At 48.6% G+C, this 51,623-nt stretch carries 53 protein-coding genes, 1 rRNA gene, 3 pseudogenes and 1 riboswitch; of the genes and pseudogenes, 13 read left to right on the top strand and 44 right to left on the bottom strand.

All coding sequences use genetic code 11. The features are described 5' to 3' along the window. The 5 genes and pseudogenes from EDM55_RS21470 to EDM55_RS21450 all read right to left on the bottom strand — a co-directional run. Positions 1-156 (bottom strand): 16S ribosomal RNA (locus tag EDM55_RS21470); the annotation flags it as partial. A 368-nt stretch (positions 157-524) separates the two neighbouring features. Then, on the bottom strand, positions 525-1,091 hold the full coding sequence (locus EDM55_RS21465; protein ID WP_092275083.1) for a PepSY domain-containing protein: 567 nt from the start codon (positions 1,089-1,091) through the stop codon (positions 525-527). 92 nt (positions 1,092-1,183) lie between these two features. Continuing rightward, positions 1,184-1,744 carry a PepSY domain-containing protein gene (locus EDM55_RS21460; RefSeq protein ID WP_092275086.1) on the bottom strand — a complete coding sequence of 187 codons (561 nt, stop codon included), beginning with the start codon at positions 1,742-1,744 and terminating at the stop codon, positions 1,184-1,186. Beyond that, on the bottom strand, positions 1,741-3,111 hold the full coding sequence (locus tag EDM55_RS21455; RefSeq protein ID WP_122961352.1) for an ATP-binding protein: 1,371 nt from the start codon (positions 3,109-3,111) through the stop codon (positions 1,741-1,743). The genes EDM55_RS21460 and EDM55_RS21455 overlap by 4 nt, the downstream gene beginning before the upstream one ends. Before the next feature lie 6 nt (positions 3,112-3,117). Then, positions 3,118-3,806 (bottom strand): annotated as a pseudogene (locus EDM55_RS21450) (response regulator transcription factor). Positions 3,807-4,012: 206 nt separating this feature from the next. Here EDM55_RS21450 and EDM55_RS30420 point away from each other — a divergent pair. Next, positions 4,013-4,177 (top strand): hypothetical protein, encoded by a 165-nt coding sequence (locus tag EDM55_RS30420; RefSeq protein WP_170184482.1) that lies wholly within the window; start codon positions 4,013-4,015, stop codon positions 4,175-4,177. Between the two features lie 79 nt (positions 4,178-4,256). Here the strand turns inward: EDM55_RS30420 and EDM55_RS21445 are convergent, their stop codons facing one another. The 14 genes from EDM55_RS21445 to EDM55_RS21380 all read right to left on the bottom strand — a co-directional run bounded on the left by EDM55_RS21445 (position 4,257) and on the right by EDM55_RS21380 (position 18,162). Then, positions 4,257-4,469: an acetyl-CoA carboxylase biotin carboxyl carrier protein subunit gene (locus tag EDM55_RS21445; protein WP_092275094.1), complete on the bottom strand. Its 213-nt coding sequence runs from the start codon at positions 4,467-4,469 to the stop codon at positions 4,257-4,259. A gap of 326 nt (positions 4,470-4,795) precedes the next feature. Continuing rightward, positions 4,796-5,119, bottom strand: coding sequence for an AtuA-related protein (locus tag EDM55_RS21440; protein WP_092275097.1), 324 nt, complete (start codon positions 5,117-5,119; stop codon positions 4,796-4,798). 3 nt (positions 5,120-5,122) lie between these two features. Then, positions 5,123-6,490, bottom strand: a complete 1,368-nt coding sequence (locus EDM55_RS21435) for an acyclic terpene utilization AtuA family protein (protein WP_092275100.1) — start codon at positions 6,488-6,490, stop codon at positions 5,123-5,125. Continuing rightward, complete coding sequence (locus EDM55_RS21430) at positions 6,491-7,276, bottom strand: enoyl-CoA hydratase/isomerase family protein (protein ID WP_122961351.1); 786 nt, start codon at positions 7,274-7,276, stop codon at positions 6,491-6,493. Between the two features lie 12 nt (positions 7,277-7,288). Beyond that, positions 7,289-8,818 (bottom strand): acyl-CoA carboxylase subunit beta, encoded by a 1,530-nt coding sequence (locus EDM55_RS21425; RefSeq protein WP_122961350.1) that lies wholly within the window; start codon positions 8,816-8,818, stop codon positions 7,289-7,291. A 230-nt stretch (positions 8,819-9,048) separates the two neighbouring features. After that, positions 9,049-9,792, bottom strand: coding sequence for a type I methionyl aminopeptidase (gene map / locus EDM55_RS21420; RefSeq protein ID WP_122961349.1), 744 nt, complete (start codon positions 9,790-9,792; stop codon positions 9,049-9,051). Between the two features lie 126 nt (positions 9,793-9,918). Then, on the bottom strand, positions 9,919-10,989 hold the full coding sequence (gene solA, locus EDM55_RS21415; RefSeq protein ID WP_307723960.1) for an N-methyl-L-tryptophan oxidase: 1,071 nt from the start codon (positions 10,987-10,989) through the stop codon (positions 9,919-9,921). 103 nt (positions 10,990-11,092) lie between these two features. Further along, positions 11,093-11,944 carry a MetQ/NlpA family ABC transporter substrate-binding protein gene (locus EDM55_RS21410; protein WP_122961348.1) on the bottom strand — a complete coding sequence of 284 codons (852 nt, stop codon included), beginning with the start codon at positions 11,942-11,944 and terminating at the stop codon, positions 11,093-11,095. 102 nt (positions 11,945-12,046) lie between these two features. Further along, positions 12,047-12,460, bottom strand: a complete 414-nt coding sequence (locus tag EDM55_RS21405; RefSeq protein WP_122961347.1) for a Rieske (2Fe-2S) protein — start codon at positions 12,458-12,460, stop codon at positions 12,047-12,049. Between the two features lie 18 nt (positions 12,461-12,478). Next, positions 12,479-13,591, bottom strand: a complete 1,113-nt coding sequence (locus EDM55_RS21400) for an amidohydrolase family protein (protein ID WP_170184481.1) — start codon at positions 13,589-13,591, stop codon at positions 12,479-12,481. 114 nt (positions 13,592-13,705) lie between these two features. Beyond that, a complete protein-coding gene (locus EDM55_RS21395; RefSeq protein WP_092275125.1) occupies positions 13,706-14,371 on the bottom strand; it encodes a TetR/AcrR family transcriptional regulator in 666 nt (221 codons plus the stop codon). Between the two features lie 156 nt (positions 14,372-14,527). Next, positions 14,528-15,526 (bottom strand): ABC transporter permease, encoded by a 999-nt coding sequence (locus EDM55_RS21390; RefSeq protein WP_092275128.1) that lies wholly within the window; start codon positions 15,524-15,526, stop codon positions 14,528-14,530. A gap of 1 nt (position 15,527) precedes the next feature. Continuing rightward, entirely contained in the window at positions 15,528-17,018 is a 1,491-nt protein-coding gene (locus EDM55_RS21385; protein WP_092275131.1) for a sugar ABC transporter ATP-binding protein, read from the bottom strand. A 121-nt stretch (positions 17,019-17,139) separates the two neighbouring features. Beyond that, positions 17,140-18,162: a sugar ABC transporter substrate-binding protein gene (locus EDM55_RS21380; RefSeq protein WP_092275134.1), complete on the bottom strand. Its 1,023-nt coding sequence runs from the start codon at positions 18,160-18,162 to the stop codon at positions 17,140-17,142. A gap of 110 nt (positions 18,163-18,272) precedes the next feature. Continuing rightward, positions 18,273-18,394, bottom strand: a riboswitch (SAM riboswitch). Positions 18,395-18,589: 195 nt separating this feature from the next. Between EDM55_RS21380 and EDM55_RS21375 the strand changes: the two genes are divergently transcribed. Continuing rightward, the gene (locus EDM55_RS21375; RefSeq protein ID WP_092275138.1) at positions 18,590-19,840 is read left to right on the top strand and encodes an ATP-binding protein; all 1,251 of its coding nucleotides are present in this window, start codon (positions 18,590-18,592) and stop codon (positions 19,838-19,840) included. Positions 19,841-19,895: 55 nt separating this feature from the next. Here the strand turns inward: EDM55_RS21375 and EDM55_RS21370 are convergent, their stop codons facing one another. From EDM55_RS21370 to EDM55_RS21345, 8 genes and pseudogenes are all read right to left on the bottom strand, one after another. Beyond that, positions 19,896-20,627, bottom strand: a complete 732-nt coding sequence (locus EDM55_RS21370) for an IclR family transcriptional regulator (RefSeq protein WP_092275141.1) — start codon at positions 20,625-20,627, stop codon at positions 19,896-19,898. A 30-nt stretch (positions 20,628-20,657) separates the two neighbouring features. Next, positions 20,658-21,344, bottom strand: coding sequence for an amino acid ABC transporter permease (locus EDM55_RS21365; RefSeq protein ID WP_092275144.1), 687 nt, complete (start codon positions 21,342-21,344; stop codon positions 20,658-20,660). A gap of 66 nt (positions 21,345-21,410) precedes the next feature. Continuing rightward, entirely contained in the window at positions 21,411-22,220 is an 810-nt protein-coding gene (locus EDM55_RS21360) for an ABC transporter substrate-binding protein (RefSeq protein WP_092275147.1), read from the bottom strand. A gap of 31 nt (positions 22,221-22,251) precedes the next feature. Beyond that, positions 22,252-22,974, bottom strand: a complete 723-nt coding sequence (locus EDM55_RS21355; RefSeq protein WP_092275150.1) for an amino acid ABC transporter ATP-binding protein — start codon at positions 22,972-22,974, stop codon at positions 22,252-22,254. A gap of 333 nt (positions 22,975-23,307) precedes the next feature. After that, entirely contained in the window at positions 23,308-24,207 is a 900-nt protein-coding gene (locus EDM55_RS31575) for a phosphoenolpyruvate hydrolase family protein (protein ID WP_429795204.1), read from the bottom strand. Further along, a pseudogene (locus EDM55_RS31570) lies at positions 24,205-24,735 on the bottom strand (Tm-1-like ATP-binding domain-containing protein); the annotation flags it as partial. The pseudogene EDM55_RS31570 and the gene EDM55_RS31575, both read right to left, overlap by 3 nt. Before the next feature lie 174 nt (positions 24,736-24,909). Then, the gene (locus EDM55_RS31150) at positions 24,910-25,311 is read right to left on the bottom strand and encodes an AAA-type ATPase lid domain-containing protein (protein WP_246071092.1); all 402 of its coding nucleotides are present in this window, start codon (positions 25,309-25,311) and stop codon (positions 24,910-24,912) included. A gap of 90 nt (positions 25,312-25,401) precedes the next feature. After that, positions 25,402-26,555 (bottom strand): annotated as a pseudogene (locus EDM55_RS21345) (phosphoenolpyruvate hydrolase family protein); the annotation flags it as partial. 858 nt (positions 26,556-27,413) lie between these two features. Here EDM55_RS21345 and EDM55_RS21340 point away from each other — a divergent pair. The 4 genes from EDM55_RS21340 (at position 27,414) to EDM55_RS21325 (ending at position 31,399) form a co-directional block, all read left to right on the top strand. Then, on the top strand, positions 27,414-28,436 hold the full coding sequence (locus EDM55_RS21340; protein ID WP_258957886.1) for a TIR domain-containing protein: 1,023 nt from the start codon (positions 27,414-27,416) through the stop codon (positions 28,434-28,436). Continuing rightward, entirely contained in the window at positions 28,433-28,660 is a 228-nt protein-coding gene (locus tag EDM55_RS21335; protein WP_092275161.1) for a hypothetical protein, read from the top strand. The genes EDM55_RS21340 and EDM55_RS21335 overlap by 4 nt, the downstream gene beginning before the upstream one ends. A gap of 422 nt (positions 28,661-29,082) precedes the next feature. Next, positions 29,083-30,144 carry an ArsR/SmtB family transcription factor gene (locus EDM55_RS21330; protein WP_122961344.1) on the top strand — a complete coding sequence of 354 codons (1,062 nt, stop codon included), beginning with the start codon at positions 29,083-29,085 and terminating at the stop codon, positions 30,142-30,144. Then, positions 30,137-31,399: an MFS transporter gene (locus EDM55_RS21325; RefSeq protein WP_092275167.1), complete on the top strand. Its 1,263-nt coding sequence runs from the start codon at positions 30,137-30,139 to the stop codon at positions 31,397-31,399. Before EDM55_RS21330 ends, EDM55_RS21325 begins: the two co-directional genes overlap by 8 nt. 277 nt (positions 31,400-31,676) lie before the next feature. Here the strand turns inward: EDM55_RS21325 and EDM55_RS21320 are convergent, their stop codons facing one another. The 7 genes from EDM55_RS21320 to EDM55_RS31485 all read right to left on the bottom strand — a co-directional run bounded on the left by EDM55_RS21320 (position 31,677) and on the right by EDM55_RS31485 (position 38,930). After that, positions 31,677-32,201 carry a hypothetical protein gene (locus EDM55_RS21320; RefSeq protein WP_092275171.1) on the bottom strand — a complete coding sequence of 175 codons (525 nt, stop codon included), beginning with the start codon at positions 32,199-32,201 and terminating at the stop codon, positions 31,677-31,679. 76 nt (positions 32,202-32,277) lie between these two features. Continuing rightward, on the bottom strand, positions 32,278-32,640 hold the full coding sequence (locus EDM55_RS21315; protein WP_092275175.1) for a hypothetical protein: 363 nt from the start codon (positions 32,638-32,640) through the stop codon (positions 32,278-32,280). Positions 32,641-32,716: 76 nt separating this feature from the next. Then, positions 32,717-33,097: a hypothetical protein gene (locus EDM55_RS21310; RefSeq protein WP_122961343.1), complete on the bottom strand. Its 381-nt coding sequence runs from the start codon at positions 33,095-33,097 to the stop codon at positions 32,717-32,719. Further along, positions 33,048-34,616, bottom strand: coding sequence for a SagB family peptide dehydrogenase (locus EDM55_RS21305; RefSeq protein ID WP_122961342.1), 1,569 nt, complete (start codon positions 34,614-34,616; stop codon positions 33,048-33,050). Before EDM55_RS21305 ends, EDM55_RS21310 begins: the two co-directional genes overlap by 50 nt. Positions 34,617-34,638: 22 nt before the next feature. Beyond that, a complete protein-coding gene (locus EDM55_RS21300) occupies positions 34,639-36,582 on the bottom strand; it encodes a TOMM precursor leader peptide-binding protein (RefSeq protein ID WP_122961341.1) in 1,944 nt (647 codons plus the stop codon). Further along, the gene (locus EDM55_RS21295; protein ID WP_122961340.1) at positions 36,582-38,492 is read right to left on the bottom strand and encodes a putative thiazole-containing bacteriocin maturation protein; all 1,911 of its coding nucleotides are present in this window, start codon (positions 38,490-38,492) and stop codon (positions 36,582-36,584) included. The genes EDM55_RS21300 and EDM55_RS21295 overlap by 1 nt, the downstream gene beginning before the upstream one ends. Before the next feature lie 165 nt (positions 38,493-38,657). Beyond that, on the bottom strand, positions 38,658-38,930 hold the full coding sequence (locus EDM55_RS31485; RefSeq protein WP_373863361.1) for a heterocycloanthracin/sonorensin family bacteriocin: 273 nt from the start codon (positions 38,928-38,930) through the stop codon (positions 38,658-38,660). A 188-nt stretch (positions 38,931-39,118) separates the two neighbouring features. Between EDM55_RS31485 and EDM55_RS21285 the strand changes: the two genes are divergently transcribed. Next, entirely contained in the window at positions 39,119-39,553 is a 435-nt protein-coding gene (locus tag EDM55_RS21285; protein WP_092275193.1) for a DUF488 domain-containing protein, read from the top strand. A gap of 81 nt (positions 39,554-39,634) precedes the next feature. On the opposite strand, the gene EDM55_RS21280 is transcribed toward EDM55_RS21285, so the two are convergent. The 6 genes from EDM55_RS21280 to EDM55_RS21255 all read right to left on the bottom strand — a co-directional run bounded on the left by EDM55_RS21280 (position 39,635) and on the right by EDM55_RS21255 (position 43,912). Continuing rightward, entirely contained in the window at positions 39,635-40,126 is a 492-nt protein-coding gene (locus tag EDM55_RS21280; protein WP_122961339.1) for an arsinothricin resistance N-acetyltransferase ArsN1 family A, read from the bottom strand. Between the two features lie 34 nt (positions 40,127-40,160). After that, complete coding sequence (locus EDM55_RS21275; RefSeq protein ID WP_122961338.1) at positions 40,161-41,480, bottom strand: NAD(P)-binding domain-containing protein; 1,320 nt, start codon at positions 41,478-41,480, stop codon at positions 40,161-40,163. A gap of 69 nt (positions 41,481-41,549) precedes the next feature. Further along, on the bottom strand, positions 41,550-42,008 hold the full coding sequence (locus EDM55_RS21270; protein ID WP_092275376.1) for a MarR family winged helix-turn-helix transcriptional regulator: 459 nt from the start codon (positions 42,006-42,008) through the stop codon (positions 41,550-41,552). Positions 42,009-42,085: 77 nt separating this feature from the next. Beyond that, on the bottom strand, positions 42,086-42,511 hold the full coding sequence (arsC, locus tag EDM55_RS21265) for an arsenate reductase (thioredoxin) (RefSeq protein ID WP_122961337.1): 426 nt from the start codon (positions 42,509-42,511) through the stop codon (positions 42,086-42,088). A gap of 2 nt (positions 42,512-42,513) precedes the next feature. After that, on the bottom strand, positions 42,514-43,572 hold the full coding sequence (gene arsB / locus EDM55_RS21260) for an ACR3 family arsenite efflux transporter (RefSeq protein WP_122961336.1): 1,059 nt from the start codon (positions 43,570-43,572) through the stop codon (positions 42,514-42,516). Between the two features lie 16 nt (positions 43,573-43,588). Further along, positions 43,589-43,912, bottom strand: coding sequence for an ArsR/SmtB family transcription factor (locus EDM55_RS21255; protein WP_122961353.1), 324 nt, complete (start codon positions 43,910-43,912; stop codon positions 43,589-43,591). Positions 43,913-44,389: 477 nt separating this feature from the next. Between EDM55_RS21255 and EDM55_RS21250 the strand changes: the two genes are divergently transcribed. The 5 genes from EDM55_RS21250 to EDM55_RS21230 all read left to right on the top strand — a co-directional run bounded on the left by EDM55_RS21250 (position 44,390) and on the right by EDM55_RS21230 (position 47,685). Next, positions 44,390-44,557, top strand: coding sequence for an IS3 family transposase (locus EDM55_RS21250; protein WP_258957890.1), 168 nt, complete (start codon positions 44,390-44,392; stop codon positions 44,555-44,557). Positions 44,558-45,091: 534 nt separating this feature from the next. Beyond that, positions 45,092-45,670, top strand: a complete 579-nt coding sequence (locus EDM55_RS21245) for a sigma-70 family RNA polymerase sigma factor (RefSeq protein WP_092275210.1) — start codon at positions 45,092-45,094, stop codon at positions 45,668-45,670. A gap of 2 nt (positions 45,671-45,672) precedes the next feature. Further along, the gene (locus tag EDM55_RS21240) at positions 45,673-46,584 is read left to right on the top strand and encodes a hypothetical protein (protein ID WP_092275213.1); all 912 of its coding nucleotides are present in this window, start codon (positions 45,673-45,675) and stop codon (positions 46,582-46,584) included. Positions 46,585-46,607: 23 nt separating this feature from the next. Further along, positions 46,608-47,285, top strand: coding sequence for a hypothetical protein (locus EDM55_RS21235; protein WP_092275216.1), 678 nt, complete (start codon positions 46,608-46,610; stop codon positions 47,283-47,285). A 124-nt stretch (positions 47,286-47,409) separates the two neighbouring features. Then, a complete protein-coding gene (locus EDM55_RS21230; RefSeq protein WP_092275219.1) occupies positions 47,410-47,685 on the top strand; it encodes a hypothetical protein in 276 nt (91 codons plus the stop codon). A 238-nt stretch (positions 47,686-47,923) separates the two neighbouring features. Here EDM55_RS21230 and EDM55_RS21225 read toward each other — a convergent pair whose 3' ends face one another. The 4 genes from EDM55_RS21225 to EDM55_RS21210 form a co-directional block, all read right to left on the bottom strand. Next, positions 47,924-48,322, bottom strand: a complete 399-nt coding sequence (locus tag EDM55_RS21225) for an IS3 family transposase (protein ID WP_246071199.1) — start codon at positions 48,320-48,322, stop codon at positions 47,924-47,926. Positions 48,323-48,360: 38 nt separating this feature from the next. Continuing rightward, positions 48,361-48,693: a transposase gene (locus EDM55_RS21220; RefSeq protein ID WP_122961334.1), complete on the bottom strand. Its 333-nt coding sequence runs from the start codon at positions 48,691-48,693 to the stop codon at positions 48,361-48,363. A gap of 140 nt (positions 48,694-48,833) precedes the next feature. Next, positions 48,834-49,460 carry a hypothetical protein gene (locus tag EDM55_RS21215; protein ID WP_122961333.1) on the bottom strand — a complete coding sequence of 209 codons (627 nt, stop codon included), beginning with the start codon at positions 49,458-49,460 and terminating at the stop codon, positions 48,834-48,836. 122 nt (positions 49,461-49,582) lie between these two features. Next, positions 49,583-50,095 (bottom strand): hypothetical protein, encoded by a 513-nt coding sequence (locus EDM55_RS21210; RefSeq protein WP_122961332.1) that lies wholly within the window; start codon positions 50,093-50,095, stop codon positions 49,583-49,585. Between the two features lie 802 nt (positions 50,096-50,897). On the opposite strand from EDM55_RS21210, the gene EDM55_RS30000 reads away from it, so the two are divergent. Further along, entirely contained in the window at positions 50,898-51,227 is a 330-nt protein-coding gene (locus tag EDM55_RS30000) for a hypothetical protein (RefSeq protein ID WP_141296411.1), read from the top strand. The last annotated feature ends 396 nt before the right edge of the window (positions 51,228-51,623 follow it).

Here is a 51,623-nt window from a genome sequence, read left to right as displayed (position 1 = left end):
TAGCATAAGTTTCCCTATGTTATCCCAGTCTGAGAGGCAGGTTGCCTACGTGTTACTCACCCGTCCGCCGCTAGCCTCCGAAGAGACTCGCTCGACTTGCATGTATTAGGCACGCCGCCAGCGTTCGTCCTGAGCCAGGATCAAACTCTCCAATAAAGTTTGTATCTGGTTCAAAGCTGGCAAATCATTAATGATAGACTCATCAACGCTTTCGCTGTTCAGTTTTCAAAGAGCATTTCGTCCGCGGTCTCAACCGCAGGATCTCATTCTATCAAGTTCGAGCGAGAAAGTCAATAACCTTTTTTAAACTCACTTCAACTTGTTCTACCGCGTTGTAATTCGTGTTAGCGGGTAGATCTATAATCTAGCAGAGTTTCATTCGTAAATCAATAGCTTTTTTATAATTAATGAAAAGAATCTCCTATTTGCCTAAATCCTTTTCAGCACAGAGCAGCCTTCCCCCTGCAAACAAAAGCCTTCATCCACATGGATAAAGGCTTCTGCTGCTTTCTTTTCACAAGGCCCTAGTCGTCCCAGTCCACATCCAGTATGGCGCCGGTTGTTGCGGAGATTTCCATTTCGACTTCAGCCCATTTGTTCGTTCTCATTTCCACTTCATAGATGTATTGCCCGTCATCCTCGTCCAGTTTGGCTTTCACGATGGTACCTGGCACTTTGTTCAGAGCAATTTTCTTCGCCTCTTCTAAACTGATCTTAACTACCTTTTTCATATGCTGTGGATCATTTTTCCTCCAGGTCTCGCCCGTAGTGGCATCCACGTAAACATCTACTTTCTTCGCCAAAGTCTTAATCTCTACTTTATAGAGGAGAAGGCCGTGCTCCCACTCAAGCTCGATTTCTCGAATCGTCCCTGGTTGTGCAGCAAGCGCGCGCTTTTTTGCCTCTTCCGTAGAAATTTTGACGTTTTTCCATACGTCTGCACGGATATCATCATCGACCTCTAAATAAACAGTGGGACTTTGAGGTTGAACGCCACCACTATTCCCTTGCACATTATTTTCCGCTTGGGCACTGAAGCCGATACTCCCTACGATAACGGCCATGACTACTGCCGCTGCTATCCTTTTCATATGATCTCACTCCTATTCTCTGCTTTTCTTCATGATAAGAAGGCCACATGAGAAGGACATAAGAAAAAGATTAGAATTTGATGAGAAAATCATTAGTCTTCCCACAAAACGGACAGGACCACCCCCGTATGGGCATCGACCTGTACCTTCACTTCCTGCCCATTTGGGGTATCCACTTCTACTTCATACACCACCGCTCCGCCTACCTCCTCGATCTCAATACCGTCGAACACGCCTTCTACCTGTTTCAATGCGATGGCTTTCGCCTGCTCTAACGAGATACCGTATGCGGCGTTTTCAGAGGACTGGGGTTTGGCTGGGTCAGATGGCTTTACTGGTGGAGGCTCGCTTGGATGATTGACATGAATCTGCAGCGGGGAAATGTGCAGGATATGGCCAGAATAAGCATCCGCGCGAATTTCATAGGTACCGGTTTTACCCTGCAGGACACTTTTATACGCTGCTTTGCCAGCCTCATCCACCAACACAATAGAGGTAATGCTGCCGGCATAGCGAGACTCCAGCGTTTTTTTCATCGTGTCACGGGGAATCTGATTTTCCTCTTTTTCAGCAGTCCACAACTGAACACTGGCGATGACGAGAAGGAGAATCAACAGTCCCAGAAGAAGCCACATGTTTTTGCGCTGCCTCATTGACTCACCCCCGATATCTGCACTTCTTTGGGTAATGTCGCCATGAAGGTAGTTCCTCGGCCCTCTTCACTCAGCACGTTGATTTCTCCGCCGTGTGCATCGACAATGCGCTTGGCAATGGACAGCCCAAGTCCGGTTCCCCCGGTTTCCCTTGCCCGTGCCTTGTCTACACGATAAAAGCGATCAAAAATGTGCGGCAAATCTTCTGCGGGAATGCCCACCCCTTGATCAATAACAGAAATCTTCACAGCTCGCTGTTGCTGCTCTATCTCGATCTGAATCGGCTTGGAACTGTACGTTAGCGCATTATCGAGCAAAATGACGAGCAGTTGCTTAATCTTTTGCTCATCTACACACACTAGAACCTGTTCCTCTCGAACATGAACAGTAATGGGATGTTCATAGGTCCTTTTCATCCACTTGCTCGTTTCCTCACTGAGCTTGACTAGATCAACCTCTCGCAAAGCCAGCTCCGATTTCTCGTCCGGATTGGCCAGCATCAGCATTTGCTGCGTCATCGTTTTCATCCGCACCGCTTCGGCGTAGATGGCATCGACGGCTTCTTCCAGCATATCCGGCTCTTTCATTCCCCATCGCTTCAGCATGGTCGCGTAGCCTTCGATAACGGTCAAAGGCGTTTTCAGTTCGTGCGAAGCATCTGAAACAAACTGCTGCTGCTTGGTGAAGTTTTGATGCAGAATATCGATCATCGTGTTAAACGTATTTCCGAGCAGGTACAGCTCATCCTTTGAAGGGGGCGGCAGGTCCAGCTTCTTGAAGACACCCCTCTTTTGAATCTCCTCCATCGTGAGCATCATGGACTGGATGGGGCCCACTATGATGTTTCCCAGCATCCTTCCAGCAAAAAGGGCAGGCAATAACACAAACAGCGAGGCCAACACGAGCACTACCAACAGCATACTCATGGTTTCCTGAGTGCCAGCCAAGCTGTTCGTCATTTCAAGCGAAACGACTGTCCCATCCTTCCAAATCACCGGGACTTGTGCGATTGCATATAGCACCCCATCTTTCTCCTCCAAACGGTATACCTCAGCATCGCTATACGCGGGCTTCAAACCACCAAATTTGACATCCTTGGCAGCTGTAAGGACTGCGTGTCCATCTGCATTCACGACTCTGATCATACCGATTGGCGTCAAATAGGCCTGCAGAAAATCTGCCGGATCGACCTGATTGACTGTGGCATGCAGCGTTTGCGCTATGTTTTGCGCCTGTTGCTGGAGCCTCCCGATTTCCTGATCCGTCATTTGCTTATAAAACAGCCAGTAGATCGAGACGTTGGTAATACATAAAATCAGCACCAGCCAAACCAAGGAAAAAACCTGGATCTTGTTCCGGATATTCATCAGCTTCTACCCCTTGATCGAATACCCGATACCCCGCACCGTATGGATAAGTGGAGCATGCAGGTGATCATCCAGTTTCTTGCGCAAATAACGGATGTACACGTCAACGATGTTCGTGTCGCCGTAATAGTCGTACCCCCAAACGTTCGTCAAAATTTGCTCCCGGTTCAACACCTGGTTGGCGTTCCTGACCATATAGACGAGCAAATCAAACTCAGTGGAGTCAGCTCAATTGGATTGCCACCCCGTGTAACCGAGCGCATGCGTTTATCTACGCAGAGGTCCCCCAGTGTAACGGTCTCGTTTTCTGTCCCCTGCTTGAGATGGCTCGCCATCCGCATGCAGACGCGAAGCCTCGCCAGCAGCTCTTCAATGGCAAAAGGCTTTGTGATGTAGTCGTTCGCTCCCAAATCCAGACCGCTTACTTTGTCAGGCAGCGAGTCTCTCGCCGTTAACAGAATGACTGGTGTGATGCTGTCCGAAGCACGTATGCGCCGAAGCACTTCCATGCCATTGAGCCTGGGGATCATGACATCCAGCAGTACGACGTCCCATTTTTTGCTGGCATAAAGCTCAAGCCCGCTCACCCCATCCTCCGCACAAAGCACCTCGTAACCCTCATATTCCAGCTCTAGCTGCAGAAATCTGCTAATCTTCTTCTCATCTTCAACCAATAAAATACTGGCCTTATCCATAAAACTCTCCCTCCATTCTCTTGATCAAGGTGCAAGGGAGCTAGTCGCAGCTTGATAGAAGCATTCCCTCTCTATTATAAGCAGTGATCTCCCACTAAGGGCTTTTCCCGCAAATAAAGTCTAGTATCGGAGTCAAAAACCACATACTATCTATAGTAAGAGAATCGACAATATGCAGACAGCCTTTCATAAGGAGGAACCGATTCATGAAAGAATTAGTAATCGCAGGAGCTCTTGCTGCCGCTATTTCCTCGATTGTACTGGGGGCATCCATGGCCTCCCCAATGGACACTCCAGACGGCATGCTTGCAATGCACGATGAAGTAGACGGGGTCTTTGAAAGCCATGGAATGCTGCTCGACTATCATTAAGGCCATTCTATGAAAAAAACAAGCTGGCAGAAGCTCGCAGCTTGTTTTTCTTTTGCTTCTCTATTCGATTGCGGTCCACTCACGCCAATTCTACGAGAACGTCCCCTTCGTTGACGAAATCAGCTTCGCTCACCTTCACTTCTTTGACGGTACCGCTGCTCTCAGCTGCGATCGGAATCTCCATTTTCATGGACTCCAAGATCACAACATCCTGCCCCTCTACTACAGCGTCTCCCGGCTGCACCAATACCTTCCACACATTTCCCGCCATACTCGCCACAATTTTGCTCATTCTGATTCCTCCCCTATGCGGTAGTTATTCGCTTATTCGACTTCTACGAGCGCTGCTTTCTTGACCATCAACGACACCGCCCACACCTTTTCCAATCAGCCGAGATTCGAAATCGTGTTCTGGCGAAGTGGAAGGGAGCGGGTTGTTTCCGAATATTCCAGCATTTCAAAGCGTACCAGCCTCCCCTCGCATCACCGCCACCTCCCGAACCTGGGGATGTCAAAACAGAATCTGCTTCACTTCTACTGGATATACATTTTCGCCACCGGTTATGATCATATCCTTCTTTCGATCCACGATATACAAAAATCCTTCGTCATCCTAGGTCAAGCTTCGTCTGCTTCAATTTCCATGCGCAAAAGATTGGACCCAAAGCACTTGCCCAAATTGTCCATTCGGATAGAAGTAGAGCCTCCACCAGCCAATGCCCCCCGCAAGACAAAGTTCATCGCGTGAATATTGGGCATCAAGTAACATTCTACCTCTCCTTCTACCAAGCCTCGAAAGTGATCTTTGACCCGCTCTGGCGTCACTTCCCTCACAAACACCTCGTACCACTCCGGGCGGGCTGCGAACAACCCGATGTTTACTGTGTTTCCCTTATCTCCCGAACGTGCAAAGGCTACTTCGCGCAATTGTACGTTTCCCATGTACTACTCCACCTCCACCAAGCTGACCTCGACTCTGCTCTCCACTACTTCTCGCGGAACAAGACAGGACCACATCCCAAAAAGCTCACGCGGCGCAGTCATCCCACCGATTCCGCTCATCGTCGGCGGACCGCTCAGCGCCAAAGGAGGAAACAATCTGGGAAACTTGGCGGCAGCCTCTTTCTGCGGGGTACGAACCGCCATCCGCAAATACACCTCGTTGAGATTTTCCTCCGGAAGAGTCGAGAGTGGCCCGTGCAGAGAGTTGTAGCCTAGAAATTCAGTCTGCACCTCCTCATACTGCCAGCCCAAGCGCTCTAGCTGCTTCCGCACGATCCGATCAGCTGCTTTTGCCTTTTCCAGCGCATTCGGCCAGGAATAGCCGACCATCGCCTGACCAACATAGCCATTTGGATACCCCATAACAACTTTGAGCGTATCCGGGCTGGGCTTTCCCTTTGCACCCCGGACGCGGACGCGATGCCTGCCGGACTCCTCCAGCACGACCTGTGTCATATCCAGCACTACATCCGGCGTCATATAGGCAGCCGGATTGTGGATTTCGTACAGCATCTGCTCTTTTACCGTTTCGATAGAGACAAGTCCGCCGGTTCCCTCTGCTTTGGTAATGACAAAGCTACCGCTCTGCTCCACTTCGGCGATCGGGAATCCGAGCCGATCCATCTCCTCCACTGACTGCCAGTCGCCGCTGAAATTGCCTCCTGTCACCTGCCCGGAGCATTCCATCAGATGCCCCATGAGAATTCCCTGGGCGAGCGCGTCCCACTCGTCCTTTTTCCAGCCGAATTCAAAGATCAGCGGAGCGAGGAATTGCGCCGAATCCGTCGTCCGTCCCGTAATGACGATATCCGCTCCTTGCCGCAGTGCCTCTACAATGGGCCATGCCCCCAGGTACGCATTGGCAAAGCTGATTCGCGGCAAAACGTCGTCAATCGACCGCCCATCCTCCATATGAGAGAGCGAAATTCCCTTCTCGCGAAATTCGGGCAGCCGCGGTAAAATGTCATCTCCGGTCACCACCGCTACCTTCAAGCCTGTGATTCCCAGCTCCTGAATCATTCGCAGGACTTCCTGCTGCGCGCCAAGCGGGTTCGTGCCGCCTGCATTCGTCAGGAGCTTGAAGCCCTTTTCCTTCATGTACGGCAGCAAAGCTGGCATGGAGGAAGTGATGTCACGCGTATACCCTTTGGAAGAATCCTTCTTGCGGTCCTTTTGCAGGATTGCCAGCGTCAGCTCTGCCAGACAGTCGAAGCACAAATAGTCGAGGTTTCCCCGCTGAACGCTCGCTACAGCGGGCAGGATGGAATCCCCGTAGAAGCCTTGGGCAGCTCCGATCCGTATCGTTCTCATTTATTTCCCCTCCCAAACCGGTGCTCGCTTTTCTAAAAAGGCCGTGGCACCTTCACGCAAATCATAGCTGGAAAAAGCAACGAGTCGCAGGGTACTCAGCTGAGCTATGGAAGTGAGCAAATCTGTCTGTTCCGTCGTGCGAAACGCCTCGATCCCGAGCTTCACCGCCAACGGACTGTAGGACGCAACCAGCCTGGCCAGCTTCCATGTCACTTCCTCCAGCTGCTCCGGTACGGTAATGCGGTGAATCAGCCCGTACTCATACGCCTTTTGCGCGGAGATGATGTCTGCTGTGAGCATCATCTCCATCGCCCTTCTTTCTCCGACCGCTCTGCGAATCCATGGCAAAATGACAAAGGGAACAAGACCGAGCCGCAGCTCAGTCGTCCCGAACTTCGCCTGATCAGACGCAATCGCGAGGTGGGACATCGCGACCAAACCACAGCCTCCCCCCAAGGCAGCTCCATGAACCGAGGCAATCAGCGGCGTACGAATGGCAGCCCCAAGCTCAAACAAGCGCGTGCCTTCCTTTCCTTCGAAGTAGAGCTGTGGAACGCTTTTGCTGAAATTCTCCTTGAACTCGTTCATATCTCCCCCAGCGCAAAAGGCCGGCCCACTCCCCGTAAGAATGATTGCTTTTACCTGCTCATCCTGATCCGCTGCTTCGATAGCGGTGATCAGTTCGCAGGTCAGGCGTGTCGTTAATGGATTGCGCATCTCAGGCAGATTCAACGTGATTTTTGCGATCGTATCCCTGACCTCATACAAGACAGCTTCCTTGTCCATAACCAGTACCTCCTACACCGGATGAATAGCATTGCGTTTTGGATAGACGACGGGCTGCTTGTTTTGGTAAAGCTTGAACCGCGCGATGACGTCGGATCTCAGCCTCTCGTACGGGATGATATCGTCGATGACCAGCTCTGAGCCCAGACGATAAATGTCGATATCCTCTGCGTACTCCTGGCGTTTTTGGGCGATGAAATCCGCTCGCTCTGCTTCGGGAAGACTCATGATTTTGTTGTAGTAAACGGCATTGATCGCGGCCTCAGGTCCCATGACGGCGATGGAAGCACTGGGCAAAGCAATCGTCGCATCCGTTCCGAAAGCTGGACCTGCCATCGCGTAGAGGCCCGCCCCGTAGCATTTGCGTACGATAACGGACAGCTTGGGCACGGTCGCTTCCGAGACGGCAGACAGCATCTTGGCTCCATGGCGAATGATTCCTTGCCGCTCTACCTGCGAGCCGATCATGAAGCCGGGTACATCGCTTAAGAAAAGCAGTGGTATTTGAAAGGCGTTGCAAAGCCAGATGAATCTGGCGCCTTTGTCCGCAGAGTCGACGAATAGTGTGCCACCCTTTACCTTGGACTGGTTCGCGACGATGCCGACTGCCTTGCCGCCCATTCGCGCCAGTCCGGTGATGATTTCCTGCGCCCACAGCTTCTTCACTTCAAACCACGTGTTCTGATCGATAATCTGCATGATCAGCTCCTTCATATCAAAGGGAACATTTTGGTTTTCCGGAACGATTTCTGCCAGTGGCCGCCCTGCGACTGGCTCGCGTCTCTCGGTCACGGGTGGCTTCTCCCTCCAGCTTTGCGGCATGTAGCTAAGGTATCGCTTGCATGCGGCGATCGCCTCTACCTCGGATTGCACGAGTACGTCCCCGAGTCCGCTCACGCTGCAGTGCATGCGCGCGCCGCCCATGTTTTCCATCGTCGTCTTCTCGCCAATCGCCATCTCCACCATCCGCGGAGATCCCAGATAAGCACTCGCATTTTTCTCCACCATAATAGTCAGGTCGCAAAAGGCAGGAATATAAGCTGAGCCCGCCGGTGACGGACCGAACAGAATGCAGATTTGAGGAACGATCCCCGATAGCTGCACCTGGTTGTAAAACAGTCTGCCTCCGTGTCTGCGTCCGGGAAACATCTCGATCTGGTCCGTGATGCGCCCGCCTGCGGAGTCGATCAGGTACAAAATCGGCACGTTCAGCTCCATCGCCTTTTCCTGAATACGAATCTGTTTTTCCACAGTCCGTCTGCCAAAGGAGCCAGCTTTCACTGTCGAGTCAGAGGCCATGAAACAAACGGGTCTACCGTCAATCGTCGCCATTCCAGTCACGGTGGCATCTGCCGGAAGATCAGGTGCCTGTGCATTGGCGAACAAACCGTCCTCTACGATGGAATCTGCATCAAACAGCAGCTCCAGTCTTTTACGAACGAACATTTTATCTTGAGCTTCGAGATTTTGATGATATTTGGCATCCCCGCCTTGCCTGATACGCTCGATCTCGTCTTTTAGCTTCTGATTGGGATTGTGCATGGGAGCTCCTCCTTTTTGTTCTTCGCTCCTTTTTATTTGCAACACATATGCCAGTCATTACGAATCACGAAAAAGCCCCAGCTTGCTTTTGCAAAGGAGCACTGGCTGCACACACATTTGTTAGTGGGTCCGCACAACTGTACGGATACTGATACACCTGTAGCCAAGAGAAGCGACGGCTGAGACAAAAAAAGGACTCCTTCGCTGTGGAGTCCACTCTCATTTACGAGCTATGCGGTTAGAATAATCGGCTGCCCATTTGTCACGACCACCGTATGCTCGAACTGAGCCACCAAGCTCTTGTCCAGCGTGATCAGCGCCCAACCATCCGGACCTTCCTGAACGTACTCGGCACCGGTTGATATAAACGTTTCCACTGCAATGACCAAGCCCTCTGTCAGCAGACGTTTATCCCACTTGTCATAGTAATTCAGGATATGCGTCGGTTCCTCATGCAGCCTTTTTCCGATTCCGTGTCCTGTCAGATTTTTTACGACGGTAAATCCCTTCTGCCGCGCTTCATTATGGACAACTCGCCCGATCTGACTCAGCTTTGAGCCTGCTCTTGCGGAAGCGAGCGCTTTGTACAGCGAATCCTCCGCACATTTGCAAAGTGCTTGCCGTTTTTTATCACCGTTTCCGACGACGGTGGTAGCCCCTGTGTCTGCGTAGTACCCATCCAGCTCGGCAGACACATCGATGTTGATCATGTCGCCTTCTTTAAGCCGGTAGTCATCGGGGATCCCGTGAGCGACGACATGGTTGACACTGATGCACGTGTAGCCCGGAAAGTCGTGCTCTCGCCTCGGGGCTGAATGTGCACCGTACTTTGTTAGCACTGCTTTCCCGATCTCATCTAATTCCTTCGTGGATACGCCCGGCCTGACTGCCATCAGCATCGCTTCTCTCGCCTCTGCCACAATCTTGCCAACTCGTTTTAGACAGATAAGATCCATTTCATTTTGAATGGACATGAAGATATCCCCCTACACCGTAGAATTATCCACATTATATCCTATTTCCGACAAACACTTCTTCTCATCTCACAAACCTACTCAGTGCAAACGGTGTGAGGTCAAAATCCGTCTTCCCTTGCAAAGTCAGCTGTGCGGAAACTCACCTACGACACTGGCAAATTTGAATCCGTGCGCGGAGCAAGCCGAAACGATCAGCACGTGGTCATGGTTGGGATGGTGGTCGATAATAAAGTCGTGATCCGGCGTCCAAGTAACCAGACACACTTGCCCACGCACCCGGTTGTTGGTAACGCCCGGAAAGAACCTTTGCGCGACCGTACCTAGATCACCGTCATCATCCGGTTCGCTGCCAAAAAGGCGATTCACCCGATCAGGATCGATATTCCTGCCTGCGTCATGACTGCCGATCTTCAAGCCGGAACCTTGAATGCTTGGAAAGCCGTAGAAGCGGTCATTCGGCAGGTCCATAAAATACGAGGGGAACTTCCCGAGCCCATACATAGCCTCGTCCGCTTCGTACCATACCACCGTCTTGCGGAACGGCTGCAGTGGAAGCTCCAAATCTTTCAGCAAGGAACTGGTCCAAGATCCTCCTGTTACAATCAGCTTGTCGGCATGATAATCTCCCTTTTCAGTGTGAACGGTGACCCCATCTGCATGATAGGTGATCGATTTGGCGGGAGTATTCGTGAGCAAATCTGCGCCATGCTGGGTAGCGACTTGCCGATACGCCCGGATGCATTCCTCGCTGTACAGGATACCCGAGCTCGGCTCAAATGCGCCCATAATCTCATCAGACACAGTGATACCCGGCCAGCGCTTTTTCACTTCCTCCGCCATCAAGATCTCCAATGGCAAATCAAACTGCTTGGCACTGATGATCTCTTCTTCCAAAAAGGCAGAACCGATATTGGCGAGCCCCAGTACACCTGTACGCTCAAACAGATGCTTGCCTGTCTCTGCCTCCAGCTCTTCCCACAGCTTTTGTGCACGCAGCACCATCGAAACGTATTTCTTGCCTTCCCCGTAAGCATGGCGAATCATCCGCGTATCCCCATGGTGGCTGCCATTGGCATGTGGTGGATCAAAAGCATCTATCAGCAATACCCTGGCATTTTGCTTCGCCAAAAAAGCGCCTGCCGCCATCCCCATCGAGCCTGCTCCCAAAACAATGACATCATATGTGCGATTCAATTCGTTTCCCCCTTCCTTTTCCGTGCCTTTATGTCTAAAGAAAAGGGTCCCCTCCCATACAGGAAGAAGACCTTTTCATCAAAGAATGGTTAGATTCACTCGATTACCAAGCCGTAACCATCGAATCTCCGTATTTTTCTGTCACCAGCTTTTTCACTTCATCCGAATGGAAGGCTTTCACAAGCTTTTGGAAAACAGGCTTGTCTTTGTCCGCCTCCCGTACCGCAATGATGTTCACCCACGGAGAATCCTTTGGCTCCATGAAAATCGCATCTTTGGTCGGAACCAGACCGCTTTCGATGGCAAAGTTGCTGTTGATGACTGCAGCAGCCAAGTCGTCCAGCGCTTTGGTCAGGAAGGCTGCGTCCATTTCCTTGAACTCCAGCTTCTTCGGATTGTCAACGATATCGCGAACAGTCGCTTTTACGCCGACGCCTTCCTTCAGCTTGATCAGACCTGCTTGTTCAAATAGAATCAGCGCTCTCGCTCCGTTCGTCGGATCGTTCGGCAAACCGACGAGATCGCCTTCCTTCAATTCCGATACGTCTTTGACTTTTTTGGAGTACATCCCGATCGGATAGTTGATCGTGTCAGCCAGCTTCACGATATGCGTGCCTTGACCGGCATTGAATTCCTCCAGGTACGGCACGTGCTGGAACGCATTTGCATCCAACTGTCCATCTTCCAGTACCTTGTTCGGCTGTACGTAGTCACTGAATACGATGAGCTCTAGATCCAGGCTATCCTTGGCCGCTACTTCCTTTACCACTTTCCAGATGTCTTCTTCAGGACCGGACATGATACCGACCTTCAGCTTTTCCACTTGCCCTGCGCCAGCATTCCCTGCATTCGCTTCTCCACCTGCTTGCGGAGCTTGTCCCTGTCCGCCTCCGCAACCAGCTACCATAAGTGCAACTACGAGCGACAGGAATAGGGATACGTACGATTTCTTCATGTTGACCTCCCTAGAATAACTATGTTTTCCGATGCGAATAATACGAATTAGATCGTAATCCTTTTATTTCCTTACGTCAAGTACAGTTTTTCAAATCATCTCTCACAACGCACAGGCGAACTGCTTTTGAACGATCTGCTGTGGCTCTCGGTCCAGATACAGTACGATCTCGTCGTCCTCTTCTTTTGCGTCGTACATCTTGATGGAAACCTGAGGGGAAAAAAGCGCTTTGCCTGTTTTCAGGTTGAACTCCCATCCATGCAGCGGGCAGCGAATGATTTCATTGTGGAGCCCATACACGTACTCCTGTGGCTCGGATGGCAGCATCGTCCCTACGACCGATCCATACAGCATCGGTACACCTTGATGAGGACAGCTGTTGCGAAAGGCATAGCAGGTTCCTTCCGCCCGGATCAGGCCGATCTCGACTCCGTCTACCTCAAAAAGCCTGCGCTCTCCCTCCCGCAGCTCCTCTGCGGAACACAAGACGAGACGATGTTTTTCCTGTGATCTCATGATGCTCGTGCTCCTTTTCTAAGGTTGTAGGCGAAATGATGCCAGCGGATTTTCGTAAAAGACTTTATGCCGCAGCTGTTTGGGAAAATGGAGGAAGGCGCGGTCCAGCTCGTCTCCGTCCCAGTGCGGGTAATCACTGCAGAACAGCAGCATGTGCTCGGCATCAATCATTTGAATCAGTTCAACCAAATCCTTCGGGCGAGCAGGCTCTTCAATCGGCTGTGTGCCAAAGCGGATGTTTCTGCGGATATACTCGCTCGGGAGCATTTTGACCCATGGCACTTCATGGCGCAGCGCCTTCCAGTTTTTATCCATGCGCCACATCGTAGGTGCGATCCAGGAGAAGCCGTACTCGATGAAGTTTACTTTCAGATTGGGGAACCGCTCGAAGACACCCTCACACACCAGACTGATCACGTTGCGCTGTCCGATCAGTCCAAGAGAAGTATGCCACTCCATATAAGTCGAAGCAGGCCCTACCCCAAAGCTGGCAGCATATTCCCCGGTTCCCTCCGTATCAGGATGCAGCACGATGGGCAGATTATACGCTTCGGCGATCTCGTAGATGGGCCAATAATGGCGTTTGCCTAACGGAATATTCACACAATGCATGTTAATCCCTACAATTTCGGGGCGCTTCCCGATCCGTTCGATTTCCTGTACAGCAAGCGCTGGATCAAGCGGCGTAATCTCCATCGTCATTCGGTAACGCGGATCGCTTTTCACCCATTTGTCATAGAGCCAATCATTGGCGGCAGACGTGTACTTGGCAGCGACCTCCACATTGTGAAAGGCAGACATCGTTCCATGCCCAATGTTTAAAATCGCATAATCCGTCTGGCAACGATCGAGCAAATCACTCGCCAGGAATGCAGGATCGCTCCCGGGAATGTCACCGTTCGGCGGAAACGCATCTGCCCGCAATGGAACAGGAAGCGGATTCGCGTAGGCCGAAGCCGGGAATTTGAAGGAGCCGCTGTTTTGCTTGCTCAGAGCGCCCTTGGCAAACTTGCCGATGTTCATGTACTGCTGAATGGATTCATCAAGATACGGGACCAATTCGTTAAAATCGCTCAGGACCGGATGCACGTCGCAGTCGATTAACCCATTATGCTTTTCTCTGGTTGTCACGCCTCTCCCACCCTTACCCAATCATTTCGTTACTAAGTTCAATTTATGAACGCGTTCATATTTTGATATAAATCTATTATGAGCCCCTGAAAAACGAGGGTCAAGTGAAAATACTTACCTTGCTTGCCCCTCTTGCAAAGGACTCATCATATTGCGGATGTACCTCATCGTTTTTTCTGCGGCCTCTTCCGGCTTCATGTCCCGTCTTTTGTTCAAAACAGTCGTGATCATCCCTTCCCAGATCAGGACGCACATCTCATTTACCTCTTCAATCGTTGTGGCCTCGATGTCCTGCTCCTTTTGTGCCAGCTCCAAAAGCGCCTTGCTGCGAGAGGTCAAATCCGGGTCGTAGAGCATCGGCTTGATTTCGTCCGTGAAGCCGATCAGATCACTCGAATAGATGGAGAAATAATGATTGACCATCTCGTCCGTCTTCTTCCCCAAATCGGCGATATAGAGGGCATGGTAAATTTGCGGTTTTTCAAAAGAATGCTTGCAAAAACACTCCCAGCTCGAGATGTACTTCTCTACGTACGTATTCCCACGCGCCAGATATTCCGGAAGCTCTTGCAAATATTCCTTTACAAAACGCATAGACGCAAAGTAGATCAAATGCGACAGCTCATCAAAATAGTTGTAGATCGTCGAGCTGGTATAGCCCGCACGCTCGCCGATTTTGCGCGCACTTACATTTTCGATGCCTTCTTCTTCGATCAGCTCTACCGTCGCCTCCACAAAATACTGCAGCATTCGTTTGACTTGGATTTCTCTTCTGGCCATTCCCATACCGTCCTTTCGACAAAATCGTTCGCTTCATTATATCTCAGGAGGAGCGTAAAAAAACCTCTCCCGGGGATGTAGGCGCGAATGGGTGCAAAAAGAGCGGAACCCTTCCATGATAAGAGTCCCGCAGTCTCAAGCCAGGTAGCTGCATTCCTAAGCCTTTCTCTTCCGGCGCAGCTGATAGTACGTCACAGCCAAAGCCAGCGCCAATACGACCCCTTTGACAATATCGTAGGCGTAGTAAGGCAGGTTGAGCATCGTCATTCCGTTCAACAGCACCCCGATCAGGATCGCGCCTACAAAAGTACCAAAGACGTTCGGTTTCCCGGCACCGAAAACAGAGAAGCCTACGAAAGCCGCCGCTACCGCGTCCATCAGCATCGAGCCGCCGCTGCTGACCTGACCGGTACCGATGCGCGCAGCGAGGAGCATCCCGCCGAGACCCGCGAAAAGCGCAGACAAGACGTAAGCTAGCGTGCGATAGCGATCAACCGGAATACCGGAGAGACGTGCTGCCTCCAGGTTTCCACCCGTCATGTACAGCATCCGTCCCTGACGTGTGTAGGTCAAGTAAATATGCGTGACGACTACGAGCAGGAAGGTCAAGATAACAGGCACAGGAACAGAAGCGATCTCCCCTTGTCCCAGCCACAGGAACCATTCCTGGAATTTACCAGGCGCGACTGAGCCATCCTCCATCGGCATGTTCGCATAGATGGAGTAGCCTTTGGAATAGGTCATATGAATCCCGTTTACAATGTAGAGCATCGCCAGTGTAGCCAGCAAATCCGGAATGCGGATTTTTACGACCAGCAGTGCATTGATCAGTCCGACGAGAAGGCTCAGGACGATAGGTGCAAGCAGGGTAACCAAAGGACCTTGCTCATGCCAGACCATCATGGAGGCCGCGACGACAGTCGTCAAGGACACCGTCGAGCCTACAGAGAGATCAAATCCACCCACAATCAGGGAAAACGTCACACCGATAGCAACAAAGGTCACAATCGAGATGGACCGCAGGATGTCGGTAATGTTGTCATAGGTAAAGAAATACGGGTTGGTCAGGCTGAACACCAGCATGACGATGACGATCACCGCTACCGTTCCGTATTTGTATACAAAATCAAAGAGACTGAATTTCTTGCCTTCCACACTACTCACCTCCGCTAGCATAATACATGATCAATTCTTGTGTCGCTTGATCGCGACTCAGTTCCTTTACGATCTGGCCCTCAAACATGATGAGAACTCGATCCGCGATCCCGATAACCTCCTGGAACTCGCAGGAGAAGTAGAGTACGCCTTTTTTCTGCTCAGCCAGGTTCCCGATCAGCCGGTAAATATCGCTTTTTGCTCCAATGTCAACGCCCTTGGTCGGCTCATCGAACATGAAGATGCTGGCGTCCGTCTCCAGCCATTTGCCGATCGCGACCTTCTGCTGGTTTCCCCCGCTGAGAAATCCAACCAGCTGGCTAATATCCGCTGTCTTCACACCCAGGCGCTGCACCAGCTCCTTCGCCAGACCCACTTCCAATCCGCTGCGGATAAAGCCGAACGGGGACCACTTGGAGATCGTTGCCACTGACAGGTTGCTCTTTACGGATTCCTCTACGAAGATGCCTTCTTTTCGCCTTTCCTCCGGCACGAGAACGATCCCCGCATCCACGGCGTCTTTTGGTGTACGGATACGCAGCTGTGTTCCTTTGAGCTTGATCTCTCCCGCTTCTGCCGCGTCCGCTCCGAACAGCAAGCGGGCAAGCTCGGTTTTCCCGGCACCCACGAGGCCGACGACTCCGACGATCTCTCCCTCACGTACAGTCAGATCGGCATGGCGCACCTTTCCGCCCCTGGCACCGATGACTTCAAAGATCGGCTCCCCAATCTCGACAACAGCTTTCGGGAACTCCTCCGCAAAGCTTTTTCCGAGCATGTGGCTGATGACCTCATCCATATTGGTCGCCTGTGTTTCCGTCGTAATCACGTGCTGACCGTCACGCATGATGGTGATGCGATCACAAATTTCAAAGATTTCCGGAAGACGGTGAGAAATGTAGATAATACCGACGCCTGCCTTTTTCAGCTGGGCGATAATGTGAAACAGCCGCTCACTTTCCTTTGTGCTCAGGGGAGCAGTCGGTTCATCGAAAATGACAAACTTGGCCTTTTGCACAGTCGCCCGTGCGATGAGAATGAGCTGCTTTTCCGACAGTGAGCATTCTTCTACTGTCATTTGAACGGGAATGGAGAATCCGAATCCACGGAGCAGCTCTTCGGACTGAGCGTATAAACGCTGCCAGCTTACGAAGCTCGAGACTTTGTCCTGGACGAGCTGATCCAGCAATATGTTTTCCGCTACACTCAAATACGGCACCAAAGCCGTATCGACTTCCTGATAGACACATTGAATTCCCAGCGCCTTGGCATCCTGCGGGGATTGTATCTGGACCGCTTGACCGTCAATCGAAATGGATCCACCATCTGCCTGGTAGGCACCCGTAAGAATTTTCATCAGCGTGCTTTTTCCCGCTCCGTTCGCTCCAAGCAGCGCGTGAACCTCCCCTGCCTTCACTTCAAAATCAACGGTTCGCAGCGCAGGCACTCCGGAGAACTGCTTCTCGATGCCTTGCATGTGTAAAGTTGACAATCTATCCACCCCCTAGTTGCGCTTTTACTGGCTAAGAAATCCATCCATTCTTTTCTATAAATAAGGAAGATTCCCGTTGAGAGGTTCAACGGGAATAGCCAATCCTTTCATCTATACAATCTTATTTGCCCCACTCTTGCACGTATTGGGAAAGATCAGCCATCGTTACTTTTTTGTCTTTTGGCAGGTCCGATTGTTGTACGAGCACTGGGTTCAGATTTACGTTGTCTGGTACTTCCTCGCCTTTGATCTTTTTGAACACTGTTTCAGCCTGGATGCGACCGATGTTGGATGGGTCTACCGCAGCTGTTGCTGTCCAAGGAGAATTTGGCTCTTGGATCATTTGCAGGTCTTCGTCACTCAGGTCGATGGAGTATACTTTAATCTCGGTGCGTCCTGCTTGCTGAATCGCACGCGTAGCACCTTTTCCGAACTCATCCCATGCTGCCCATACCGCTGTGATGTCGCCTTTGTTTGGATATTTCTTCAGGATCGCTTCCATTTGAGATTGTGTATCCAAAGCAGTATTGTTGGTAGCCGAACCGAAAGCCGCTACTTCCTTGATGTCTGGATATTTCTTCAAGAACGCATCATAGGTGATTTGGCGTTTTTCCATTGGCGCAAAGCCAGCCACCCAGATTTTTACGATGTTTCCTTTGTTGCCGTTGTCCGCAGCCAGCTTCTCGAGGCTCAGGTCAGCCAGCTTTTGGTCGTCCTGGGCAACGGTTGGAACCCCTGCGATTTTGATATCGGTGTCAAAGAGTACGACCGGGATCTTCTTGTCTACTGCCTTTTGGGTGCCTTGCTGCAGGGCTTCTGCCGTACCGTGGTCGATCAGAATTCCGTCAAAGTGCTGGTTTACCGCTGCATCCAGGTTGGAAGCCATTTTCGCCAGATCGGTGTCTGCATTGAAAACAGTCAGCTCTCCGCCGTTTTTCTCCACTTCTTTTTTCACTCCGTTGATGTACTGCGCCGAGAACGTTCCCACATTTTGGCGCATAATTAATGCGATTTTCTTTGCTTTCTCGCCGGAAGCGCCGTTTGCGCCGTTCGGAGCAGCTGCCCCTCCACCGTTTCCGCACGCTGTCAGGGCGAGCGATGCTGTCAATGCAAGAGTCACGAGCAGACCAAATTTCTTTTTCATGGATGTTCCCCCTTTTTTGTGAACTCATCGCAGAAAGGAGCTAGTTTTTGCCCATTAGAAAAGCCTCTTTCCACCAGAAAGAGGCTAAAATCGTCAGCACGATATTCCGCCTCTTATCTATCAGGTATCTCTACCTGGTGGAGTTAGCACCTTGGCGCGGGAGACAATAGATCTCACGTGCTAGGTTGCCGGGCTTCATAGGGCCATTCCCTCAGCCTTCTCTGGATAAGAGTAGTTATTATTTTCAAAACGTTTCTTGAATATATACAGACTATAATCAATCCATTGCCCACCTGTCAACTAGGACTTTTTTAGGAGATGTTTCTTTATTGTGACAAATTTGATACTCGAATCTTGGGAGGGATTGTCGTATTCCATGTCGAAATAACGGTGGAGATTCAGAGCCAGTCTGCGGTGGAGATGCACGATGAGCCTATTAAAAGAAGTCATTCTTCAAATGTTTTTTGTCCTGATCCCTTTTGTCCTGTTCAATATCTACTACCGGGATAAAATGAGAAATTTTAGCCAGTCCTTCATCCTGGTTACGAGTTCGATCAGTTTATTCCTCGCCATGACGTTTTCGTCAAGCGTAGTAGAAGGAGTCATCTTTGACGTTCGCTACGTCATCATGTTTTTCGCGCTTGTTTATGGCGGTGTCCAGACAGGCTTGATTTTGCTGGGCGAATTCGTCCTTTATCGTCTCTACCTGGGCGGCGATGGCTTGTTTATCGCCTTGGTCATTTCCGTCTTCTCCTTTTCGGTGTCCCTCCTCATGTACAGAACCTACAAAGCTACTCACCGAAAAACGTTTTTCACAATATTGGCGGGCGTATTGTTTTCCATCATCGCCTTAACTCTTACCTACTTCTACCTCCCCCACTATTTTGTTAAACACTTGACGTATCACCTGCTGGTCATCCCCTTGCCAAACATACTCGGTATCTGGATTCTGATGTCCTTGTTCAGTACATCCGTATCGGACAAGGAGATCTTTATCAAGCATGCGCAAAATGAAAAAATCGAGACGATGAGTCATGTCGCAGCCTCGCTCGCTCATGAGGTGCGAAACCCGCTTACGGCAGTAAAGGGCTTTTTGCGTTTGATGCAGGAGAATCCGCATGACTTCACGAAAAGCGCCCAGTATATGAACATCTGCATGGACGAAATCCAGCGCACGGAAATGATTCTCTCGGAGTATCTGGCTATTTCCAAGCCTTTGACAAACCGACATGAGCAGGTTAACGTCGTAGAGCTATTAAAGGTCATGCGAGCTGTGATGTCCCCTTTTGCGATTTTGCACAATGTCGAATTGGAAGTGCGCGCACCTGATATTTCCGTCATCATCATGGCCAACCCGGATGAGATCAAGCAGGTGCTCGTGAACTTTATCAAAAATGCGATTGAAGCCTGTACGAACGTAAGGAAAGGGAGAGTGTTCCTGTCGCTGGTAGTCGAGGAAGGCAAAGCGATTCTCATCATCAAGGATAATGGCGTAGGAATGGATGAGGGCCAGATGAAGCGTTTGGGGTCCATTTATTTTTCTACAAAGTCGAGTGGAACCGGACTTGGCCTGACGTATTCCTATCATGTCATCCACACAATCGGTGGTACCGTGACCGTGAACAGTAAACCTAATGTCGGCACAAAATTTTCGATCATCTTTCCTTACCAAGAGTAAATCCCCATACCCTAGTCGGGTGATGGGGATTTTTTCATTCCAAAAGATCCGCTTGCTAGACTCCGCCGATTTTCGCAGAGACCGTCGCGGCTTTTTGTTTGACTCTCTCAATCAAAAAAGACATGCGATCTTCTGTCACGCGAAAGCTGGGGGCATTGATCGACAGTGCCGCCACAATCCGATTTCCGTAGCTGAAGATGGGGGCCGCTACCGCTACCGTCCCTTCCGTTTTCTCCCCGCAGCTAATCGCATAGCCTGTCTCTTTGACATGCGCCAATTGATCAAGGAACGGCTGCTGAAGGGCAGGAGCGAGCTGAGCCGCAACGACCTTCCTCACTTCCTCTGGCTTCCAATGAGCGAGAATCGCCTTATTCGGGGCACCGATGGTCAGCGGGATCCGCTCGCCCATGTTCTCGTCAATGCGAATCTTCAACGGGCTCTCTACCTTTTCGATCGGAATGGAATCATACCCAGCTGGTACGCTCAAGAAGATGCTCTCCTCCACTTCTTGAGCGAGCTCCTCCATAATCGGCCTTGCCACATAGCGAAAATTGATTCGGTTATGCAGGGTAAAGCCGATTTCCATCCACGTGTAGCCTGCCTTGTAATGCTTGGTGACTGGCTCCTGCTCTACCAGACCGTACTGAATCATCGAATCGAGAAACCGGTGAAGCGTACTGATAGGCAATCCGGTAGCGCTCGCCAAATCTGATATTGGCCAAGCTTGTTTCTCGTCTGAAATCAGCACCCGGATAATTTTCATCGTCCGCTCGATTGATTGAACCATAGTCTCCCGCCCTCTTTGGCCATGCGCTGGTTACGCAGCCACACTGTTATCCTTGGCTTGCTTTTTCGGAGCGCGCCCGGTAGCCAGTCGCCCTTCCAGCCTGTTCACAAAGTAAGTGAAGATCGTAATCATGACCAGGTAATACAAGCCTACTACCATGTAGGTTTCAAGCTGGCGATAGTTTGAGGCCGCTTCGCTCAGACCCGTTCCCCATAGATCCTGCATTCCTACGTATGCCACCAGAGACGAGTCCTTCAACCCGATAATGAACTGGTTTCCCAAGGAAGGAATTGCGCGTCGGAACGCCTGTGGCAATACGATGCGTCTCATCGCGAGCGGATAAGACATCCCGAGAGATCTTGAAGCCTCCATTTGCCCGCGGTCAATCGACTGGATCGCCCCACGGAATATTTCGGCAATATAGGCGCCATTATGAACGGCCAAGGCAATCGCCCCTGCCCAAAATTGGGAGAGCGTCACCAGATTGGATATCCCAAAATAAAGAATGGCAATCTGCACGATCAGCGGTGTGCCGCGAATGACCGTGATGTAAATATGCGCGATGTAGTTCAGCACCTTGGAGCTGGAAATCCGGAAAAACGCTATGATGAGGCCCACTCCACAGCCGAGCAAGAGCGCAACCGCCGTCAGCTTGAGCGTGAGCCATGACGCTTTTAGAAAGAGGGGATAACTGGATAGAAGAATGTCGAGAATCACGTAAGATCACTCCTCGCATGTAGCTGAAAAATGGGGGCGTCCAGCCTGGACACCCCGTAACCCGCCTTATTGCTTCTGCAAGATGTTGCGACCAAACCATTTTTGGCTGATTTTCTCATACGTGCCGTCTTTGATGATCTCATCCAGCGCCTTGTTGATTCGATCTACGGATTCCTGATCCCCTTTGCGTACTGCGATCGCCTGTTCATCAAAGCTGAGTGGTTCGCCCACATCCATCACTTTACCGCCGCCCTCTTTGATGAAGCGCAGACCTACCACCTGGTCCGTAATCACGGCATCCAAGCGACCGGTTGGGAGATCGAGCAGCGCTGTAATATCGCTGTCATAGGTCGTGATTTTGTCCTCATCGGTGAGCTTTTTCGCCCAATCCAGATAGTTGGAGGCTTTCACTACCCCGATCTTTTTCCCTTTCAAATCTTCTTTGGATTTGATCGTGGTATTGCCCTCTTGTACAAAAATTTGCGAACCGGAACGATAGTAAGCATTGGTGAAGGATACGGCTTTTTGGCGTTCCTCCGTCACCGTCAAGCTCCCGATGATGGAATCGTATTTTTTCGAGTCGAGTCCTTGAATAATTGTCTCAAACGGATTCGTGATCGGTACGGCATTCATGCCCATTTTCTCTGCCAGAGCTTGTCCAATTTCTACGTCAAAGCCTGTGAGATTTCCGTTTTCCTTGAAGCTAAACGGCTTGTACACGCCGCTCATCGCATAGGTGAAGTCCTTTTTGCCAGAGTCAGCTTGCCCGCCTGCTGCTGGAGCACTGCCTGACTCTTGCGAACCACACGCAGCCAGAAGAAGGGAGCTCATCAATACAGTCGACAACAGAATGCCTGTCCATTTTGCCTTTTTCATTTTTATTTCCCCCAGTATCGTTTATTTATCTTTAGCGGATGCTTCCCAGGAATTGCTTTGTCCGTTCGTTTTGCGGATTTTCAAAGAAGGTATTAGGCGGTCCCTGCTCCAGAATCTGACCGTTGTCCATGAAGACAGCACGATCGGCCACCTCACGGGCAAATCCCATTTCGTGGGTCACGACGATCATCGTCATGCCTTCCTTTGCCAGCTGTTTCATGACCTGCAGCACTTCCCCTACCAGTTCGGGGTCGAGCGCGGATGTAGGCTCGTCAAACAGCATGATTTTCGGCTTCATCGCAAGCGCTCTGGCGATAGCCACTCGCTGCTTCTGTCCACCGGAGAGCATATCTGGATACACGTCCGCTTTATCCTGCATATTTACCTTTTTCAGCAGTTCGTAAGCCAGCTCTTTCGCTTCAGCTACGTTCATTCGTTTGACATGGATGGGAGCCTCGATGACGTTTTCCAAAACAGTCTTGTGCGGAAAGAGGTTGAAATGCTGGAACACCATGCCGACTTCCGCTCGAAACTGATTCAAATTGGATTTGTACGGATCAATCTGAGTGCCGCCGACCCACACTTCACCCTCGTCATAGACCTCCAGAAAATTCAGGCATCTAAGCAAGGTGCTCTTCCCTGAACCGCTGGCACCGAGCAAAACAACTACTTCTTTTTCCTGTACGGTCAGCGTAACGCCCTTCAGTACAGTCAAGGAACCAAATGACTTCACAAGATGCTTAACCTCAATCATCCTGCTATCCCCCTGTCTATGGACTATCGGATGGATTTTCTATACTTTTCCGAATATCGGAAACAGTTTCTATTTTTAAATTATACTTATATTTTTTCTGATATTCAAGAAAAATCTGATATATGCATATTTATTCGTTTTTACGAATGGATTAAGTCGTATTCTTACAAGAAAAAAGCTATCCCGTGGCCAGCAATCATGGCTTTCGGGACAGCTCCCTTGCTGATGATGTTTCTTGCTTATGGGCGAGTGAATCTCTGGAATTGCCCAGCAGGTACCTCTTTGAAATCCAGCAGCGTGGTCAAGCCTTTTTCCGCCCCTCCCGGTTTCACATTATTCCCCTCCGTGTCCGATTGATTTGAATTTGCGCATATTCGTAGAAATGGCTACTTCAGTAGGCAGCCGTTCCATGCTCGACGCCCCGAAAAACCCGACCACGCCAGTCGTTCTCTCCAGTACATAAGCCGCATCGTCCGGCTCCGCGATGGGTCCGCCATGGCACAGCACGATGATGTCTGGATTGATTTCCTTCGCAGCATCGTGCATCATCTGTACGCGCTCGACAGCTTCGTCGAGTGTCAGTGCCGTTTTTGCCCCGATCGTGCCGGAAGTGGTCAAGCCCACATGCGGTACGAGAATATCCGCTCCCGCCTCTGCCATCCCCCTCGCCTGTTCCTCATCGAATACATAAGGCGCTGTCAGCAAGCCGAGCTCATGTGCGTGACGGATCATATTCACTTCCAGATCGTAGCCCATACCTGTCTCTTCCAGATTCGCACGGAAATTGCCATCGAACAGCCCGACCGTCGGGAAGTTCTGTACGCCTGTAAAGCCCATCTCCTTCAGCTGTTTGAGGAAAACAGGCATCAGACGGAACGGGTCAGTCCCGCACACCCCTGCGAGAACCGGCGTTTTTTGGACGACTGGCAGCACTTCTCCTGCCATTTCCACGACGATCTGATTGGCATCCCCATAAGGCAAGAGGCCAGCCAACGAACCGCGTCCTGCCATCCGGTACCGCCCCGAGTTGTAAATGATAATGAGGTCTGCGCCGCCCGCTTCAGCCGACTTTGCCGACAGTCCCGTTCCTGTCGCATGGAAAACCAGGATTTCGTAGCCGCGCTCCTCCAAATGGTTGCGTGCTTCCTCGACAGCTGGTGTCGTCACCCCAAACATCGTCGCGGCAACCAGCGCTTTCCCGCCTGTCAGATCAGGAGCAGGAGCTTTGGCCATTCCCGCAATCGCTCCTGCTGCGTTGGACAAAATCTGCGCCGAGAATTGATTGATGCCTGCAATATCCACAACGGAATACATCATCGTGATATCGACTTCCCCCACATAAGGACGCGTATCACCAGAGGCCATCGTAGAGACCATCAGCTTGGGAACACCGATCGGCAGCGCACGCATTGCCTGCGTGATCAGCGAAGTACCACCTGAACCGCCGAGTCCCAGAATTCCTTGCAGCCTTTTTTCTGTATACAGCTGCCCCACGATGCTCGCCGCTCCCGCAGCCATCGCCTTGATTGCGGCGCCACGGTCTTTTGCCTCCAGCAGCTCATGCAGGTCGTACCCCGCTGCCTTGGCGACTTCTTCTTTCGTGATGTCCGGTTGAACGGCCGGCTCACCCAGCACGCCCGCATCCATCAGGATCACGTTCACACCATTCTCATGTAAGCGCTCTCGAATGTATCCATACTCGATTCCCTTTGTATCCAATGTGCCAAGCAGCACGACTGTCGGTGTGACTTGTTGTCCCATCTGCCACTTTCCCCTTCCCATGGATTGGTGTCCCATGAATATCGAAAGCAACTCCCATGCCAACCGCGTTGTCCCGTATTTTGTGCCTATTAGTCATTGATGTGTGAAAAATTTTTCCCAATCACTTACTCAACGTGAGAAAAAAATTCCCCAGCAAAAGAACGGAGCGCTCTTTTATTTGGGAATGGGCTTAATACCGTATTTTTTCATTTTGTTAAACAGCGTTCGGCGGGTAAAGCCCAGGGCTTCCGCTGTTTTTGTTCGATTCCAAGCCTGTTTGCGCAGCGTCTCGAGAATCCATTCCTTTTCCACGGACTGCAAAGGCTTGTCTGCAAAATCTCCCTGGCCAACAGCTTCACCCGAGACAGGTGCAGCTTGCTGAATATACGCTGGCAGATCCGCAATCCCGATCCGATCTCCCTCACACAAGACAGCCGCACGCTCCAAAACATGCTCCAGCTCACGGACATTGCCCGGCCAATCATAAGCCAGCAGAGCATCCAAAGCGGGTGCGGTCACCCCACTGACGTCCCCTTGGAATTTCTCGTTGATCTTTTTCAGGAAGTGACTCACCATCAGGGGAATGTCTTCTTTTAGCTCCCGAAGCGGTACAGTTTGTAGGGAGATAACATTTAGACGGTAGAACAGGTCTTCGCGAAACCTGCCTTCCTGTACCGCTTTCCACAAATCCCGGTTTGTTGCACAGACGATTCTCGTATCGACCTTGATCGTCTTGCTTCCGCCCACCCGTTCAAACTCGCGGTATTGGATCGCTCGCAACAGCTTGGCTTGCGTGACCAGACTCATTTCCCCGATCTCATCCAGGAACAGCGTGCCTTGATGAGCCAGCTCGAAACGACCGATGCGCTGCTGGAGCGCTCCTGTAAACGAACCTTTCTCGTGACCGAACAGCTCACTCTCCAGCAGCTGCTCAGGCAGTGAAGCGCAATTGACTTTAATAAAGGCATGCTTGTAGCGGTCGCTGTTGTAATGAATAGAGCGCACGATCAGCTCTTTTCCGGTTCCGCTCTCTCCTTGTACCAGGACATTGACGTTTTTACCGGCTACCTTGCTGATGATCTCGTATATTTCCTGCATCGCCCGACTTTGTCCCACGATCTCGTCGAAGCGCATCTTTTTCATCAATTCTTTTTTGAGATAGCGATTTTCCTCTGCCAGAACTCCGACTCTTTTAAACTCCCCGATGACTCCCTTGATCCGTTCCTCTGTAGGGATTCTTTCAAAGGTCGATCCGCCAATAACACCGACTGCACTCGTCTCCAGATAAAAATGACTGGCATGCTCGGGGGAGACGATCGGGCCTCCGTATACCATGTGCAGAGCTTCAGAATTGACCTCTTTGGCAGCGCGGAAAATGCGATTTGCCAAATCTACCGCTTCTGGAATGCTCATCCCGTGCTTGATCCCGGTCCCTCCGCCAAAAAATCCACTTCCTGCTGAAAACCGAAGCCTTCTTCCTCCAGCATGGCTCCTGCGGTACCATCGATCAGTCCCACGGAAGGAAAGTTATTGACCCCTTGAAAGCCAGCCCCCATAATCTGGTCGATCAGCACGGGACGATGGATCGTAGGATCGGTCGCGCACACGCCAAAAACGACAGGTACCTCCCCTGCATGAGGCAGCACTTCCCGTGTTCCCACTTGCATCACCATCTCATTGCTGTTGGCAAAAGGCAACAGGGAACCCAGTGAGGACACGCCTGCATTGCGAAACAGACTCGCGTGCAGCACGAGCAGCAAGTCCGCACCGCCCGCCACAGCCTGCTTGGCAGAAAAACCAGAGCCAGTCGCGACACCAATAAGCGGTTTGCGCTTTTGAAGGGCCTTGATTATTCATCCCCTTTTCCCCTTTTGCAAAGCGAAATCCTGCAAGCTATTCGATAATTCATATGGACGGAGCTATGTTGCTAGAATTAATGCTGTATAATCGCGTTACAAAAAACGCTATGTCGGTGCCCGTTACGGACGATAATGGCCGTTCTGATTGCATTGCGCGGTCATTGAAACCAAGATTAAAGAGCTTATTGAAATGATGAATAGTCAGCTACAATCGAATGAAGCGCTCATGAAAAAGTGGACGCACAAAAACTACTTGAGGATCGCCTAGAGATTTCGAATCACCGGCTTATCGAAGACGTCAAGATGCTTAACAACACCCAAAAGCAGATTGCCAAGGCCAACGTGCCAGCACCAAAGGTTCCCAATGGTTTTTTTCAACGCTTGTTAGGGAAGTAACTAGGTCCGACAACCTATGATATAATATCTATACTTTCTCCTTTGTGGGGGAGTATCATCTGAGGGCATGATGGGGATCAAAATCACCATAACGCATTTTGAACCAATAAGCCCGATTTCTCATAACTAAATAATGGGGTCGTCATATGCTCATATATCACCGCCAGTGGCTATGGTTCACCATTACGGGACAGGAAAAAAGGTGCCAATGGATTTCTTTCTTTGAAACTGTAAAGAAATAGAGGGGGAGGGCATACTTTCTAGCAATTCCCTTATATGGTAAAATAAATCGAGGCAGAGGTAGAACGTAGACCCTCCTCGACACAACAACTAACAATGCGACGATCCGGATTGGAACGATAAAAAGCACTTCTTAATTTTGAAGTGCTTTTAACTACTTCGGTCAAATAAGGAGCAAATATTGTGGCGAACGATACTAAAACATTCATCGGTAGTTCAAGGGAAGCCATGAAGTATGCAAATGCTATCCACAGTCAACTCAGTCGGGAGACATTGGTAACACCATGGTTCGCTAGTACATTCGGTCCCAATGACTATACGATGGAAGCATTAGAGAGAGAGCTTGATCAGCACGATTATGGTATCTTTGTATTTGCTCCGGATGATGTCGCACTTACTCGCGGGAAGTTAGTTTTCGTTACTAGAGACAATACCATATTTGAAATGGGCCTTTTCTGGGGAAAACTGCGAAAAGACCGCGTATTTGCAATTGTCCCGAGGAATGTACCGAAACGGGATGATTTAATTGAAGGTCAAACAGTAAGCGATTTCCACCTCATGTCCGACCTCACTGGTCTTACTCTTTTGGAGTATGATATCAGGCCGGACCAAAAATATGAGGCTGCAGTTTCTGTAGCTTGTCAGGAAATCATTAATAAGATCCAACAATTAGGCGCATTTAAAGATCCAAGATCAGTAGTTACTGAGACCGGCTTAAAATTACATCGTAAACAGAGCGTGCTTCACTTCTTTTGGGAATATAATAAAAATGTCCACGTTCCTGGTTCAAAAGAGAAATATGACGCAATTAGTGAGGCAATTCGGAACTCAATATTAGCACCTAATGGATTCCGAGTCACTGGCGCTGCATTGTGGCAAAAACAAGGTAGTGATGGAATAGGTCAAGTTGGGGGTAATGTAGGAAAAGGTAAAAGTTACCCCTTTAATATTAATCAGGATAAGACAGAAACCCAACAGAGGGTCTATGTTGTTGATGTTTTTTTGAGTGGTGACTGGACATTTTACGAAGTGAAGAAACTTGCTCAAGGATATGTACTATGCTATCCTCTTGGTACAGAACACGTCCTATCTGTCCATTTCTCAGGTTCCGATCAGTTAGATGAATATCAATTACGTGAGATAGTTGAAAACAACGGAGAATTACTCGCTACGGTTGATTACTTAATTGGAGGCGATTCCGTATGAAACGCCAAGGCAAACATAGGGTTCGTTTAGTACTTACTGAAACAACTCCAGGTAAAAAACGAGATTGGATTCGATCCACTTCCGTAACCGGGCTCAGGAAGCAACCCGGCATAAAAAGTAAAATTTTCTTGGGACCTACCGTTGATGGAAAGGACGAAGTATACATTAAAGTCCTCAGTGGAAAAGTTGCTCGTCAAAAGCCTTCTTTCGCAGTTTTCAAATAAAGAGCTCTACTTAGTGAACTGACCCTCAAGTAGATAGTAATAAGAAAGCAATATTAAACAACCTGAGTCCGATATTCATACGGACTTAGGTTGTTTATTTTTTGTTGAAAACGTTTTATCTCAAAAGTCGCTTCTCGTGAATATACGCAAATGCCCTGAAAACTTGAGCAACAATACTGATTCTCAATTCTCTTCGGTAAAACATCTCCTAAAAAGAAAGTGCCTGGGTTTAAGAAGTACGTTCTTTCACATTGAGAAAACACCGCGCTTCATAACACTCTTTGTAATGAGTATTAAATTTAACTGTTTGTTATCGCGACTCTTACATTTTATTTAGTATTTCAGAGAAACGTTCTACAAATATAGAATTTATCATTTTATAATGTTAGAATTTATATCAAAGGTAATCAAGAGGTGTGATTATGAGATTGATCGATATCACTAATGGTCGAAAAACCTATGAAATAGAGTTACAGTTTTCGATGTTGTTTGAATCCGTGTTAGGTCTTGCGGCTGCTACCTATCCTGATATTCATCATACTTTGGAAAAACCACCTACTTACTGGTCCGATCTTAAAGCAAAGTTGTCATCTAAATTGGCAGCCGAAGTATCCTATCTTCAACAAAACAATACATGGAAAACAATACTTAACCTATTGGATAGACATTCTTTTAAAGAGCTATCCGATTTACTCTCTTACATAAAAAACACAGACGAATTGGAATTGCGCTATGAATCGCTACCCTTTTTGGGATACACGTTGCAGGAGACCCGGAGAAAAGCCGCGGAAGGTGCGTCAAATGCTGCTGATCAGCTGAAGCAAGCATGTCATGATCACAAGTTTTTCCCTGACTACATCCACTTTATATGCGAGGTAAATATAGACCAGCTGAAAAATCATCTCATTACTGTCATGAATGGCTGGTACCAGACAATTGTAGCCCCCCATGAAGAAACCATAAGAGGTATCCTGGAGCGAGACTTTCAAGCAAAGCTTACGATGATGCCCAAGATGGAACCGGAGGCTCTGGTCGAATGGGCAACTGGAGGAATACGCTATCTTCCAGAGCCGCAAGTAACGAGAGTACGGCTCATTCCTCAGTACGTGTACCGCCCTTGGAGTATTCAAGCAGAAATGGAACAAACGAAAATACTATACTACCCCGTTTCAGATGAAAGTATCTCCGTAGAACCAGATCCATACCGCCCTCCGCATAATCTGGTGCAACAGTGCAAAGCTTTAGGCGACGAGCATCGTATGCGCATGGTGAAGATGCTTTATCAAAAGGACCATTCCCTTCAGGAACTGACTGACAAACTCGATCTAGCTAAATCTACGGTCCACCATCATTTATCCATGCTCCGTTCTGCACAATTGGTCGGAGTGGAGGAACAACGTTATTATTTGAAACGTACGAACCTGGTGACCCTTTTCCCTCAATGGCAAGGCTATCTTGAGCGAGGAGGAGAAAAGATTGAGTAAGCATGTGCCTCTTTCGGATGCTGCACCCCCTAGCCACCTATTTCAAAATGTGACCTTCCTTGTCGTTTGGATGGGGGAAACTATCTCTACGTTGGGAGGGAGTTTCAGCACTTTGGCCAGCTCCTGGTTGGCCTACCAAATAACAGGTTCGGTTGCTACTATGGGCAATATGCTATTGATTTATTTTCTTCCTTCCCTATTCATGCAACTTGTGATTGGTCCTTATATTGATCGCTGGAACCGTAGAAAAGTGATGGTCTACTCTCAATGGGCAAGGGGTTTAGTTTCGCTTGCACCACTTTTGCTCCTCCTGAATGAACAGCAAGTTATTTGGCCACTTTATCTCGTTTCCCTCGTTAATGGTTTAATCCAACCGCTTTATGTACCCTCCAGTATGGCGTTTCTTCCTACACTTGTGAGTAAAGAACAGATTACCTCAGCAAACGCTTGTTTAGATGGTACATCAAGGTTGATGATGGTGATCGGCCCCCCTGTAGGCGGTTTCGTTGTTTCAGCAATCGGTGGAGAATTCACATTAGTATTGGTTTCTATCGCCTACGGATTTAGTGGCATGCTTTTGTTTACCTGTAAAACGGAGCATGATGTCGCCATTATTTCAACAAAGAAGGATTCATGGTCCGCCCAATTTATTGAGGGGTTCGATTTTTTTCGTCAACGCCCCACGCTTTTATGGTTGGGAATATTTCTTTCCTTCGTCCAGTTTGCTCTTGGGGTAACTTCGGTACTTAATCTTCCGTTTGTTGTAAATGAGTTACATGGAAAATCATTTCAATACGGTTTATTCATCGCCGGTTACCCACTTGGATATTTCTTTGGCTCCTTGATTGCTGGACGGCAAAAAGAACTGAAAAAACGGCGTCTAGTAATGATTGGCTCATTACTCTTTGGAGGGAGTACGTTTGTAGCACTTGCTTTTACCCATAATATCTGGATAGCCGTTACGATCGAGCTTTTGGCCGGAGTTGCCGGTCCGTTTTTCCATGTACATAGCAACAGCTTCTTTCAAAAGATCGTTCCCAATAATCTACTTGGTAGAGTCCTATCTGTCAGACTGTTAATCATTCGCACGGCAATGCCGCTAGGAATATTGCTTGGGAGTCGTTTTAGCGAAATCTGGGGAGTTCGGCCACTCTTTGCGCTAATCGGAGTAATTGTCTGTTTTGTTTCATTCCTTGGGCTTATGCTTCCTTATTTCAGGTTCCTCGATATTAAGAAGAGTATAGAAGCCAGTTAAATTTAACTGGCTTCATTAGCGTTTCACAGCAATAAAAACACGTCATCAAATGAAAAAACTCGAGGATGTACGCTTCTGATAAATTCACTTTTGCACTTGATACCAAATTCATTGAAGAAGAGCATGAATGACAAAGACCCCATTACGGATATTATCCCCTTTGAGTAGACAGTGTAAAAAGCCCGCCTAACGGTGGTTGGTGGTCAAGACGCCTTCATGTCGTTTTTTACTACTATAATCCGTGGTGTTTTTTCGTCTTTCAAATTGGCATTATTTTTTAATATTGACTTCTCCAACTGTCACTCCCGTAGCTTAGTACAATGGCTCCATTTGGAATACTAGCTGCTTTTTTACCTTCAAAATAAATTCCAATCCATTGCTTATCTAAACCAGAAGATGGTTGAAACCGATATGGATCGTCATTCGAAGAATTTAACCCATCAGAATGGATGATGCGCGGTTTATCTGTTTCATTTGTATCAAAGTCCAAATTCAATTCATCACTTGCTTTACCTTCATCCGTAAATTCAATGTGTACGTAACCAACTTCATCTTTTCTAAAAACAGAATAACTAAACGTAACCATATCACCAATTTTATTCGAAGATGAATGAGATTTAACAAAACCTTGTTCATTTAGTTTGCTTTCAAAATCTTCTAGTTCGTTTATGTCATCCCTAGTTTTCTTAATATGTTGCTCAATGGACAAAGGGGTTGAAGGTTCTTCCGTTTCAGTCGTACATCCTTGTGCAAAAAGCATTGAAATTACTAATGCGATCAGTATCCATTTCCATTTGAACAATTCTCGCACCCCCCAAGATGTTTCAATCTAAGTATAAAGGAAAAAACGGGGATCGCCTCCCCGTTTTTTCCTTTATTTAGTAGGTATCTCGACCTGCTTTTCTCCAAGCACTCTCTTCAAGATCAATTTCCGAACCGATAGAAACCACACCTTTAGAAACGCTGAAAGAAATCGGCGGTGCATCAATACCCCAAGTGTGAGCATATTCAAAGGTAATCTCTCCATCGGCACTATCCTTATCATAACCATCCCTCGGTGTGAGGATAACATAAGCATTTCCTAGCTCATTATCATCGTCTGTTGTCATACCCATGCCACCGATAGCTTCCCTTTCAATCTCAATATCCCCATCCGCACCTGTTGCGTCAGCATAAGCTTCCTCAGTATCCCATAGCCGCGAGATCAGTCCGGAGCTCTTTGAAGCGATGACGAGCGGCATTAATGTCTATACGAACTCCCTCTATTTTAACTATGTTACTTTTTTGATGTTTGTGGCGCTGATCAATCTATGGGTGCTAGTTTCCCAAATGCTTTAGGACCTCATCCACCAGCAAGCACGCGCCATATATATCAACCGTCCAAATTCCCTTGTACTCTGGCCATTGCTTCAACGATACGCTGTACAGCCATTCATCGGTTGTCACCACTAATAGGTGGCGGTACTGCTCCTGCTGCACGATGGTTTGAAAAAATGCAATTTCGTGACCTAATTCCCGGACAAAAAACTGGAGAAGCACACGGCGATAATCTTTCCGGCTGAAATGGCGCTGCAGCTTCTTCAGCTGTGTTTCGTCAGGCTCTTCTCCAGAATCAAAATCATCGATGCCTCTTTGTTCCTTTTGTTTATTAAGCGTGCATGCCTCCCTGCAGCCGTGGACGATGGCGATAAGGGCCAACCGGGATTTGAATCAGGCTCGTTTTCCCCTCTGGTCCCAGCCCGTATAGCTCATCACACACATTTACATCATAGCCCAGCAGCGGATGCCCTCCCAGACCGAGCGCTGCTGCTGTCAGAAGCACTCGCTGAACCAGCATACCTGCCTCCATTTGTTGAATACGGTAGCCTCGATAGCCCAATGACGAGATGAGATGATCGTTATTCCCCGCTACGTGTATACAGATTGGCACCTGCATCAGATTGACATTGTCTATCGCCATCGCATACTGCAGCCAGAGCCGATGATCACCCGAACGCACAGCGTACAGGCCGTGACGCTTGGCATCGTAGCAGTAAGCCCCATCCTCGACTGCTTCGATATTGAATAGGCAGCTGTACAAAAGCAGACGCGAGAACGCACCATCCTCTTGCTCATCCAGGTCATTTCGGTACCGCAGAGCAGCGGTCGCCTCTTGCAGCAAGGCAGCTAGCTGTTCTGTCGTGACTTTGCCCAAAATAAAATCCTGCTCCGGCGAATACCGTAGCCTACTCGCCGCAGCGAGGTCGTACACCAACCGCTTTGTCTGAGGGAGCAGCCGTATCGCTCCCTCTTCATCTGTGGCCTCTCCTCCCCTCAAGTAGCGAAATTGCTCCGTAGATTCATACTGCGCCGACTCATTCATGCGTATGAGCAGCGAGTGCTCCTTTACTCTGCTTGACCGGACGAAGTGTTCGTGCTCGATGGCGGGCAGCTCCCTGCACATGTCATCAGCAGTGATCCGTTCGACTTTTGAATTCCCATCCGCCAGCCAAGCCGCTCCCCCCTCCGCAGACAGAGGTATGATTGCGTACACAGCCTCTTCCTGCTCAGACACCCCAAGCAAATGATGGACAGCCCGATCCAGAAACTGAAAGCACACGCCCGCCTCGTAGTCAAAGCGTTTGCCTACCTCCAGCAATTGCCCGATGACGGCCCCTGCATCCAGACCTTGCAAACGGTAGGAAAAGTTCTGGTATTTAAAAAAGTTCTTCCCATACATCGTCGAAACAAAGACAGTAGCGAAGGTCTTGGATAGATTGCAGCGATGGCCTAAAGCACGAGCCACGTACGTGTCGAATTCGCCAGACCGAAGCAGCACGAGTCGATGGTGGGCTGCATCGTAATGGTAGATTCCGCTGGGTGCCCCCGCTACCTTTAGATACACGTAAAGCTCACTCGGATACAAGCCACCGCCCGAGGGAACGAATCTTCGGGCTGACTGCATTGTCCCCCCCTGGGCAAGTGGCGATTGGCTGAGCTGGGTAAGGCCATAGACGTACCAGAGAAAATGTCCAAATTCTCGCAGTTCCGGTCTGGCACGAGGTTGATGCACAGGCTCATCCAGCGTCAGCGGAACATCTGCGGACAGCGTTACGACAGGCAGCCCCCGATACAGCTTATAGGGAAGCGGTGCGTCTTCCCAATCGATTTCATAGTCGCCAGCTTTTGTGCGCTCCAATCCAGCATGCAGTTCGTGCAAGAATACCTCGAGACTCATCCAGCTCCCTCCTCGACAGGGCTTATGGAAACGGATGCGGATGTGGATTCAGCTTTTCATAGGTGAGCGGCTCTGCCGTATACCCCAATTCCATGGGAACGCGCAGCACCCGATCCAGCCCGGATAAACGTGTCAGATGGTGTCCAAATGTCATCGGCAGCATCCCCGGAATCAGTACCTTTACACAATGCAGGCCGTTTCGCAAAATTTCCTGTGTCGTCTGATCGACCACGATCACATCCTGCTTGAGCTGCTGGAACCTTCGGAGCATATCCTTTACATCCTCGGTCAAATCCGCATGCCTCGCTGGCTGCTTGAATTCTTCGGCAAACGTCCGCAGAGGCCGCTCGTCATTCAGCAAAAAGTGCAGGCGCTCTTCCACTTCTGGCAACGCATACAGCATCGAGTGATCGTCCATCTTTCGCACCTTGGCAGGGTCGTGCAGCATTTGCAGGTACGTATCCCGATTCGCTTGGAATTTATCATTTAAGGTAAGCACCATCGCGGCCGCTTCATAGATCGAGCTTTTCACCGCACGAATCGGATCAGGATGGGCACCCCCCGCGCAAATGACATTGAGCCCCTCCTTCCTCGTATTCTTCGCCAGCGTCCAGACACTGGGAATCCCGTTTTCCATCGTGGCATTAAATAAATGAACCTCATAGCCTGCCACCGCCTGCAGACGATCAAGCATGAAACGCAGCTCCTGGTCCGGTGCAGAGTATGGATCCAATCGGGGCAGCCCCAGATTGGCATACCAGGTCATCAGAAAGGAATCCCGCTCCACCACTTCCAGAATGCCGTAGAAAATCGCCTCCTCCAGGCTCCCGCCGAGCGCGCACCCATTGGAGGTCTCAAAAGCAAAACCTTCCCCGAAGCCGAGACTGTAATAGGCCAGCAGCTCCGGCACCAGGATCGGCCGCTCCTGTATAAAGGAATAGCCCCACACCCAGTTCAGAGAATGATCCGGGTCAAAGGGAGTAAACGGATACCCTGGCTGCTCATACTGTTCCTTTGTATGCAGCCCTACTGTTGTCGGATCAAGCGCTTGGCCCCTGAGATTGCGGTAGGTGTCGCGGATGACTGTCCGTTTGCCACGCGGTGCCATGCCGCAGTATCTCTCCAAGCCTTCCAAAATCGCTGTCATTTCGCTTTCTGCGTAGGAGTGTGTTCGTCCAGCGGTCCCTTCGTCTCCTTGAAACAAAGGCAGGTTGACGCTCACGTCTGCAAACGGGGACACGAGGTCGCGAATTTTCCCGTTCAAAAAGCCTGTCCGGTAGTCCAGATAGTCCCTCCTCAGTCCTTTTTTCAGGTCATCCAGAGAGCGGCAGCGATAGCTGCTTGGCCCAAGCTTCGGACTCGGCTGCAAAACGATTCGTGCGGCCTCAGGGGAATCTTCCGGGAGCATCCCGCACACCTTGCATGATGGATCTGGCAGGAAAAAGTGGCGAGAAGTCTTGAGCGTTTTCAGATGGATCAGGTACATATGCCCTTCCGTGTGAGCCTGCTCACCCTGCAGCACTCGCTTCGTCTCCGCTGCGATCAGATACGACATATGCAGAAGACCGCTGCGCGATGCCCAAGCGTCTTTCGCAATACTGCCGCGATCCCGAACACGCTGATGCAGCTCCCACATTTCTTTTCTGTCTCGTCCCCCCATGAGCATTCGCATGTCCGCGCACTGTGAACAACCGGTCATACCTGGGTGCACCAGCGGCCCAATGATTCCTTCTCCAAAAGCGACAAAACCACGCAGCCAGGGAATCCCATAAGACCTCGCTCCCTCCTCTGCCTCCAGGTGAGCGAAAGGCTGCCAGCCATCGTGCAGCTGCAGCGCCAAATCTGCCTCCAGGGGCAAAGGGGACTTCCAATCTGACTGGCGCACGACAACGTAATGAACAGCCAGCTCCTTGCAGACGAGATCTGCCAGCTGGCCCGCTCCGACAACTACCACTACAGCGCTCATCAGACCTCCTCCTCCCGCAGCATGACACCACATACACCGGCCAGCTCTTCTTTCAAAAAGGGCTCCACGGCTGCATCGCACCAAACGAGCCTTTTTCCATGCTGCTGCAGCGTTTGCAGGGCAGACCTGAGAACCTCCTGCTGGTCATCCTCAGCGCACGCCGGAATTTTGTACAGCTCGGGCTCTTGCTCTTCCCAAAAGACGCGAGAGGCAGTCGCAGGCAATTGCCCCCAGTCGTTCTGCACCTGCAGAAGCGCAGCTTGCAAGGCTTTTCGCAGAGCAAACGTAACATTCAAGCCAACACTGCCAAACCATCCCTCCCGTATCCCCACCCATACGACGGGAAATCCGTGCACAAACGCTCCTTGGCCCACCTTAGGCTGATCTCTTAGTGTCGTCAGGGCTTTCATGTAGAACTGACAATGTGCATCCTCGATCTCCCCGAGCTGAATCTGTCTGACCACGGAATTTTCCGTCTCCAGCAGAGCCTCCCATTCTTTTGACAGGCAATGCTGTATCGCTCGTGCCAATGCCTCTTCGACCGTTTCTCCCGCTCCTATACCGATCTTCTCGCCTGGCACCGCTTCCGCAATCCATTGCGAAACGTAGGCTTCGATTCCTGCGAGTCCCGCTTCCTTGCGCGCCTCTTCGTGGGTCATGCCTGAACAAACCTTCTCAGGCAACAGCTCGGCTGGCCCATTGGACAAAGGATTTGCCACCTGCAAAAGACATTGGGACAACGGCAGCTGTATCGATTCCCCCTCTTCCCACAGATGAAAAACGCCCGTCTCTGGCGAAGTCAGCTCACTAAAGTAGGACATCAGCCCTTTTGACGCTGCCGGCTTTTCGTCCTTTTGCTCGAGTAGCACCTCCACCTGCTCTGTCCAGTTCAGCTGCGGTTTACCTGACTTAGCGGGATGGGGCAGAAAAGAGTGCCAGCTGCCTTCCAACGTCTCCAGGTTTAACAGAAAGACTTTCTCCTTCAGCTCCGAATCCACTACCTCGGTAGCAGTCTTAAACCATTCAAATGCGATAACGTTGGCTAGCATGGCACCAGCCGTAACGGAAAAGCAGTGATGATTCAAGTCCTTTTTGATGGCCTCCTGATGCAGCCGCCTCCACGCCGACTGCCAGCTACCATTGGAGCCTGGTGTCACCAGCGGACCTGCAAGAGCTGCCTGCTCCAGACAAATAGCCGGCAAAAAGGCTTTCTTCTCCTCTTGGCAGGCGGCTTGGATCATTTGCAGCTCTTCCAAGCTCCCGGTCTGCGACACGTACAAGATCGCTTCAAAGGGCTTGACTGCCTCCCGCCAAGCTTCTACACCCCGCTGCTCTACCCTGCGCACTTCGATAGCTGCATCCGGGTCCGTTTTCCGTGCAAAAGCCACCAGCTCCTCAAACCGCTGCTCATCGGTTTCCATCGAATCCGTCAGCAAAACATAAAAATGGGACAAGCCCGAATCCAGAAGAGCTGCAGCGAGAGAGGCAAGGATGGGACCAGCACCTACTGCCGCTACCTTCGACTGTCGATAGCACGAGAAGCGGTAGGCACCCGAATCAGCTACATGACTTAGAAATTCAATCTGGGATCCAAACCGTTCGAGGATCTTGTCCGTCAAAGAATGGCTTCGATCCAGGCTGGCATCCTGGACGAACCCGTTTTGAAACAGGCTGTCGGCGATGTCCATGACCCGATCCCGGTACTCATCTGGCAGACCATCCGTGAGCTCTTCCAGCGTGTGTTCGCCATTGAACATCGGCAACAGCTGTTCCACCCACCGGTCAATCATGCTTCCTTCCATGCGAAAGGAGCCTACATTGTTGCGAAAATACACGCTGCCTTCTGGGTCAGGTAGAAAAAACGTATCCCGGTTCACTTTCAGGCGCATAGAAGGGGTCAATTTTTTCATGTCGCTCCTCCTAACCGTAAGCCGTTCCTGTTCTTTTGATCGAACGCTTTCACGTAATCTTATGTACGACGCTTTGTCCGTCATGCCAGATCCGCACATAGGAAAAAGCCTCTGCAGATGTTCTTCCACCTTTTCAGAGGCTTTCTTGAAAATCGTTTGGAAGGATTATCGGAAGCAGTTAAAGAAGCACGGGAAGAAGCAGCTGCAGAAACAACTGCACGAGCAACTGCAGGAACAGCTGCACGAACAGCTATGACAGCGACCACAACCTCCGCAGCCCCCACAGCGCCCGCAGCCTCCTCCACACCTTCCTCGAACCATCATCGCATCTTTGTCGTTTCCTTGATCCCAGGGTTTGACTTCTCCGCCTTTGAATTTATCCACCTTTAATTTTTTAAGCTCATTTTTAAACTCATCCACGTTTTCCACCTCCAGCATGAACGAACGGGTAACCCACCTAAACAAATACCCATCGCGGTTTATACCATAGGTGTATGTCGCATCGCCCACCAAAGGTGACTGCACCAAACGCCTATTTTTGGATAGCAGAAGCTACGACGTGTTTATTGACAGAATTTTTGTATTACAATAGAAAGACAAGCCACAAGCCAGAAAGGGAGAGCTGCATGCTACTGACCACAATCGGATTTTCAAAAAAATCACTTCGTACCTTTGCCACTGCCCTGCAAGAGCATAAAGTAGATCTCGTCATTGACACACGCCTGCAAAATACGTCTCAGCTCGCCGGATTTGCCAAGAAGGAAGACCTGTCCTACATATTGGAGCTGCTCAACATCGATTACATTCATGAGCTTTCCCTAGCACCTACCGAAGAGCTGCTAAAGGCGATCAAGTCCAAAGAGATTCCGTGGGGAGAATTCGAAAAGACCTTTACAGATTTGCTGCAGGAGCGCAAAGTCGAAACGAAAATGGACGAATGGCTGGGCGATCGTGTCCCCTGCTTTTTGTGCAGTGAGGAAAAACCGCATCACTGTCACAGAAAGCTGGTCGTCGAGTACTTGCGCGAGTTTGACCCCCGGATTGAAATTGTTCATTTGTAAAAAGAGAAAAGAAAAAGTGCAGGGAGCTGGTATCGCACCCCCTGCACTTTTTAGCGTGTCGCGGATCGGCTCTCCCGATTCCTAGAGCAGCTTTTCCATCGCCATCACGTCTACAAAATCCCCATCCAGAATGCCCTGGTTTTGAAAGACGCCTACCTCGCGATATCCGCTTTTCCGATAGAGTCCCTGCCCCAAGCCGTTAACCGGAAACGTAAATAACACGATCTTGTAAAATCGCTCGGAGCGAGCGGCCTTCTCCAGCTTTTCCAGCAAGGCACTGCCGACTCCTTTTCCCCGGTAGGAGCGTTCGATGTAAATGGACAGGTCTGCGACGCCATCATAGGCGCTGCGTGCTGAGTAACGGTTGAGAGACGCCCATCCGACCACTTCCTGTTGTACGCAGGCTACCAGCACCTGGTATCGCCCTTGATGGTCGCCAAACCATGCCTGGATGTAGGCGTCGTCCTTTTCCTCGACCTCGAGTGTAGCAATCCGATCTGAGATTCCCTGGTTGTAAATCGTTAGGATCCTTGCTAGATCTGCTTCTCTTGCTAGACGTATCGTTACGTCCATTTCGGCCACTCCTTCATCCAGCAATTTTTTCGTGCTATCCGCAGCAACGAGACGTCTTTATCGGTGCAGGAGCACAGCAAGAGGTACCTGCAGCAGGATCAACCAGTGGTCCTCCTGCACTGCAAACTCCCGTCTCCGGCAAGGAAAGCTCGACTCTTTTTGCTGCTTCCCAATCACCTGTCAAAGCCGCCACTACAGATCTTACTTGCTCATAGCCGGTTGCCAGCAGAAACGTTGGCGCACGTCCGTAGCTCTTCATACCCACGATGTAAAAATCTTTTTCCGGCTGGCGAAGCTCTCTTTCTCCATGCGGTCTCACTGTTCCGCAGCTATGAATGTTCGGATCGATCAGCTCTGCCAAGGCTGGCACACACTCGATAGCCGCGTCCAGCTGAAATCTGACCTCCCGTAAAAACTGGGTATCAGGTCTTGAACCGGTATTGGTGATGATTTCGTCGATGCCATCCAGCCGCATGGGAGCGCCGTTCCACATCCCCGTTACGACGAGAGTATCGTTCTTTGTTGAAACTTCTTGGATGTAGGCAGGGGTATGTACGTTCACTCGCCCGCTCTCCACCAGGCTTTGAATCGCTGTTCCCAAAGCGCCGCGTGCCTGCAGCTGGTCTGCCTCCCCTCCTCCGTACGCCTCGCGAATGTCTTTCTTCCGCAACAGCCACATGATCTGAGTCGTTTGCACTTCTTCCTTCAATCGATTCAAGTCAAGAAGCGTATTGATCGCCGAATGACCGCTTCCTACGACGAGAACCCTTTTTCCGGCATAGCGTCCGCGCTGTTTGCCATAGACATCGGGAATACCGTAAGTGATCCGATCAGCTGCTTCTGCCTCGCCTACAGCAAAAGCGCCACCCGCTCCAAGCGGATTGGGCTGCTTCCATGTACCGGAAGCGTCGATTACTGCTCTAGCTTCGATCTGCCGAATCTGACCATCCTGTTTATAGCGTACGACGAACGGTGCCTGCTCCCTGCCTTTTGATTTCATCTTATCCAAATCTTTTTTCCCGACTGCGATCACCTGACTATTTACGTGAATGAAAGGAGCAATCTCTGGAAGGACGGCAAGTGGTTGCAGATACTTTTCGATGAGCTCCCGACCAGTCGGGATGTCACTTCCATGTGGAGCCTCCCATTTATGCGTGGAAAGCAGTCGTACGGCCGATGCATCCATATTGTATTCCCAAGGCGAGAACATCCGAACATGTCCCCACTCCAACACGCTCGCGCCGATCTCGCTTCCTGCCTCGAAAAGAACAAAAGACTCTCCTCGCTCCAAAAGCTGGGCGGCTGCAGCAAAACCGACTGGACCTCCACCGATAATCGCAACAGGTAGTTTCATTTTCTATCAGTCTCCTTTTTAAATAATTGATGTTTGCAACTATATACTACAAGGAAACTCCTCTATCCGTTACAGAGGAGGAGTACAACAATCCGCGCTCTTCTTCATCGCTTCGTTCATAAGAAGAAGGCTCTCCAATACTTGCTCATGCTTTTCCGCCGGTATTTGCTCAAATACATTGGCAAAATAGCTTTCCATATAGGCTGCGATCTGGGCGTGCTGCTCTTCTCCCTGCGCCGTTAACGAAAGCACCACGTATCTTCTGTCTTTTGGATCTGGCAATCGGTTTACCATACCCGTTTCCACGAGATGATGAACCTGGCGGCTGAGTGTACTGGTATCCATGGATAAAAGATCTGCGAGTTCATTCAGGGCGATGTTCGGTCTTTTTTGCAGCTCATACAGGATATGACTATGGACGACCGAGATCCCGCAGCATTGGGCGCCATCCTTTTGCAAAAGGCCGAAGCGTCGCACCAGAACCTGAAAGGTTTCTCGTATATTTACAAATGTAGCTACTGGTTTCATCTTCATCACCTGAAACCATCTTACAGCACAGTAATTGATAAACGCAACTATTATCCAAAGAAAATACCGCCCATCTTCTATCTGCCCTCTTTTACAAAGGCTTCGATGCGCACTTGGATGGTATCACGGACGCGGCGGAAGCTTGCCATGATCTCTTCTTCGGTTCCTGTTGCTTTAGCCGGATCCTCAAAACCCCAGTGCCATTTCACCACATGGGGATTCAAAATTACAGGGCAATGCTCATCCGCGTGGCCGCAAAGCGTAATCACGTAATCCGCGCTCTGGAGAATCCCGGCATCTATGACATCAGAAGAGCGGCCGCTGATATCTACGCCCGCTTCCTTCATCACCTGAACTGCACGGGGGTTCAGTCCGTGCGCCTCCAGACCTGCACTCTTGACTTCGTATTGCTCACTGCCCATTGCTCGCAAAAAGCCTTCTGCCATTTGGCTTCTGCAGGAGTTCCCTGTACAAAGGAAATACACGAGAGGTTTGTTGTCCATGTCTATGCTCCTTTTGTATTGCTAAAGTATTTCTTTTGCAGCCACAGCGCCACATTCACGAGGGCGATCATGACGGGTACCTCAACTAACGGCCCAATCACCGCAGCAAAGGCAGCTCCCGAATGAATACCGAAGACGCCAACCGCAACGGCTATTGCAAGCTCAAAGTTATTGCTCGCAGCTGTAAATGCCAGCGTAGAGCTCACAGGATAGCTGGCTCCTGCCTTTTTGCCCATGAAAAATGAGATGGCAAACATCACCACAAAGTAGATGAGCAAAGGAATCGCGATGCGAACGACATCCAGAGGCAGCGCCACGATGACTTCGCCTTTCAAGGAAAACATCACGATAATCGTAAACAGCAGCGCGATCAACGTAACGGGACTGATTTTCGGGATGAATACTTTTTCGTACCACTCTCGCCCTTTTGCCTTCACGAGTGAATAACGGGTCAGCATTCCGGCTAGAAAAGGAATCCCCAGGTAGATCAGAACGCTTTTCGCCACCTCCGAGATGGTTATATCCACGACCATCCCCTGCAAGCCAAACCAGCCGGGCAGTACCGTAATGAAAAAATAAGTGTAGATCGAGTAAAACAGCACTTGGAAAATCGAGTTAAATGCAACCAGACCTGCCGCATATTCCGTATCGCCCTTGCACAGATCGTTCCAGACGATTACCATCGCGATACAGCGGGCTAAGCCGATCATGATCAGGCCCACCATGTACTCCGGGTAGCCTTGGAGGAAAACGATCGCCAAGACAAACATCAGGACAGGACCGATCACCCAGTTCTGAATCAGGGAGAGCCCCAGGATCTTCCCATCCCGAAACACCCGCCCCAGCTCTTCATAGCGTACCTTTGCCAAAGGTGGATACATCATGAGGATTAGTCCAATGGCAATAGGGATGGATGTCGTCCCCACCTGAAAAGACTGCAAGGAATACACCAAGCCTGGAAACAGAAAGCTGCTTCCGATCCCGACCACCATCGCTACGAATATCCATAGCGTCAAATAGCGGTCCAGAAACGATAACCTTTTTCCTACCTGTTTGCCCATGACTCACTCCCCCCTCCTATTCGCATGTGACGAGCAGCCCCTGCTTTTCTAACTCGTCGAATTCAGAGGAGAAGTCTGGCAATCGCTGCAGCGAATAGCCGATGTCCTCAAACTGCTGCCGGTTCAGGGAGTAGAACACCCATTGCCCTCTCCGTTTTTCCGTAACGAGGTCCACATTTTTCAGGCGGCTCATATGCTTGGAAATAGACGGCTGCGAAATCCCGAAGATCGGTACCAGCTCGCATACGCAGCAGTCGCGCATGTTCAGCAAAGCCACGATTTTCAAGCGGGTGGGGTCCCCTAGCGCCTTTAGGACATCTGCCAGTTTGGAAAATTCCATCGTCATCGTCATCGTCATCGTCATCCTCCTCTCTGTCATACATTCCAATATAGCCATATGGTTATTTCAATATTTATTCTCTATTCTTCAAATACTCATATCCCTTCGTCGTCATCTGGCAGCCAGCGCGCCCAATTTGTACATGGACCATCCCTCTTTCCCGCAAACGGTCGACCAGCTTGCGGATGCTGCTCTCCGCTAGAATCACCCCGTCCGGATGTTCATTTAACCAGCCGAGAATTCTATCCCGATAGGATTCAACTTTTTGCTTCTGTGATTAAGGGATTTGACCCAATCGGATGCCTCCTCAAAAGTCATATCTAGATATTTATAAACTGTGTTCCTTGACAGATCCAATTTCTTTGCGAAGATACAACAGTAATTTTTCCACCTTTCCAATCCTCCAGCTAAGCCAAGTTGAAAAAGTAATGATAGCTTAACTAGGTTAATAATAGAAGAAAAAGTGTTCCATTCTATTTGGCGGAAACTGTTGAATTTAGTTTAGCAGTTACACTTGAAAGCATTGAGCATTTTAAACAAGAGTTGGCAAAATACATCGACTACTATAACAACAAACGAATCAAGGCAAAATTAAAAGGCTTGAGTCCAGTGCAATACCGAACTCAAACCTTACTTGCTGCTTAACTAAAATTACTGTCTAACTTTTTGGGGTCACTTCACATCAGGTGGTTTTGATTTTATGTATTGGTGGAGGCGGGGTGTGGTTGTTAAAATTCACAATCCAAAGAAAAATACTTCTTCCGTATTCCAAAACAGTTGCATGATTTGTAACAGTTACCAAAGTAAATAATAAGCTCTTTTATAGTTACTCTATAGAGGAGGCGAACTGCAAATTTCCACACATGTGTATAAAAACTATCGTCGGTTAACTTGGTACTTCCGACCGAACTGATTCATTTGCTAAAAATGAATTGAACGAAATGAAAACAAATGACCAATATAGGGTGGTTCCATCAAAAAAATAAATTATTTGGAGGGGTTAGTTTGAAAATGGAAAAAGAAATCGCAACGCTTATGGCTGTAACATTAGCTTCCGTTCCCCGCGAAGGCAGCTGAGCAGAAAATGAGAACTAGTAAATTACCAGCAGATGTTAATTGCAAATGCGAGAATCCGCTGAAAGTGTGTTAGAAAGAATCCAAAATGAATAGGGTGATTTTGTGGATGTTTCCATCCAAGAGAGGATCAATATACTAATCGATCAGTGTATCGAAGGAGATATGAATGCCTTTGGCGAGATTTATGATCTGACGATAAACGACGTTAAGAAAGCCGTCTATTTTCTACTTGAAAACAAACAAGATGTCGAGGATATGATCCACGAAATTTATCTAGAGGTGTACAAGTCGTTGAAAAACTACAATCGATCGCGAACATTTTCATCCTGGTTGACCGGTGTAGCAATACGACAGATTCATAATTATAGGCGAAGAAACTGGAAACTCTCAAGATTATTTCAAAAAGTAAATACTTTCTCACTAGCAATGAGTGAACCAGATATTGCAAATATGGTGGTCGAACAGATGGATCTTCAGAAAGTAATGGAACAGATACAGAAGCTTCCTTTTAATTTTCGAAGTGTACTGCTATTGAAGTATATTTACGATTACTCTCAGGACGAGATAGCGGAAATTCTTCAACTCCCCATTGGAACAGTTAAGTCACGTTTGCACCATGCATTGAAAAAAGCGCGAACGATCATTAATCGACAAATATTTTCTTTAGAACAGGAGCGTTGAACATGGAACACAAAGTAAAGCTTGCTATGGATGCGTTCCAGAAAGAGAGTGAGGAATTCCAGCTATCCCCCTTACTGCGTGAGAGAATTCTCACGTCTGCCAAACAAGTAAGATCGTCTCAGACCAATCCTCCCAAACGAATAAAGGCTAGATTGACACTTGTCGCCACACTTCTCATTTTATTTTCTACCGGATTTGCTTCGATTCAGTTGTATCAGATTAGAAATTCAGAAGGAGAAACTATCCATGAGTACCAAGCGGCCCCTCCTCTTTCAACAGAAAGGTTGGCCGAATTGCAGCAAATGCAAGGAGAATGGGATAAGATCCAGAACATGTTGGAACCAGGCACAGCTGCAGCAGTTTACCAGGTGAAGCAGGATGGACAAGGCGACTTTTTCTATTCGGAAAATCCGCTGATGATCACCGAAATAAACTCTTTGCAGTCACGTACAAAAGGGTTGCTACATTTTCCTGAACGTATTGCTGAAACCTATTCATTTGCAGATGCTTCCCTTCGCTATGAATATGAGAAGGACGAATCTTTACGTGAAGTTCTCGAAAGAAAAGCGAGAGAATCAAAGCAGGAGTTAGTGATACAACCCCTCAAATTATTGCCTTCAATCTCCCATATTTCAGCGAAATATACGGATAAAACGGGTAATATAGTTCGCATAAATCTGTTAAAGAAGTTCTGGACAGGGAATAGCAAATTAACTGTACCTGGAGTTCATCATGTTGTGGAAGGGGTAAGTATAAAGGGATTAGAAGGTCTGTATATTGAAAGAGTAGACCCTTTTGGTATGCCACGAAAAGAACTTGAATGGATGGACGGAGATTGGTTACTCTCAATCAATAGTACGGATGAATCGATAACCAAAGATCAATTAATGGACATTGCCAGCGAAATTCGTTAGAGAAGTAGAGGGGAGCTAATTAAGTGAGACACTTGATATTAACGATAGGTATTGCTTTTCTTCTAACATTTACCTTCACCGTATTTACTCCTGTTATCACAATTGCAGCTGACCCCAATAAACTGGTGTGGCATAACCTAGAGATTACGATTAAGAACAAGATGCAAACAGATAAACCAGAGGAAAGACCAGTTTCATTGGAAACATATCAGCAGCATAGCAAAAGTGGAAAAGTGATAACAACACAGGAAACTCAAAAGGTCTTTGGTTCACCGCTATATCGTCCGTCAACGTTCAGACTCCCACTCGTCTCATCAAACGGATTATACCAACAGTTTTTTACAATCCAGAATGGAAAGATAGGGCCATCCAAACCAGTTTTAAGCCACTGGGATATTTTTCATAAAGCTAATGAGTGGGTAGTGGTGAGACAAGACGTAGATCAATATACTACCGATCTGTTGAATAGAAAAGAAACTCATCGAGATGAATACCCAGGGTATATGAAGGTTATGCAGATACCTGGCAGCGACAACTTCACACTGATTACACCATTGGGAAATGGTATCATGAACCTATCCATGCAAATTCTAAATCCACAAGGGAAAGTAATCCGTTTGCAGGTTATCGGAAATCTTACTGAAAAAGACATGATTTTACTAGCCGCAGCTTACAAACCAGTATCATCGCAACCTAAGTAACTATAATTACCGCCTGAACTGTGTAGAAGCACATTCTACACAGTTTTTCTCATATGCTCAATTATCGATTCTAACAGAAGGTAATGTACTACATCTTCTAAATATCGAACGAATCACAAACATCGTGCAAGCGGTGGCCCAAGGCTTCACCCAATCGACTTTCCCAGAGAAAATGACTGAACTGGAGGAACAAAAGAGCAGTCTGGAGTTCAACATTAGGGAACTTGAGCTGCAAATCAAAAAAACAGTTATCACAGAGGACACCCTGCGACAACTGTTCGCTACGTTCAAAGAGTATGTAACTCAGAAAAACATTCCCGAAATCAAAAAGTTTATCGGCAGTTACGTTGAAAAGGTAATTGTCTACAAAGAACACGTAGACGTTATCTTTGTGGTTTAAACCATAAGTTTGCCATAATTTAAACCGGTTTAACCCCTCAAAATTAGAGTCTTTCTCCCTTATTCTCGCATTTTCATATGATTCTTCCTTCTTCCCTACTTCAACCACCTTGGAGTCGGAGTCTAGAAAGGAAACCGTCTAGCGTCAAGGAGATCACTTGACCCCAGACGGTTTCCTTTCTGCTTGTCAGCTAGGTTGAAGTAGGGATCGTTCTGCAATCCTTTGCCACACTACACTTTCACAACAATCCATATTTTACGTCCATCTCCCACAATTGATTCGGAGCGGTGATCTTTCGGTTATTGGCAAGCCTCCGGGGATGATGACTATTCTTTTTTCGTTGTGGTTGTAAAAGTCCTTCTTCTTTCAGCAGGCGGTACACTTTTTTCTTGTTGATGATCAACTGGTGATCTCGCCGCAGGCAGACCGTAAGCTTTCGATAGCCATAAGCAGATTCTTCATCCGCAATCAGTTCCGATATCCATTCTTTAATTTGCTCGTCACTGACAGGTTGTCCGTCCGTTGACAATGAATAACCAGGGATCGGCCGCCCTCCATGGTAAACCCGTGGCTTTTGAGAGGCCTTATTTTTCCGATAGTAGTAGGTTGCTTCAAGGATGCCGACAATACGTAGCACCAATTTGGCTGTATACCCCAGCTGTATCCACTTGTCGGCTATTTCCACTTTGTCCGATAAGCTGGGTTCACCTTTTTTACAAGATCACGGAGGATCGCGATTTCCAAATCCTTTTCTCCAAGTAGCTTCTTCAGTTGATCATTCTCGGTTTCCAGTTCACGAAATTCTCCCGGGCTCGGAGTATAACTCGTTACCGCTTTGGCTTCGGCAGGAGTGTTTTTCCAATCCGCATGTTTCGAATCACGTATCCAACGATACAACATTTTTACGTCTATCTCATGCCGTCTGGCTACCTGGCTCGCGTTTCCTGCTTCTTGTGCCTCTTGGATCAGTTGTTGTTTGAACTCGATTGGATAGCGTTTTCGTTGCATAAAAAATCCCCCTCTGTTCTTCTGATACCAGCTTAACAAGATAAGGGGGGTAGACTCAAATCCAATTTTGGGGCTTAAGAGAAAATTACGTTTAAGCTACTGTGAATGCCCTCCTCTTGTGGAGGGCATTCTTCCATTTTTCATTCATTAATTGGGGTAGAAGGATTATTCACATCCCAAGCTACAGAAACCACTCGGTTAGAAGAATCCAATCCTTCTACAGACACTACTTTTGAAAAATCGCGATGAATTACGTCAAAAAAATATCCGTTCTTGGCAGGTAGTAAATGAGATTGTCCATCTTTAAAGTTTACCTTGATTATTTTTATATTTGGATGATTAACGATCCCTGCAATTGGAATCGGGTTTTTCTCAAGATGATTAAATAGCACCTGAACAGGGCTTTCGGGATTATCATACATGGATGAACGTGTAGAATATGTCCATTCTCCATCGGATCCGTCTTCATAAACTTGAATCCCAAAACGCGGCTTATCATTCAGTTTATAACTAAATAATACGTATTCACGTTTATTATCATTGATCTTATTATGTATTACGACATCGCTGACATTTCCTGAGAGTCGCTGTAATCCCTTTTTAGGGATATGACTTTGTGTTAGTTCTGACGTCATTTTATGGAGGAGAGACTGATTGACAGTTTGTAGTTGAGTAAATATACGAGAAGGAAATTCCTGAGCAGCGTAAACAGAGGGTCCGTTAGTCAATAAAAGTACGGCAGTAAACAATATACCTAAAAGCTTCATTTCTAATCCTTCCTTTCTGTGAAGTTCTTGTTAGCATTCCTTAATTATGAAAAACATATGTAAGAATGGTTTCATGAAGGAAGGTCATTAAAAAAGCCCATTCCATAGAATGGGCTAAAAAATTAGTCGCTTACCTCGGTACCCGATGGAGCATAAATGTAGTAATTTCCTTGTGTATCGTAGCTATTTAGAGTTTCCCATACTAGGTTATAGTCGCCTAGTTTTACATTCGTGAATGTAATCGTATATGGATTCTTGTCACCTTTCACATCCGTTGTTGCAAGAACTGTCCCACTGGAATTTTCTAGTGTCCATCGAGTCGAAGCCTGTTGACCACTATGAATTCCTTGTTGAACCAGCCGAACGGAAATTGTCCCGGCTTCCCCCATTGAAATGTGATGATTGTAATATCCAGGCCATCCTCCACCTTGACGTAAAATAAATGGTCCTGCTGTCACACCAGCCGCAGCAGCCAATTGAGAAATGGTAGTAGGGTCTGAGGAAACTTTTACCCCCACCCCTTGTTGGTTTTGTTGATCAGAATGATTCGAATTTGATTCAGCAAAAGCTGGAGTAAAGATACTCATGGTGGCCAACATAGTTGCGAACGCACATACAGCAAATTGTTTTTTCACAACATACCCTCCATTTTGAATATCTGGTAATATTTACAAATACCATTCTACCATTTACACCATCCTTGTAAATAGATTGATATGAATTTAATTACAATTCCGCCAATTCTCTTCAATGATCAATCCATCTCTCATTGGTGTAAAAGGGTACCTTTTATTCACCGCACCCAGTGATGCCTTGAAGAGGAGCCTTACAGTTTTTGTATCCACCTAGTCTCATCTGTAGACGGCAAGGTTTTGTTTTCCGTGCCAATGGGTATAGCCCATTTTCGAACAATCAATAACTTGCAACGTATCTATATAAATATATTTATTTGATAAGGAAAGTCCTCGTAATCAAAACGATAAACATGTTCTTTTGATAACAATTCCTCTTGAAAAGGCACCAACACGACAAAAGCAAACCGTGTGTGTTTCATCATTTGTCCCATGACTTTATGTGAATCGGAGAAATGTTCAAGAATGTTGGAAGTATATACAACGTCATACATTACGCATGTCCCGCAGCTAGGTATCAAGCTAAATTATTCAAAGGGCGAATGAGCTCTTTCATAAGGGTCCCTACTTAAGATATTTACTTTTCGCTGTGATCCACTTCTCTTCTGAAATTCTATACACATTCGCTTTAATTTCCTATCACCCTTCCTGTCCTCCCATCTTTTCTCCTTCCGAAATTAATTCATGAATAAATGGTTTGACTATGTAAAATCAATTGAATTGAAAAAGTCATATTTAAAAAGTTTTCCTTAGTAAAGTCTAACCTTTTTTAAATAGATAATACTGTTAACAGAGGTGAGTACATATGGAACAAGAAGCGTTAGAATCAAATCTTCCCGAACTCGGTTACGCAGAAGGTTTTACCTATCTTTTTGAACCATTAAGCCATTTAACAAGCTCCCGTCATTTGTTCGGACATAAACTGTCCATTTTAATTCGCCTTTCGCGCGAGACACATCATAGCCACTTCACAAGGTCTGAAATGGGCAGTTTATTTCCACAGTATACAACAAAGGATCTGGATAGCTTACTCAATAGTCTAATGGAAGGCTCTTGGCTCATTCGCGCAGAAGGCACCCTTACTTACTTGCTGTCAAAAAGTGGCCTGCTTTTTATTAGATTCCTCCCACTATAAATTAATGTTTTCTCGCGTCTGCTCACTCATTCTTAGATTTTCAACCATCAACATTCCATAGAAGTGGGCGAAGCATGTAATTATGGAATATTTTTCCGGATGAGCCGGTGGCGGGAAAAAAGATTCGAATCTTTTTTCCAATCTGTTGGTAAATCGTATGACCGCACATTTGGATATCCACTCCATTCCCCTGATGGCTTACCCTCCCATGTCACGCTGGGTCTTCGCCCTTACATTCCTTCGTTCTGCCTCTCAAGGTGTGGACGCCGCTTCTTGCTCCTTTACTGGGTCGTTGCCCTTACGGAATAGATCCTGCGGCTGCTCCGTGCTTCTGTTGTTGGTTTATTCCCAAACTCTAGTGAGGAACGGAAAAATAGCTACCATCTGTATTTGGGA

This window comes from Brevibacillus centrosporus (genome assembly GCF_003710815.1).
In the GTDB taxonomy this organism is placed as follows: Bacteria; Bacillota; Bacilli; order Brevibacillales; family Brevibacillaceae; genus Brevibacillus; species Brevibacillus centrosporus.
Note: the sequence above shows the minus strand (reverse complement) of the source record. Positions and strands in the feature narration are given on the sequence as shown.

What these genes read in the sequence shown, in the direction of transcription:
- EDM55_RS21465 (WP_092275083.1), bottom strand. Translation starts at nt 1,091, where the DNA reads ATGAAAAGGATAGCAGCGGCAGTAGTCATGGCCGTTATCGTAGGGAGT.
- EDM55_RS21460 (WP_092275086.1), bottom strand. Translation starts at nt 1,744, where the DNA reads ATGAGGCAGCGCAAAAACATGTGGCTTCTTCTGGGACTGTTGATTCTC.
- EDM55_RS21455 (WP_122961352.1), bottom strand. Translation starts at nt 3,111, where the DNA reads ATGAATATCCGGAACAAGATCCAGGTTTTTTCCTTGGTTTGGCTGGTG.
- EDM55_RS30420 (WP_170184482.1), top strand. Translation starts at nt 4,013, where the DNA reads ATGAAAGAATTAGTAATCGCAGGAGCTCTTGCTGCCGCTATTTCCTCG.
- EDM55_RS21445 (WP_092275094.1), bottom strand. Translation starts at nt 4,469, where the DNA reads ATGAGCAAAATTGTGGCGAGTATGGCGGGAAATGTGTGGAAGGTATTG.
- EDM55_RS21440 (WP_092275097.1), bottom strand. Translation starts at nt 5,119, where the DNA reads ATGGGAAACGTACAATTGCGCGAAGTAGCCTTTGCACGTTCGGGAGAT.
- EDM55_RS21435 (WP_092275100.1), bottom strand. Translation starts at nt 6,490, where the DNA reads ATGAGAACGATACGGATCGGAGCTGCCCAAGGCTTCTACGGGGATTCC.
- EDM55_RS21430 (WP_122961351.1), bottom strand. Translation starts at nt 7,276, where the DNA reads ATGGACAAGGAAGCTGTCTTGTATGAGGTCAGGGATACGATCGCAAAA.
- EDM55_RS21425 (WP_122961350.1), bottom strand. Translation starts at nt 8,818, where the DNA reads ATGCACAATCCCAATCAGAAGCTAAAAGACGAGATCGAGCGTATCAGG.
- map (WP_122961349.1), bottom strand. Translation starts at nt 9,792, where the DNA reads ATGTCCATTCAAAATGAAATGGATCTTATCTGTCTAAAACGAGTTGGC.
- EDM55_RS21410 (WP_122961348.1), bottom strand. Translation starts at nt 11,944, where the DNA reads ATGAAGAAATCGTACGTATCCCTATTCCTGTCGCTCGTAGTTGCACTT.
- EDM55_RS21405 (WP_122961347.1), bottom strand. Translation starts at nt 12,460, where the DNA reads ATGAGATCACAGGAAAAACATCGTCTCGTCTTGTGTTCCGCAGAGGAG.
- EDM55_RS21395 (WP_092275125.1), bottom strand. Translation starts at nt 14,371, where the DNA reads ATGGCCAGAAGAGAAATCCAAGTCAAACGAATGCTGCAGTATTTTGTG.
- EDM55_RS21380 (WP_092275134.1), bottom strand. Translation starts at nt 18,162, where the DNA reads ATGAAAAAGAAATTTGGTCTGCTCGTGACTCTTGCATTGACAGCATCG.
- EDM55_RS21375 (WP_092275138.1), top strand. Translation starts at nt 18,590, where the DNA reads ATGAGCCTATTAAAAGAAGTCATTCTTCAAATGTTTTTTGTCCTGATC.
- EDM55_RS21370 (WP_092275141.1), bottom strand. Translation starts at nt 20,627, where the DNA reads ATGGTTCAATCAATCGAGCGGACGATGAAAATTATCCGGGTGCTGATT.
- EDM55_RS21360 (WP_092275147.1), bottom strand. Translation starts at nt 22,220, where the DNA reads ATGAAAAAGGCAAAATGGACAGGCATTCTGTTGTCGACTGTATTGATG.
- EDM55_RS21355 (WP_092275150.1), bottom strand. Translation starts at nt 22,974, where the DNA reads ATGATTGAGGTTAAGCATCTTGTGAAGTCATTTGGTTCCTTGACTGTA.
- EDM55_RS31575 (WP_429795204.1), bottom strand. Translation starts at nt 24,207, where the DNA reads ATGGCCAAAGCTCCTGCTCCTGATCTGACAGGCGGGAAAGCGCTGGTT.
- EDM55_RS31150 (WP_246071092.1), bottom strand. Translation starts at nt 25,311, where the DNA reads ATGGTGAGTCACTTCCTGAAAAAGATCAACGAGAAATTCCAAGGGGAC.
- EDM55_RS21335 (WP_092275161.1), top strand. Translation starts at nt 28,433, where the DNA reads ATGAAACGCCAAGGCAAACATAGGGTTCGTTTAGTACTTACTGAAACA.
- EDM55_RS21330 (WP_122961344.1), top strand. Translation starts at nt 29,083, where the DNA reads ATGAGATTGATCGATATCACTAATGGTCGAAAAACCTATGAAATAGAG.
- EDM55_RS21315 (WP_092275175.1), bottom strand. Translation starts at nt 32,640, where the DNA reads ATGCCGCTCGTCATCGCTTCAAAGAGCTCCGGACTGATCTCGCGGCTA.
- EDM55_RS21305 (WP_122961342.1), bottom strand. Translation starts at nt 34,616, where the DNA reads ATGAGTCTCGAGGTATTCTTGCACGAACTGCATGCTGGATTGGAGCGC.
- EDM55_RS21300 (WP_122961341.1), bottom strand. Translation starts at nt 36,582, where the DNA reads ATGAGCGCTGTAGTGGTAGTTGTCGGAGCGGGCCAGCTGGCAGATCTC.
- EDM55_RS21295 (WP_122961340.1), bottom strand. Translation starts at nt 38,492, where the DNA reads ATGAAAAAATTGACCCCTTCTATGCGCCTGAAAGTGAACCGGGATACG.
- EDM55_RS31485 (WP_373863361.1), bottom strand. Translation starts at nt 38,930, where the DNA reads ATGCTGGAGGTGGAAAACGTGGATGAGTTTAAAAATGAGCTTAAAAAA.
- EDM55_RS21285 (WP_092275193.1), top strand. Translation starts at nt 39,119, where the DNA reads ATGCTACTGACCACAATCGGATTTTCAAAAAAATCACTTCGTACCTTT.
- EDM55_RS21280 (WP_122961339.1), bottom strand. Translation starts at nt 40,126, where the DNA reads ATGGACGTAACGATACGTCTAGCAAGAGAAGCAGATCTAGCAAGGATC.
- EDM55_RS21275 (WP_122961338.1), bottom strand. Translation starts at nt 41,480, where the DNA reads ATGAAACTACCTGTTGCGATTATCGGTGGAGGTCCAGTCGGTTTTGCT.
- EDM55_RS21270 (WP_092275376.1), bottom strand. Translation starts at nt 42,008, where the DNA reads ATGAAACCAGTAGCTACATTTGTAAATATACGAGAAACCTTTCAGGTT.
- arsC (WP_122961337.1), bottom strand. Translation starts at nt 42,511, where the DNA reads ATGGACAACAAACCTCTCGTGTATTTCCTTTGTACAGGGAACTCCTGC.
- arsB (WP_122961336.1), bottom strand. Translation starts at nt 43,572, where the DNA reads ATGGGCAAACAGGTAGGAAAAAGGTTATCGTTTCTGGACCGCTATTTG.
- EDM55_RS21255 (WP_122961353.1), bottom strand. Translation starts at nt 43,912, where the DNA reads ATGGAATTTTCCAAACTGGCAGATGTCCTAAAGGCGCTAGGGGACCCC.
- EDM55_RS21240 (WP_092275213.1), top strand. Translation starts at nt 45,673, where the DNA reads ATGGAACACAAAGTAAAGCTTGCTATGGATGCGTTCCAGAAAGAGAGT.
- EDM55_RS21220 (WP_122961334.1), bottom strand. Translation starts at nt 48,693, where the DNA reads ATGCAACGAAAACGCTATCCAATCGAGTTCAAACAACAACTGATCCAA.
- EDM55_RS21215 (WP_122961333.1), bottom strand. Translation starts at nt 49,460, where the DNA reads ATGAAGCTTTTAGGTATATTGTTTACTGCCGTACTTTTATTGACTAAC.
- EDM55_RS30000 (WP_141296411.1), top strand. Translation starts at nt 50,898, where the DNA reads ATGGAACAAGAAGCGTTAGAATCAAATCTTCCCGAACTCGGTTACGCA.